This window comes from Streptococcus sp. 449_SSPC (genome assembly GCF_001073005.1).
Lineage (GTDB): Bacteria > Bacillota > Bacilli > Lactobacillales > Streptococcaceae > Streptococcus > Streptococcus salivarius_F.
This window is the reverse complement of the sequence record NZ_JVGR01000004.1, coordinates 56,811-114,481: the sequence shown is the minus strand read 5'-3', so window position 1 is coordinate 114,481 and position 57,671 is coordinate 56,811. Positions and strand designations below refer to the sequence as shown.

Sequence of the window (57,671 nt, the reverse complement as noted above, 5' to 3'; positions counted from 1 at the left end):
GAAGGTGCCAGCGTTCACTATGTTGAAGGATGTACAGCACCAACATACACAACTGCAAGCCTTCATGCGGCCATCGTTGAAATCTTTGCGCTTGATGGTGCCTACATGCGCTACTCAACCATCCAAAACTGGTCAGATAGCGTCTACAACTTGGTAACTAAACGTGCTACCGCTAAGAAAAATGCGACTGTTGAGTGGATTGATGGTAACCTTGGTGCCGAAGTTACTATGAAGTACCCATCTGTTTACCTTGATGGAGAAGGTGCGCGTGGTACCATGCTTTCAATCGCCTTCGCCAATGCGGGTCAACACCAAGATACAGGGGCTAAGATGATTCACAATGCACCGCATACATCATCATCTATTGTCTCTAAATCAATCGCTCGTAATGGTGGTAAGGTTGACTACCGTGGACAAGTTACTTTCAACAAGGATTCTAAGAAATCGGTATCTCACATCGAATGTGACACCATCTTGATGGATGACTTATCTAAATCAGACACTATCCCATTCAACGAAATCCACAACTCACAAGTTGCCCTTGAACACGAAGCTAAAGTTTCTAAGATTTCTGAAGAGCAACTCTACTACCTCATGAGCCGTGGACTCTCAGAACAAGAAGCAACAGAGATGATTGTTATGGGATTTGTGGAACCATTTACCAAAGAACTTCCAATGGAATATGCTGTTGAGCTTAACCGCTTGATTAGTTATGAAATGGAAGGATCAGTTGGGTAAAAACTCTGATAATCTAAAGGGACCAGATGGTCCTTTTTGTTTTGCCTGAAAAATCAGGAGATGGGCTATAGATAACTGTTAGGAACAGAGTAATTGCAAAGTGTAGAAAGCGTTTACAATCGGTGTTTAAAAAGATATAATAGATTTGAATAGCAAGTAATGGAGGGGACTAATATGGGAGTGTATAACAGTGACTGGCTACTCAATCAAATTCGTGGGACAGCTAATGTGGTCAGTAAGGCTTTTAAATTTGAGACTCTGGATATTGATTTAGGTCAGGTGGAGGACGAGCAAGGTCACACTATTGATGGTAATGACTATATTGACGACTTGTTGATCCATGAACAGTATGATCAGGCAACTACCTTCATTCATAGTCAACTCAAGCGTTTGACGACTAATGACTATAATCTCCTTGTCAGCGTCTATATTGACTATTTGGAGAATTTGCCACCTGTAATAAGGCAAAAACACCATTTTGATGATAGAAAAATAGCAAGTTTGAGGGAAAAACTATCCGAATTTTCATGGTAATTTGGTAGAGAGTGTGGAAGAGAAACGCCGAGCGTTTACGATTTTTCCACCCTCTTTTTTGTGTTATAATAGAATCACTATGGATAAATTAATTAAAACAATTTCAGAATCAGGTTCTTTCCGTGCTTATGTTCTTGATAGCACAGAAACTGTTAGAATCGCACAAGAAAAACACAATACATTATCATCATCAACAGTCGCTTTGGGGCGTACCCTTATTGCCAATCAAATCTTGGCTGCTAACCAAAAAGGTGAGAGCAAAATCACGGTAAAGGTTATTGGAAATAGCTCTTTTGGGCACATCATCTCTGTAGCTGATACCAAAGGACATGTTAAGGGCTACATCCAAAATCCAGGTGTGGACATCAAGAAAACAGCAACTGGTGAAGTCTTGGTGGGTCCATTCATGGGACAAGGGCAGTTTGTTTCTATCATCGATTATGGAACTGGTAATCCTTACACGTCATCAACACCACTTATTTCTGGTGAAATCGGTGAAGACTTTGCCTACTATTTGACAGAATCTGAGCAAACGCCATCTGCTGTTGGTCTTAATGTACTTCTTGACGAAGAGGACAAGGTTAAGGTTGCTGGTGGTTTCATGCTTCAGGTTTTACCAGGAGCTAGCGAAGAAGAAATCGCTCGTTACGAAAAACGCATCCAAGAGATGCCAGCCATTTCAACGCTTTTGGAGTCTGATGACCATATCGAAGCTCTCTTGAATGCCATTTATGGGGATGAACCTTTCAAACGTTTGTCTGAAGAGGAGCTTAGCTTTGAGTGTGATTGCTCACGTGAACGTTTTGAAAATGCCCTCTTGACGCTTGGTAAGGATGAACTTCAAGCCATGAAAGACGAGGATCATGGGGCTGAAATCGTCTGTCAATTCTGCCAAACTAAGTATGAATTTTCAGAAGCTGACTTGGAGGAACTCATCAATGACTAAACTTAATTCGTCCTTCATGATTGGAAATGTGGAGATTCCTCATCGTACAGTATTAGCTCCTATGGCAGGTGTGACCAACTCGGCTTTCCGTACCATTGCCAAGGAATTTGGTGCTGGTCTCGTAGTTATGGAGATGATCTCTGAAAAAGGTCTCCTCTATAACAATGAGAAAACCCTTCATATGCTTCATATCGATGAGAATGAGCATCCTATGTCTATCCAGCTTTTCGGTGGTGATGCTGAGGGCCTGAAGCGTGCAGCGGACTTTATCCAGACTAATACCAAGGCTGATATCGTTGATATCAACATGGGTTGTCCGGTCAATAAGGTCGTCAAAAATGAAGCGGGTGCCAAGTGGCTCAAGGATCCAGACAAGATTTACCACATCGTCAAGGAAGTAACATCAGTACTTGATATTCCTTTGACCGTTAAGATGCGTACAGGTTGGTCAGACAGTGATTTAGCTGTGGAAAATGCTCTTGCGGCTGAGTCTGCGGGTGTTTCTGCCCTTGCTATGCACGGTCGTACGCGTGAGCAGATGTACACAGGTCACTGTGATCATGAGACTTTGGCCCGTGTTGCTAAGGCTATCACCAAGATTCCATTTATCGGAAATGGTGACGTTCGTAGCGTTCAAGACGCTAAACTCATGATTGAAGAACTTGGTGTAGATGCTGTTATGGTGGGTCGTGCAGCTATGAACAATCCTTACATTTTCACACAAATCAACCACTTCTTTGAAACGGGAGAGGAGTTGCCGGAGCTTCCATTTGATAAGAAATTGGACATCGCTGAAGACCACCTCAAACGTTTGGTAGACCTTAAAGGTGAAAAGATTGCTGTCCGTGAATTCCGTGGTCTTGCACCACACTATCTTCGTGGAACAGCGGGAGCAGCTAAGGTTCGTGGCGAAGTCTCACGTGCCGAGTCTGTGGCTCAGGTCGAAGAAATCTTTGCGACTTTACGATAAATTTATAAATGATGAAAACTTAACCAGATTGGTTAGGTTTTTATTTTACCTTTATTCTTCCTTGATAGTGATAATAGCCTATCGCTAATCTTTTTCTTGGTCCACCCTTGCAAAACCTCTGTGTTTTCGATATAATTAACTGGTTAAGTAAATGGAGAAAGCAATGCTAGAACTAGAAGAACAAGTAAATCAATTGATTAATCAGATTTTGCTTAAGGCTGAAAATCAGCATGAGCTCCTCATTGGTCAGTGCCGTAGTCAGGTTAAGTTGACCAATACTCAGGAGCATATTCTCATGCTTTTGTCTGAGGGACGAAAGACCAATTCTGAGTTGGCTAAGACCCTCAATGTCAGCCAAGCTGCTGTTACCAAGGCAGTTAAAACCTTGGTCAAAGAGGGCATGTTGGAGGCTAAGAAAGACAAGGATGATGGGCGCGTGACCTACTTTGTCTTGACACAAGAAGCTAAACCCATAGCCCAAGAGCATGAGGAACACCACCAAGAGACCTTGGGGGTTTATCGGTCTGTATTGGATCAGTTCGATAATCAAGAGCGTCAGGTGATTGGACGTTTCTTGACAACATTAGCAGAAAAAATCGAGGAATAAGATGCGCTATATTACAGTTGAAGGACTGAGCTTCCAGTATGATGCGGAGCCTGTTCTGGACAATATTCACTATCATTTGGATTCTGGGGAGTTTGTGACCCTAACTGGGGAAAATGGAGCTGCCAAGTCAACGCTTATTAAGGCTACCCTAGGAATTCTCAAGCCTAAGAAGGGAACTGTAACCATCTCTGAAACCAATAAAGATGGTAAAAAGCTTCGCATGGCCTATCTTCCACAGCAGATTGCCAGCTTTAATGCAGGTTTTCCAAGCACGGTCTACGAGTTTGTTAAGTCTGGCCGTTATCCTCGCCAGGGCTGGTTCCGTCGTTTGACTAAGCACGACTTGGAGCATGTTCAACGTGCCCTTGAGTCTGTAGGTATGTGGGAAAATCGTCACAAGCAAATTGGTCGTCTCTCAGGTGGGCAAAAGCAACGTGCCGTTATTGCTCGTATTTTTGCCTCGGATCCAGATATCTTTGTCTTGGATGAGCCAACGACGGGTATGGATGCAGGAACAGCCAATACTTTCTATGAACTCATGCACCACTCGGCTCACAAGCATGGCAAGTCTGTCTTGATGATTACCCACGATCCAGAGGAAGTCAAGGAGTACACAGACCGTAATATTCATCTAGTTCGTAACCAGAAATTGCCTTGGCGTTGTTTCAATGTCCATGAAAAGGATGGAGAGGAGCACAAACATGATTAGTGAATTATTAGCCTATGATTTTATGCAACGTGCTATTCTCGCCGTGATTGCTATCAGTATCTTTTCGCCAATTTTGGGGCTTTTCTTAATTCTTCGTCGTCAGAGTCTGATGAGCGATACCTTGAGTCACGTGTCCCTAGCTGGGGTGGCTGTTGGGATTTTCTTGGGACTATCAACCACTTGGATGACCCTTGTGGTTGTGGTTATTGCTGCTTTGGTTTTAGAATATCTCAGGGTTAGTTACAAGCATTATATGGAGATTTCAACGGCTATCCTCATGTCAATGGGATTGGCAGTGGCTCTTATTCTTAGTAACAAGGCGGGTAGCAGTAGTATGAGTCTGGATAGCTATCTTTTTGGTTCTATCATCACGATTAGCGCTGAGCAGGTGCGTGCCCTCTTTGTTATTGCGGCCATTGTACTGGTCTTGACCCTACTCTTTATTCGTCCTATGTATCTTTTAACCTTTGACGAGGATACCGCTCATGTAGATGGTTTGCCAGTTCGTCTCATGTCTCTCCTCTTCAATATTGTGACAGGGATAGCGATTGCCCTGATGATTCCAGCAGCAGGATCACTTTTGGTTTCTACCATCATGATTCTTCCTGCAGCTATTGGTATGAAATTAGGTCAAACCTTTAAATCTGTTATTTTCTGGGCTATTGGTATTGGTTTGGTTGGAATGCTCTCTGGTATCTTTATTTCCTATTATTGGGAAACGCCAGCTAGTGCAACTATTACCCTCATCTTCATCGCCTTCTTTGGTCTGGTATCCATCTTTGAACCTCTCATAAAAGCAGAGTAAATAATAGAAGAAAAGGGCTTGAGAAATCAAGCTCTTTTTGTGATATACTAAAGTGGTTTTTGAGAGAAGTTAAAATAAGAATGGTAGATTTCTAGGCAGAAAAAATGATTAGTTTTTTCTGGTGTCTACTATTATTTGTAACAGTAACAAAAAAGGAGAAAACATGGAAATCTTTTTAACGAGTATATCGGGAATCCTAGTCATCTTAGGTATGATTTTAGTGGGATTCGTTATGGGCGAAAAAGGCTGGTTTGATGACAAGTCGCGTGGTTTAATCGCTAAGTTGGTTACTCAAATTGCTTTGCCCTGCTATATGCTTTATACCATCACGCAACGTTTCACAGCGGCTGACCTCCTAAAAATGTTGCCAGATTTACGTTTTCCAGCGCTATCTATGGTTATCTTACTTGGTATTGCAACAGCAGTAGCTAGGATTTTTGCAGTCAGAAAGGATCGTCGTGGACTCTTTATTTCCATGTTTTTTAATTCGAATACAATCTTCGTGGGACTACCAATCAACCAGGCTCTTTTTGGGGATGCTAGCATACCCTATGTTCTTATCTATTACATGTGTAATACGACCTTTTTCTGGACCTTGGGAACCTATCTCATCCAGCATGATGGTGAAGGAGAGGCTGAGTTTGATTTAAAAACAAGTTTAAAAAAGATTTTCTCTCCCCCTCTAATGGGTTTCATGTTAGGTCTTATTATTGTTATCCTTCATATTAAATTACCAACTTTTTTAGCCACTGACTTGAAGTATTTGGGTAGTTTGACGACTCCTTTATCTATGATTTTCATCGGTTTGTCAGTGTCAAATGCAGGTGTGAAGCAGTTGGTTCTTAAAAAGGACCAGGTATTGATTTTGTTGGGTCGCTTTGTGGTAGCTCCACTTTTGATGGCTATCATCGTGTATTGGGCGCCCCTCCCAACTTTGATGAAGCAAGTTTTTATCATCCAGTCGGCTATGCCTGTCATGACCAATGCACCTGTGGTTGCTAAACTCTATGGAGCTGATAGTGATTACGCTGCTGTTATGGTGACTGAGACTACCCTCGCGACCATGATTGTTATCCCAATTCTCATGGTTCTGATGGCTTAATAAATGCCTGAGTCCCCCAGTTTTTGCTAGGGGGCTTCTCTTTGTAAAAAAAAATCAAAAAAGTTTAAGAAAACGCTTTACAAATCATCAAAAGGTGCTATAATAATTACATAAGTAATGCAAACGTTTGCATCAAACGTAGGAGGAAATGAAATGAATAAGCTAAAAGAAAAATTTGGCTTTGAGTTCTGGCAGAAATTCGGTAAAGCCCTCATGGTTGTTATCGCGGTTATGCCAGCAGCAGGTCTCATGATCTCTATCGGTAAAACGATTGCCATGATTAATCCAAACATGGCACCACTCGTTATTACAGGTGGATTTCTTGAGCAGATTGGTTGGGGGGTTATCGGTAACCTTCACATCTTGTTTGCCCTTGCCATTGGTGGTAGTTGGGCTAAGGAACGTGCAGGAGGTGCTTTTGCAGCAGGTCTTGCCTTTATCTTGATTAACCGTTTGACTGGTTCAATCTTTGGTGTTACTTCAGATATTCTTGCTGATAAGGCTGCTACAGTCCACACCGTTTTTGGTCAATCAATCAAGGTATCTGATTACTTCATCAGTGTTTTGGAAGCTCCAGCCCTCAACATGGGTGTGTTCGTAGGTATCATCTCTGGTTTCATCGGAGCTACTGCCTTCAACAAATACTATAACTTCCGTAAATTGCCAGAAGCTTTATCATTCTTCAATGGTAAACGTTTCGTACCATTCGTAGTTATTCTTCGATCAGCTATCGCAGCTATCGTTCTTGCTATCGTATGGCCAGTTATCCAATCAGGAATCAACGGCTTCGGTATGTGGATTGCCAACTCAAAAGAAACTGCTCCAATCTTGGCACCGTTCTTGTTCGGTACTTTGGAACGTCTTCTCTTGCCATTTGGTCTCCACCACATGTTGACTATCCCAATTAACTACACTCAATTGGGTGGTACTTATGAAGTTTTGACAGGTGCTGCTAAAGGGACTGAAGTATTGGGTCAAGACCCACTCTGGCTTGCTTGGGTTACTGACCTTGCAAACCTTAAAGGTGCACACCCAGAACAATACAAACACGTTCTTGAATCTGTTACACCAGCCCGCTTTAAAGTTGGACAAATGATTGGTTCATTCGGTATCTTGATGGGTATCGTAGTAGCCATCTACCGTAACGTCGATGATGATAAAAAACATCAATACAAAGGGATGTTGACTGCAACTGCACTTGCAACATTCTTGACAGGGGTAACAGAGCCAATCGAGTACATGTTCATGTTCGTGGCTACTCCACTTTACATTGTTTATGCTTTGGTACAAGGATGTGCCTTTGCCATGGCTGATATCGTTAACCTTCGTGTTCACTCATTCGGTTCTATCGAGTTCTTGACACGTACACCACTTGCTATTAACGCTGGTTTGGCGATGGATATCGTTAACTTCATTTGGGTAACTGTACTCTTTGGTGTTATCATGTTCTTCATCGCAAACTTCATGATTAAGAAATTTGACTACGCTACACCAGGACGTAACGGTAACTATGAGCAAGCTGATGATGCTTCATCAGAATCTGCTGGCTCAGCAAGTGCTGGAACAAGCTCAGCAAGCTCACAAGTTATCAACATTATCAACCTTCTTGGTGGACGTGCTAACATCGTCGATGTTGACGCATGTATGACTCGTCTCCGTGTTACTGTTAAAGACGCTGAAAAAGTCGGAACTGAAGAACAATGGAAAGCTGAAGGAGCTATGGGTCTTGTCATGAAAGGACAAGGGGTTCAAGCTATCTATGGTCCTAAAGCAGACGTATTGAAATCTGATATCCAAGACGTTCTTGATTCAGGTGAAGTTATTCCTGAAACACTTCCAAGTCAAATGACTGCTGTTCAAAAAGCAGAAGCTACCTTCAAAGGTGTGACTGATGAAGTGCATTCAGTTGCTGATGGTCAAGTTATCAACATCGAAGATGTTAAAGACCCAGTATTCTCACAAAAAATGATGGGTGACGGCTTCGCTGTAGAACCAGAAAACGGTAAAATCGTTTCACCAGTAGCTGGTAAAGTGACAAGCATCTTCCCAACTAAACACGCTCTTGGTTTGGTAACTGACAATGGTCTTGAAGTTTTGGTTCACATCGGACTTGACACTGTTAGCCTTGAAGGTAAACCATTCGACGTTAAAGTTACTGAAGGTCAAACAGTTGCTGCAGGTGATCTCTTGGTTGAAGCAAACCTTGATGCTATCCGTGAAGCAGGTCGTGAAACATCTACAGTTGTTGTCTTTACAAATGCAGATGCAATCAAATCAGTTAAAGTAGAACATACAGGTAAATTGGCTGCTAACGCTCCAGTTGCAAAAGTAGAACTTTAATTTGCTAAACGATAAACAAGCAGACAGCCCTTGGGCTGTTTTGTTTGTAAATGACCCTATGTCATTTCTAGATGCAAGTCAGAAGAGGGATAAACTTATGAAATTTCTAACTTTAAATACGCACAGTTGGATGGAAGAAGATGCAGAAGGAAAATTCCAAACCTTAAAGAAACAGATCCTAAAGGCTCAGTATGATATTATTTGCTTCCAGGAAGTTAACCAAGAAATAGAGACTTCTGTTGTGGACACGGATGCTTACTATCATGCACTTCCATCAGCAACACCAATCCACCAAGATCACTTTGTCCGTCTTCTTGTGGAAAAGTTAGCTGAAGAAGGGCTTCAATACCATTGGACTTGGGCCTATAATCACATTGGTTATGATCACCTTAATGAGGGGGTTGCCGTCTTGTCACGTCAACCATTGACAGCGAGTGAAATCTTGGTTTCAGATGTTGATGATCCAACTGACTACCATACACGCCGTGTAGCAGTTGCTGAAACTACTGTAGATGGCCGAGAAGTTGCTGTTGCTAGTGTTCACCTTTCATGGTGGGACAAAGGTTTCCAAGAAGAGTGGGCACGTATTGAAGAACGTTTCAAAGCTATTGGGAAACCGCTCATTCTAGCAGGTGACTTTAACAACCCAGCAGGTCGCGAAGGGCATAAAGCCATTTTGGCTAGCTCGCTCAATCTTCAAGATAGTTTTGAAGTAGCCAAAGAAACAACTGGTAGCTATACAGTTGGACCAGGTATCGATGGCTGGAAGGGCAATGAAGAGCCTTTACGTATCGATTATGTTTTTGCTAGCCAAGATTGGACAGTAGAGCGCCTTAGTGTGATTTTTGATGGCAATAACCAACCTTTGGTAAGTGACCACTACGGTCTTGAAGCAGAATTAACATTTAAGTAGAAACTGTATCCTATTATGACCTAATAAGGGTAAAAAACATTGTCAAAAGACAAATAAAAGAGTAAACTAGAAGCTATAATTGAATTTTTATAAGGAGAGACTAATGGCTCATATTACATTTGATTATTCAAAAGTTTTGGATAAATTTGTAGCACCACACGAAGTGGACAACCTTCAAGCACAAGTAACAGTAGCAGACGAAATGATTCGCAAAGGAACTGGCCCAGGGGCAGACTTCCTTGGATGGCGTGACCTTCCAGAAAACTACGATCGTGAAGAATTTGATCGTATTTTGAAGGCTGCTGAAAAAATCAAAGAAGAAAGCGATGTTTTGGTTGTTATCGGTATCGGTGGTTCTTACCTTGGTGCCAAAGCAGCCATTGACTTCTTGAACCATCACTTTGCTAACCTTCAAACAAAAGAAGAACGCAAAGCACCACAAATCGTTTACGCTGGTAACTCAATTTCATCAACATATCTTGCAGACTTGCTTGAGTATGTTGAAGATAAAGACTTCTCAGTTAACGTTATCTCTAAATCAGGTACAACAACTGAACCAGCTATCGCTTTCCGTGTTTTCAAGGAACTCCTTGTTAAGAAATACGGTCAAGAAGAAGCAAACAAACGTATCTACGCAACAACTGACCGCCAAAAAGGTGCAGTTAAAGTTGAAGCAGATGCTAACGGTTGGGAAACTTTCGTTGTTCCAGATGACATCGGTGGACGTTTCTCAGTATTGACAGCTGTAGGTCTCTTGCCAATCGCAGCTTCAGGTGCTGATATCAAAGCCCTTATGGAAGGTGCTAACGCTGCACGTAAAGAGTACTCTTCATCTAAAATCTCTGAAAATGAAGCTTACCAATACGCTGCACTTCGTAATATCCTTTACCGTAAAGGTTACACAACTGAAATCTTGGCTAACTACGAACCATCACTTCAATACTTCTCAGAATGGTGGAAACAATTGGCTGGTGAATCTGAAGGTAAAGACCAAAGAGGTATCTACCCAACATCAGCAAACTTCTCAACAGACTTGCACTCTCTTGGACAATTTATCCAAGAAGGTACACGTAACCTCTTTGAGACAGTTGTTCGTGTGGAAAAACCACGTAAGAACGTGATTATCCCTGAATTGGAAGAAGATCTTGATGGACTTGGTTACCTCCAAGGTAAAGATGTTGACTTTGTTAACAAAAAAGCAACAGACGGTGTTCTTCTTGCACACACAGATGGTGATGTGCCAAATATGTTCATCACTCTTCCTGAACAAGATGCCTTTACATTAGGTTACATCATCTACTTCTTTGAAATTGCTATCGCCCTTTCAGGTTACTTGAATGCTATCAACCCATTCGACCAACCAGGTGTAGAAGCATACAAGAAAAACATGTTCGCCCTTCTTGGTAAACCAGGATTTGAAGAACTTGGAGCAGAACTTAACGCTCGCTTGTAATTCTCAGATAAGATCAGCTTTGGCTGGTCTTTTTTTATCCATTTGTAGGCTAAACCCTCCATTAATGATTTCTTGTAGGTTAATTTACGAATTTTTATTTTAAATATTTTGGACTGGCTAGTTGGGTTTTGTGGCTCTTTAATTTAGAAATGATTGTTGCTATAATTAGTTCAAGTATAGGAGGATGAATCATGATTGGACCTGTGGAAATGGGTGCTTTGTTGAAAAAAATTCGTTTATCAAAGAATTTGACATTGAAAGAACTTGCTAGTGATTATTTATCAGTATCTTTCCTATCAAAATTTGAACGTGGGGAATCTGATATCTCATTATCTAGATTTTTTCTTTTGTTAGATAAATTGGATGTCAGTATTGAAGAGTTCTATGGTATCTTATCTCAAGATAATCCGACTCATACTGAAAAGTTATTAGAAAGTGCTAGTAAGGCTTATTATCAAAACGATAGTTTATCGTTACAGAAGTACGCTGGAGAAGAGCGTCATAAATTTGAGCTCACACAAGACAAATCATTTCTCTATAACAGTATTATGCTAGAATCTTTTTTGGCAAGTGTTTCAAATAAAGAGGTTGATGAAAATAAGGTAAGGGAATTAACAGACTATCTTTTTAGCATTGAACAATGGGGAAAAAGAGAGTTAATCATATTAGGAAATAGTATGTCGTTTATTTCCACCCAGACACTTAATGTTTTGACCAAGGAGATTGTGTATAGAACTAGACTTTTTGGAAATAGCGACTCAAATCAAAGAATCCGAATTAGTCTTCTCATTAATGCAGCTTATGAATTTTTACGACGTGATGAACTAGATTTAGCGAAATACTATTTAGATTTAGTCAATGATAGTGGAATTCCTGAGGTCCTCTTATATGAAAGACATGAGTTGATATTTGTGATGGGGTCTTACTTGATAAAGTCGGGTGAAGTTGCTGAAGGGAGAAATCTAATTGAGGGGTGTTTAGAAACTCTTAGGACTTTAGGTGCGGAAAAGTTATTGCTTGCTAAGGAATTAGAGTATCAAGAACTACTCAATTCCACTATATGACAATTTTTTAGAGTGAGTTAAAAAATAGAATAAACTAAGACCATAGTACGACATCACTATGGTTTTTAATTTTCAATGGATATATGGTATTCCAATGTCTTCAATTTATCCAACTGATTATATACCAAGGTGATTTAGATTGTGAGGAAATCTATGAGAACCTATATTCTTAAATACAAGTATGACAATTTAGTTCATATCTTACTGTTAGCACTGAATTCTGCTATTTTTGTGAGTGCCTCGGTAACCTTAGCTTTAATGACGAATCAGCTGGTATCGAAGCGAATCCAATCTTTTTTAGCTCTATTAGGTCTAGAGGTGGGGCTTTACGTTATTTATTTAGTTTTGAATTATGTTATTGCTGTACATCAAACAAAATTAATCCAAAAAATGGCTTTGTCTATTCGTCAGTCTTATCTTAGTAAAATTATTCACCATTCTTTTAGTGAATTCAGAAAGAGTGATATTGGAGAGCATCTCTCAGTATTAAATAATGATATCCAATTGATTGAATCAAATGGTTTTACAAGTATTTATACCCTTTGTTCAACAGTATTTACCACTTTGTTTTCAATTATCGCCTTATTAAGTTATGATGTAAGGATTGTTCTGCTAGCCATTTTTTTAACTTTGTGTCTGACCTATCTTCCCAAACCATTTACCAATAAAATGCAGAAATCAATGGAGATATTTTCCAAAGCGAATGAGGAGCTTGTTTCTGGAATAAGCGATCAGTTATATGGATATGCGGATGTTTATTACGCCAGTCGTAAACAGATATTTCTTAGACAGGTGAGGTCCATTGTTGAGAAATATATTGTACAAAAAATTATTTTTACAAAAAGAAAGACTAGTACTGAGACGCTGATGGCTTTATTTTCAGTTATCGCCCAGATGTTGATACTTCTTCTAACTGGCTTGTTAATTATTTTTGGAAATATTACTGTTGGAACCATTGCCTCAGTAGGACAGATATCAGGTAATATTTTTAACTCTCTATCCACCATTAATCAGCTACAAGTGACCATTAAGTCTGTCGATCCGATCTTAAAAAAATTTCACGATTTTCCAGAGGGTCCAAAGACTTGCATAGCGACTATTCAGGATGTTCGTTTTGAGAATGTAAGTTATCATTTTGGAGATAAGGCTATTTTTGAGGGATTCACCCAAACCTTTAAAAAAGGAGGCAAGTATGCTATTACTGGATGCTCAGGTAGTGGGAAGTCAACCCTGCTTAATATATTCCTAGGCAATCTTAAAGATTACGAGGGAAAAATCTTGTTTGGACAATTGGAGTCAAAAGAGATTGATGAGAACTCAATCGTGTCTGAATGTGCCTATGTTGGGAGTCAAACTCATATCTATAATGATACCTTGAGGAACAATCTAACCCTTTGGAACGAAGCTATTACTGATACACAAATCAAGAAAGTTCTTGAAAGAGTTAATCTTTTATCTTTCTTAAGTCGTATAGATGAGCAAGTAAGCGACGGTAGCTTTTCGGAGGGCCAAAAACAAAGAATAGGCCTGATAAGAGCATTTTTAAAAGGATGTTCTGTTGTGATTTTTGATGAAGCCACTGCAAATCTTGACCATAATAATGCTACTCGTATTGAGCACCTTTTATTAAGTGATCCTAATATCACTTATATCACGGTTACCCACCATCTTATAAAGGAAAATGAACCATATTTTGATAAGATTATTCGTTTGGGAGAGGCCACTGAGTAAATGTTTCATATGATAAATGCTTAGGATTTATTTCAATTTTACTAACGGCAGTCAAAGTGCTATAATGTAAGGGATTGTGAATTTAGCAAGCTTTGCTATTTTCAAAAAAGAAAAAACAAATCAGAGATACAAATCTCTTAGAAGAGGTGAATCCCATGGGACGTAAATGGGCTAATATCGTTGCTAAGAAAACTGCAAAAGATGGTGCAAACTCTAAGGTTTACGCTAAGTTTGGTGTCGAAATTTATGTGGCTGCTAAACAAGGTGAACCAGATCCAGAATCAAACTCAGCTTTGAAATTTGTTTTGGAGCGTGCTAAACAAGCGCAAGTGCCAAAACACGTTATTGATAAGGCCATTGATAAGGCTAAAGGTAACACTGATGAAACTTTCGTTGAAGGACGTTATGAAGGGTTTGGACCAAATGGTTCTATGATTATCGTAGATACTTTGACTTCAAACGTTAACCGTACAGCTGCTAACGTACGTACTGCCTTTGGTAAAAACGGTGGTAACATGGGTGCTTCAGGTTCTGTTTCATACATGTTTGATAAAAAAGGTGTTATCGTATTTGCAGGTGAAGATGCAGATGCTATCTTTGAACAATTGCTTGAAGCAGATGTAGAAGTTGAAGATGTGGAAGCAGAAGATGGTACTATCACTGTTTATACTGAGCCAACAGATCTTCACAAAGCTTTGGAAGCTCTCCGTGCTAACGGACAAGAAGAGTTCCAAGTAACTGAACTTGAAATGATTCCACAAACTGAGGTTACTCTTGAAGGTGAAGACCTTGAAGTTTTCGAAGGACTTATTGATGCGCTTGAAGCAGACGATGATGTTCAAAAGGTATATCACAACGTAGCAGATATGTAATCTTATTCAACACTTTCCGTCTCATGGAAAGTGTTTTTATGTGGTCTGTCTAAGGATTTGTCTTGCTTGTCCTGACTTAATCTGATATAGTAGTAGCCAAGTGAATTATTGGAGGAATACGAAATATGAATATGATGCTAGTTTTGGCCATTTATGTGGTCGCAATTGTTGCTTATGTAGCTTTCAGCCGTCGTCGCCAAGCAAAGGCACAGGAAGATCGTTTTGCAGGTCTTGCTAAGGGTGCTGAGGTTGAAACAATCGGTGGTTTGATTGCTATTGTCGATGAGATTGACAAAGAAAATAACCGTATTGTTTTGGATGCAGAAGGTGTCTTCTTGACCTTTGATTTGAGTCGTTCAATCATGAAAGTAATCACACCAGCACCAACTACAGAAACAGCAGAAACAACTAAAAAGACAATTATCGAAGAAGATTCAGCAATTGAGTCTGCTGATGAAAACTAAGATGTGTATTTAAGACTAGGTTAAATCCTGGTCTTTTTGCGTTTTCTAATCTTATCGGTATTAAAAGCTGTTCAGAACCCCTGAAAATGTGGTAAAATAAAGGGTAAACTATATTTAGAGGATATTCCATGTTTAAATTTAGAAAAAAATCTCATCAAGAGGTTCTAGATAATATTCCCAACCATATCGGTATTATTATGGATGGAAATGGCCGTTGGGCTAAAAAGCGTCTACAACCACGTGTGATGGGGCATAAGGCTGGGATGGATGCCTTGCAAAAGGTAACTATCGAAGCGTCACAACTTGGAGTTAAGGTATTGACAGTATATGCCTTCTCAACTGAAAACTGGTCACGCCCACAAGATGAAGTGAAATTCATCATGAATTTACCAGTTGAATTTTTTAACAAGTATGTACCAGAATTAGACAAAAACAATGTTCGTATTTTGACAATCGGAGATAACAGTCGTCTGCCTAAGGAAACCTTAGATGCTCTTGAAAAGGCAGTTGAGCAGACAAAACATAATTCCGGTTTGGTTCTCAACTTTGCACTGAACTATGGTGGTCGTGCGGAGATTGTATCTGCAGTTCAAGCGATTGCTAAAGAGGTTGAAGCAGGCAAACTCAGTCCTGAAGCTATTGATGAAGATCTCATTGCTAAGCATTTGATGACAGATAAATTGCCTTACCTCTACCGTGATCCAGATTTGATTATCCGTACGAGTGGCGAGCTTCGTCTTAGTAATTTCTTGCCTTGGCAATCTGCCTATAGTGAGTTTTACTTCACAGATGTTTTCTGGCCAGACTTTGACCAACAAGGGCTACGTCAAGCCATCTCTGACTACAATAAACGTCACCGTCGCTTCGGTGGTGTCTAGAAAGGACCTCTCATGCAAGAACGTTTAATTGGTGGGGGTGTGGCAGCAGCCATTTTCCTCCCATTGCTCTTTATCGGTGGTCTTCCTTTCCAACTTTTGGTTGGAGCCATGGCCATGGTTGCAGTGTCTGAGATGCTTCGCATGAAGCACTTGGAGATTTTCTCTATCGAGGGTATTTTATCAATGGTGGCAGCTTTTATCTTGGCTGTGCCGATTGATCAGTATTTTATCAGTCTTCCAACAAATGCTAGTGTGACAGGTTTCGCTGTTATTTCATTTTTGATTCTAGCGGGGACTGTCCTTAATAGCGACCATTATTCTTTTGATGATGCAGCTTATCCAATCGCATCTGCCTTTTATGTTGGTTTTGGTTTCCAAAATCTCATTGCGGCACGTTTGGATAGTTGGGAAAAAGTTCTCTTTGCCCTTTTTATTATTTGGGCAACAGATATTGGAGCTTACCTTTTTGGTCGTCAATTTGGTCAGAATAAGCTATTGCCAAAAGTATCACCAAATAAGACTATTGAGGGTAGTGTCGGTGGTATCTTATCCGCAATCATTGTGGCTCTTATCTTTGGTTTGATTAACCACGGCGTTTATGCCCCTCATAACTTCTTCTGGTTGCTTATCTGTACGATTCTCTTTAGTATCTTTGGTCAATTTGGTGATTTGGTTGAATCAGCTATTAAACGTCACTTTGGCGTTAAAGACTCAGGCAATCTCATTCCTGGACACGGTGGTGTTTTGGACCGTTGCGATAGCTGGATCTTCGTTTTCCCAATCATGCACTTCCTAGGACTTTTTTAAGAGTGGAGGTGTCTAGATGAAAGCTATTATTACCTTTTTACTGATTTTCTGTGTGATTGTCGTCTTCCATGAGTTTGGTCATTTCTTTTTCGCCAAACGCTCAGGAATTTTGGTTCGTGAATTTGCCATTGGTATGGGACCGAAAATTTTTGCACATACAGGTAAGGATGGTACCGTTTATACTATCCGTATCCTCCCTTTGGGTGGTTATGTCCGTATGGCTGGTTGGGGTGAAGATACAACTGAGATTAAAACAGGTAGCCCTGCCAGTCTAACGATTGGATCAGATGGTAAGGTAAGACGTATCAACCTTTCGGATCGCCAGGTTGACCAGACGGCTTTGCCTATGAACGTCACTGCCTATGATTTGGAAGATAAGTTAACCATTACAGGTCTAGTCCTAGATGAGACCAAGACCTATGAGGTTGATCATGATGCCACTATCGTTGAGGAGGATGGTACAGAACTTCGTATCGCTCCTAAGGATGTCCAATATCAAAATGCAAGCATTTGGGGACGTTTAATTACCAACTTTGCTGGTCCTATGAATAACTTCATTCTTGGGGTGCTTGTCTTTATTATCTTAGCCTTTGTTCAAGGTGGTGTTCAAGATATATCGACCAACCGTATCCAGGTAGCCGATGGAGGCGCTGCTCAGGTGGCAGGCTTGAAAAATGGTGATGCTATCGAGGCTATCAATAAGGACAAGGTTACTGATTGGGACGGCTTGAAGGAAGCATTGACAGAGAATACCCAGAAATTCTCCAAAGGTGACAGCCTTTCTGTGACAGTTAAGAGAAGTAACGGTCAGGAAGAAACAATCTCTGTTAAACCTCAGGAGAACCAAGGTAGCTATTTTTTGGGTGTTTCTCCTGCTTTAAAAACAAGTCTTAAAGATAAGATTTTTGGTGGTTTCCAAATGGCTTGGGAAGGGGCCTTCAAAATTCTCGTAGCACTTAAGGGACTTATCACCAACTTTAGTTTGAATAAACTTGGTGGACCGGTTGCTATGTTCCAGATGTCTGCCCAGGCTTCAGAAAATGGCTTGATTTCCATTCTTAACCTTATGGGGATGCTCTCAATTAACTTGGGAATTTTCAATCTTATCCCAATTCCAGCCCTTGACGGTGGAAAAATTGTTATGAATATTATTGAAGCCATTCGTCGTAAACCACTTAATCAAGAAATTGAAAGCTATATTACACTTGCAGGTGTTGCTATCATGGTTGTTCTTATGATTGCAGTTACTTGGAATGATATTATGCGTGCTTTCTTTTAATTAGAAACAAAGAAACGAAAGGAAGTCTAAGGGACTTGACCCAAGGGCCAGCCTCCTTAGTATGTAAATGATGAAACAAAGTAAAATGTTGATTCCAACACTTCGTGAAATGCCAAGTGATGCTCAAGTTATCAGTCATGCCCTTATGGTACGTGCGGGTTACGTGCGTCAGGTTTCTGCTGGTATCTATGCTTATATGCCATTGGCAAATCGTGCTATCGAGAAATTCAAAACCATCATGCGTGAGGAGTTTGAAAAAATCGGTGCGGTTGAAATGTTGGCGCCAGCACTTTTGACAGCAGATTTGTGGCGTGAGTCAGGCCGTTATGAAACTTACGGTGAAGACCTTTATAAACTTAAAAACCGTGATAAATCTGACTTTATCCTCGGTCCAACTCACGAAGAAACGTTTACAGCCTTGGTTCGTGATGCGGTTAAATCATACAAACAATTGCCACTTAATCTCTATCAAATCCAATCAAAATACCGTGATGAAAAACGTCCTCGTAACGGTCTTCTTCGTACACGTGAATTTATCATGAAGGATGCTTATAGTTTCCACCAAAACTATGAAGATTTGGATGTCACTTATGAAGACTACCGTAAAGCTTATGAGGCTATCTTTACACGTGCTGGCCTTGAATTTAAGGGTATCATCGGTGATGGTGGTGCCATGGGTGGTAAGGATTCTCAAGAATTTATGGCGGTTACTCCTGAGCGTACAGATCTCAACCGTTGGGTAGTTCTTGACAAGTCAATTGCTTCATTGGATGAGATTCCAGAAGATGTCATGGAAGAAATCAAGAAAGAATTGACATCATGGTTGGTATCTGGTGAAGACACAATTGCCTACTCTACAGAGTCAAGCTATGCAGCTAACCTTGAGATGGCAACAAATGCCTACACACCAGCGACTAAGGTTGTGACTCAAGAAGAAGTGACTCGTGTTGAAACACCAGATTGCAAGTCAATTGATGAAGTTGCTGCTTTCTTGAATGTTCCAGAAGAACAAACCATCAAGACTTTGCTTTTCATTGCTGATGATGAACCAGTGGTGGCCCTTCTTGTCGGTAATGATCAGGTTAACGATGTGAAGTTGAAAAACTACCTTGCTGCTGATTTCCTTGAACCAGCTACAGAAGATGAAGCACGTCAAGTCTTTGGCGCTAACTTCGGTTCTCTTGGTCCAGTTAACCTTCCTGAAAATGTTCGTATCGTTGCGGACCGTAAGGTTCAAGACGTGGCTAATGCGGTCGTTGGAGCCAATGAAGATGGTTACCACTTGACAGGGGTTAACCCAGAGCGTGACTTCAAGGCAGAATACGTGGATATTCGTGAAGTTAAAGAGGGTGAAATTTCACCAGATGGTCAAGGTGTCCTTCAGTTTGCGCGTGGTATCGAGATTGGTCATATCTTTAAACTTGGTACACGTTACTCTGAAAGTATGGGTGCTAATGTTCTTGATGAAAATGGCCGTGCTGTTCCAATTATCATGGGATGTTACGGTATCGGTGTAAGCCGTATCTTGTCAGCTGTGATCGAACAACATGCACGTCTCTTTGTTAACAAGACACCAAAAGGTCAATACCGCTATGCATGGGGAATTAACTTCCCTAAAGAATTGGCTCCATATGATGTTCACTTGATTACAGTTAACACTAAGGATGAGGAAGCCAATGCTCTGACAGAACGTTTGGAAGCTGCTCTTATGGCTGAAGGCTATGATGTCTTGACAGATGATCGTAATGAGCGTGTTGGTTCTAAATTCTCTGACAGTGACCTTATCGGACTTCCAATCCGTGTGACAGTTGGTAAAAAAGCCAGCGAAGGTGTTGTCGAAGTTAAAATCAAGGCAACAGGTGATACTATTGAAGTTAATGCCGATAACTTGATTGAGACACTTGCTATCTTAACAACAGAACAAAATGCTTAATATAAAAAATCTTTTCTTGCAGGAGCAAGAAGAGATTTTTCTTTTGTAGTGACAATGATAAATTGAGAGAAAAGAGAGTAAATTCCAATTTGACAGAATTGTCTAAATAGTGTAAACTTAAGACTATCATAACTACGGAGGCATCACATGCTTAACAAAGCGACCCATTTGGGAAATCTTAAAGCTTTTTATTACTTTAGTTTCTTTAGATAGGACGTTTGTGTTTCAGGATACAAGCGTCAGTCAGTTTGTATCTATGAAGCTAAAGCATTTTGTGATGGATTAGCCGATTAGATGAATAGGTCTAACCGGTGACATAAGCTAGCCTGTGCTAGTCAAGATGCATAAAACCAGTTGGGCCTGTCCTAACTGGTTTTTTTCATACCGTGGTCTATTTTTAATTTTCATTTGACTCTATCGTCTCGGAAAAAAGATGAAAGAAAATTGGAAATAGATAGAATAAAAAATAGAGGTATACAAGATGAAGAAATTCTTGGTCAGTATGATGGCTGTTATTACAGCTGTCCTCTTGGTAGCATGTTCCAATGCTTCTAATAAAGATTTGGTTCACGTCGGTGTGCTCCAATATGTGGAACATCCTTCCTTGTCAGCGACACGTAAAGGGTTCATTGAAGAACTCAAAGAGGAAGGTTACGTCGACGGTAAGAACATCAAAATCGATTATCAGAATGCACAAGGAGATCAGTCTAACTTGCAGACGATTTCTCAGTCGCTTATTGAAGATAATGATGTCATGTTAGCTATCGCAACCCCAGCAGCCCAGTCTTTGAGTAGTTTGACAAAGGACAAGCCAATTCTCTTTACAGCTGTCACAGATCCAGTTTCAGCTAAATTGGTTAAGTCTATGGACAATGTTGGAGGAAATGTGACAGGGACAAGCGACATGTCACCAATCAACAAACAAGTCGAGTTGTTGAAAAAGGTCCTTCCAAACACTAAAAAAGTTGGGATTATGTACACGACCAGCGAGCGTAACTCAGAAGTTCAGGTTGAAGAAGCCAAGAAATACTTCAAGGAAGCTGGTATTGAAACGGTTATCAAAGGAATTTCATCAACCAATGATATCCAAGACACAGCCAAGAGCTTGATGAGTCAAACCGAAGTGATTTTCATCCCAACTGATAATACTATTGTTAGTGCTATTAATACCTTGGTAGATCTTTCTAAAGAGACTAAGGTTCCAGTTGTTGGTAGTGACGCTGGTAGTGTAGAAAAAGGTGTCCTATTCACTTATGGAACCAACTATGAAGCGCTTGGACGTCAAACAGGTAAGTTGGCAGGCCGTGTTCTCCGAGGTGAGAAGGTCAAGGATGTCGATGCCGAGTATCCTAAAACCCTAAATGTTGTGGTTAACCATGACATGGCTAAAGAACTTGGTATTGATGTTTCTAGCATTAGTGACGAGGAATCTAAAGCATCAACACAAGATGACAAACCAATTGCTAAAAAAGATAAGGGTGTCATTAAGCTTAAGGTCAATAAGTCTTCTAAAAAAGGATTTTCAAATGTGGTGCTAACAGCCATTTCTCAGGGGCTTCTCTGGGCTATTATGGCTATCGGGGTCTTCATTACCTTCCGTATTTTGGACCTTGCTGATTTGACAGCTGAGGGGGCCTTCCCACTTGGTGCTGCTACGACAACTATCATGATTATCCGTGGGATTAACCCAATCTTTGCGACTCTAGGTGGTTTTGTAGCTGGTATGCTTGCTGGAGCTGTGTCTGGCTTTATGCATACGAAAATGAAGATACCAGCACTCTTAACGGGGATTATTACCTTAACAGGGCTCTATTCAGTTAACCTTTTGGTTCTTGGAAGTGCCAATGTCTCTCTTTCAGGACACAACACGCTGGTGACTATGGTTATGGATCTTGGTCTATCTAAGCTGAATGGTGTGATTCTATTAGGACTGATTTTTGTTAGTCTGGTAGTACTTATGTTGGTTGTTCTCCTTAATACACAGGTTGGACTTGCTCTTCGTGCAACAGGTGATAACCTTGCCATGGGTGAAGCCAATGGTATCAAGGTTGACCGTATGAAGATTCTTGGCTACATGATTTCCAATGGTTTGATTGCCCTATCAGGTGCCCTCCTAGCTCAAAACAATGGCTATGCGGATATGAATATGGGTACTGGTACAATCGTAAATGGCTTGGCTGCAATCATCTTAGCCGAAGTTATCGTCAAGTATCTACCACTTGGCAAACGCCTCTGGTCAATTGTCGTAGGAGCTGTTCTCTACCGTTTGGTCTTGGTTATTATCCTTGCCATGAACGTTGATGCTCAAATGTTGAAATTGGCTTCAGCCATCTTGCTTGCTATCATCCTTTATGTGCCAGAAGTACGACAAAAATTGAAAATCAGACCTAACAAATCCTTGACTCCAGGAGGTGACAAGTAATGGCTTTACTTAGTTTACAACAGATTCATAAAACCTTTGAAAAAGGCACGGTCAATGAAAATCACGTCCTTCGTGGTTTGGATCTCGACATTGAACAGGGAGATTTTATCTCTGTTATTGGGGGAAATGGTGCTGGTAAATCAACCTTGATGAATTCAATTGCTGGTGTTCTTAGCATTGATGAGGGGGATATCTTGTTGGAGGGGCAATCTATTAAGAAAGCATCTGTAGATGAGCGCTCTAAAGACATTAGCCGTGTTTTCCAAGATCCTCGAATGGGGACAGCGACAAACCTTTCTATCGAAGAAAATATGGCGATTGCCTATCGTCGTGGTAAGAAACGTAGCTTTTTTAAAAAGTCTATCACTGAAAGCGAACGTCAAGTCTTCAAGGAAGCCTTGGTAGATCTTGGTCTTGGTCTTGAGAATCGTATGAAGACTGATGCTAATTTCTTGTCAGGTGGACAACGTCAGGCCTTGACACTTGCTATGGCAACCTTGGTGCGTCCCAAAATCTTGCTTTTGGATGAACATACAGCAGCCCTAGATCCTAAGACAAGTGATATGGTCATGAATTTGACACGTAAGATCGTTGAAGAACAAGAATTGACAACCCTTATGATTACCCATAATATGGAACATGCTATCGAATATGGGAACCGTCTGGTTATGCTCTATCACGGTAAAATCGTCGTCGATGTGCGAGGTGAAGAAAAGAAAAATCTCACTGTTGCAGAACTTATGGACCTCTTCCACAAAAATAGTGGACAAGTCCTCAATGACGATGCCTTGGTACTCGGTTAACAAACAAAAAAGAAACTATCCAAAGTTCAGATTTTGGGTAGTTTTTTCTTGACTATTTTTGACCAAGTGCTAAAATAAATATATGGATTAGCACTCGTGGTTTATGAGTGCTAAAAATAACGTTTCACACGTTACTAATAATAAATAACATTTGGAGGTAATTGGTATGGCATTGAAACCATTGGGTGATCGTATCGTTGTCCGTTTTGAAGAAACAGAAGAAAAAACAGCTAGTGGCTTTGTATTGGCAGGGGCCAGTCATGAAGCTACAAAGACTGCTGAGGTTTTGGCAGTAGGTGAAGGAATCCGTACTCTTACTGGTGAATTGATTGCACCTAGTGTTGCAGCAGGCGATAAAGTTCTTGTTGAAAATGGTGCAGGTGTCAATGTTAAAGACGGAGATGATTCCGTTTCAATTATCCGTGAAGCAGACATTTTAGCAGTCCTAGCTTAGGTCTATGCTAATCAGATATAAAGTAAGATAAAGAAGGAGTAACTATGGCAAAAGATATTAAATTTTCATCAGATGCACGCGCAGCAATGGTCCGTGGTGTTGATACTTTGGCTGATACAGTTAAGGTAACGCTTGGTCCTAAAGGTCGTAACGTGGTTTTGGAAAAAGCTTTTGGCTCACCTCTTATCACTAATGATGGTGTGACAATTGCTAAAGAAATTGAACTCGAAGATCACTTTGAAAATATGGGTGCTAAGCTTGTCAGCGAAGTCGCTTCAAAAACGAACGATATTGCCGGTGACGGAACAACTACAGCCACTGTTTTGACACAAGCTATTGTTCGTGAAGGTCTCAAAAATGTAACGGCTGGTGCTAATCCAATCGGTATCCGTCGTGGGATTGAAGCAGCTGTAGCTACAGCCGTGGAAGAGCTTAAAGCCATTGCACAACCAGTTGCTAATAAAGAAGCTATTGCCCAAGTCGCAGCGGTTTCATCACGTTCTGAAAAAGTTGGTGAATACATTTCAGAAGCTATGGAACGTGTGGGTAATGATGGTGTTATCACTATTGAAGAGTCTCGTGGTATGGAGACAGAACTCGAAGTGGTTGAAGGTATGCAGTTTGACCGTGGTTATCTTTCTCAGTACATGGTTACTGATAATGAAAAAATGGTCGCTGACCTTGATAATCCATTTATCCTTGTGACTGACAAGAAAATTTCAAATATCCAAGATGTCCTTCCACTCTTGGAAGAAGTGCTTAAGACAAGTCGTCCACTCTTGATCATTGCTGATGATGTGGATGGTGAAGCTCTTCCTACACTTGTTCTTAACAAGATTCGTGGAACTTTCAATGTCGTTGCTGTTAAGGCACCTGGCTTTGGTGACCGTCGTAAAGCGATGTTGGAAGACATTGCCGTATTGACAGGAGCAACTGTCATTACTGAAGATCTTGGTCTTGAGCTTAAGGATGCAACTATGGCAGCACTTGGTCAAGCCTCTAAAGTAACTGTGGATAAAGATAGTACAGTTATCGTTGAAGGTGCAGGAAGCACAGAAGCGATTGCTAACCGTGTTAACCTCATCAAGTCTCAATTGGAAACAACAACATCTGAATTTGACCGTGAAAAACTTCAAGAACGTTTGGCTAAATTGTCAGGTGGGGTTGCAGTTGTTAAGGTTGGTGCGGCCACTGAAACAGCCCTTAAAGAAATGAAACTTCGTATCGAAGATGCCCTTAACGCTACTCGTGCCGCTGTTGAAGAAGGTATCGTAGCAGGTGGTGGTACAGCCCTTGTTAACGTCATTGCTAAGGTTGCTGAACTTGATCTTGAAGGTGACGACGCTACAGGACGTAACATTGTCCTCCGTGCCTTGGAAGAACCAGTTCGTCAAATTGCTTATAACGCTGGTTATGAAGGTTCAGTTATCATCGATAAATTGAAGAACAGCCCAGTTGGTACAGGCTTTAACGCTGCTAACGGTGAATGGGTAGATATGGTTGAAGCAGGAATTATCGACCCTGTTAAGGTCACACGTTCTGCCCTCCAAAATGCTGCTTCTGTAGCTAGTCTTATCTTGACAACTGAAGCAGTCGTTGCCAATAAACCTGAACCAGAAACTCCAGCAGCACCAGCTATGGATCCAGGAATGATGGGCTACTAAGAGTTTAAAAAAGCAAAAGAAAAAACCTAGGGAAAGTCGAGAAACTTTTTCTGGGTTTTCTTTTTTTCAATTATTTGTTGTTAATTACTGAAAAGGGTTAAATGTATCAGAACTTCCTTGTTGACCTGCCATTTGCATCATCATTTGTTGTTGTCTAATGCGTTCTGCTTCCTTATTCGTATTGATAGAAACAGCAAGAAGGATGATCCAACCGATGAATGTCCAGCCTAGAAGAAAGGATAGGATAAAGATTGGCCATTTTTTATCGGTTTTATTTAGAAGAGCTGGTAATATTTGAAGTACTACCAAGGGTAAAGAAATGATGATGGAGAGAAAAGCCGTGAGCAAGCCGCCACTAAGCTCATCACTGGCAATTCCAAAGAGTATCATTGCAAGAGCCCAGAGGATAACTGGGATAGAAGCGATGGCTATCATGATGAGGTTTGTTTGAGACTTACTTTCGTGTTGCGTCCAAGTCTCGTTAAAGTTATGATTTGGATGTTGGAAGGTAGCATTAGTCTGACTTGACGCGGGGCTAGTATTTGGTAAATCCTGTAGTTCCTCTAAGTTGGTATCAGCTAGTGGTTCTTCAGCAACATCATAATTGTCAACATCATTTTCGGCAGTTTCTACAGTGTCTTTTTGTGGGACAGTTTTTGTTATTTCGACAGTTGGTTTGGGAGTTTCTCGGACAAACTCGCCTTTCTGAGCTGCTTCAGCCATTTCTTGAATACTTGGATTACGACCATTAACTGCTTGGAAAAAATCAATCCAATCTTGTTGTTTCATGTGTATAACCTCCAGATAACTTGATTATAAAAATGTTGATAATTACAATTATAGCAATAGTGTAAGGGGACGGCAATGGGAATCGAATAAGAGTGTTTGCTTTATTTCCTAATAATCTTCTTATCACTAAAGATGGGAAAGAGAAAGAAATAGGTTAGGATATAGACCACTAGAGGATATATCAGTGGATTATAGTTCCAGGCTCCTTGCCAATCTAGGTGTAAGAGCCTAACACTAGCGCGTGTTAGGCCTGCGCTCCAACCCTTAAGTCCAAATGGTCTTAGGATTAAACTGAGTGGTGTTGGCAGATGCAAAAGGTAGACTCCATAAACTGCCACTAAAACTAAGAGATATAATCTAAAAAAACGCTGGTGGTAGGCCCACAAGCGTGTGAAATAGTTTTTCATTAGCCAATAACTGCAAAGAGTTTTTGAGCGTTTGATTGGCGAGTAGCATCCATGATAAGGAACCAGTCGACGATAGTCCAGATACCACAGCCACCGCATGTCAATAGTTTACCAACACCTAAGCCAACGTGTCCTAAGATAAAACGGTCAATTCCAAGAGAACCACCGAAAAGTGAGATAATAAGCATCATTGTAGGATCTTGGAAGCTGATTGAGTAAAGCATTGAAAGCTGTTGTTCAGGAAGTGCCTCAAGGCGTTGGCGGATGTACTGCACTTGTTCTGTTGGGAAATACTTGGCATTGATAGCTAACCATTGATCTGCTGGATTCATAATTAAATACTCCTCTAATTTATATGATATGTAAAGCTTAACATAATGTCCAGGGAGATTCAAGGTGGTCAAGGCTTTTGAAGTCAATAAAAGCAACTTATTTGCAAGCTTCCACTGTGTCATAACTAGAGGATCATTAGGATAATCCTTTCGCACTATGCTTGAGAATGAGCCTACTTCTATTATTTGTGATTTCTCAACCCTTTTTCAAAACTGTCTGAACTCGCCTTAACAGTGATTTTTTCGAGTGTTAAGGGATGGGTGAAACTAAGAGTGTGGGCGTGGAGCATGAGTCGAGATGCGGTTCGGTGACTATAAAGAGGATCTCCCAGAATGGCATGCCCATGGTGGGCCAGATGCACACGAATTTGGTGGGTCCGGCCGGTTTTTAGTTGGCAATTGACCAGACTAGCTCCTTTAAAGGTTTTGAGGCGTGTGACGGTTGTATAGGCAACCTGCCCTTTTCTAGGATCAACCACCCGTTTTCTACGATCATGGCGGTCGCGTCCAATCTTGTCATTGTACACAGTCTCCTTGGTTTGGAATTTACCTTCAGCTAATGCCCAGTATTGACGCTGAATATTCTTATCTTCCAAGAGTCTATTGAGAATTGGCAGGATAAACGGATTTTTTGCGAAGAGTACAGCCCCACTAGTTTCCATGTCTAGTCGATGAACGACGTAACAGGTTTGCCCACAATAGGCCGAAACATGGTTAAGTAGAGCAATTTCTGTGGGTTCATTACCATGTGTTTTCATTCCTTCAGGTTTATTGACCACGATGAGATGCTGATCCTCATAGAGAGGCTCTACTAGGCTGGCATTTCCCATAGGGATAATTTTTTCAGGGTAGTCCTCTGTATCAAAGGTCAGGCTAATCTTATCACCTTTTTCAACAGGACTCTGCCAATTAATAGTCTCTCCATTGATGAGGACGTGCTTTTTCGTGCGTAGGAAATGACGAATCTTACGAGGAATGAGGAGCTTAGTTTCGAGCAAGTCTTTGACAGTTGTTGCAGGATAGGGATTGATAATTTCTACGTGTAAAGTCATGGTTTCATTATATCATGAACGTTTAAAAGAGGACAGAATCTGTAAAAACTTGGTATAATAGGGTTATGACATTTTTTGATAATCTAAAAAACAAACTTTTTAAAGAAGAAAATAGCGGAAAGGGTAAGGATTCCCAGCCTGCTGAAAAATCGAAGAATTTACAAAATAAGATAAAGGGACTCTTTGCTAAGAAACCTGATGAGGTTGAACAAGCTGTTGAAGACCTAGATATGTCTCAGGAAAGTCAAGAGACGTCACGTTATCAACGTTCTAAGCAAAAGAAACCTATTGATACCACCAAACCTTTAGGTAAGTTTCAGGCGTTCTTGAGCAAGTTTACACTTTCACCAAGAAATCCTATTCGTCGTTTCTGGCGTCGCTATCATATTGGTAAAATTCTCTTTATCATGGTAGCTGTGCTGGTTCTGACAGTAGGTTCCTACCTTTTCTATATTGCCAAGACGACCAATGTTTCAGATCTTCAAGATGCCTTGAAAGCAACTACGGTTATCTATGACAAAGAAGGCAATCAAGCTGGTTCTTTGTCAGGGCAAAAAGGGACCTATGTGGAGCTGGATGCCATTAGTGATAGCCTAGAGAATGCTGTTATAGCAACTGAGGACCGTACCTTCTATGAAAATAGCGGGGTTAACGTCAAGCGATTTCTCTTGGCCATTGTATCTATGGGACGCTTTGGTGGTGGCTCGACCATTACCCAACAGTTGGCTAAAAATGCCTTCTTGACACAAGAACAGACAGTCACTCGTAAGGCCAAGGAATTCTTCCTCTCTTTGGAATTAACCAAGAAATACAGCAAGCAAGAAATCCTTACCATGTACCTCAATAATGCCTACTTCGGAAATGGGGTTTGGGGTGTTGAAGATGCTAGTCAAAAATACTTCGGGACAAGTGCTGCCAATCTAACCGTTGATGAAGCAGCGACCCTCGCTGGTATGCTTAAGGGACCTGAAATTTACAACCCAATTGATAATATCAAAAATGCGACCAACCGTAGAAACACTGTCCTCGCCAACATGGTTGATGACAAGAAGTTGAGTCAGGCAGACGCCGACAGTGCGGCAGGAGTTGATATGGCTAGTCGCCTGGATGATACCTATCAAGGGACTGGCGATGACTACAAGTATCCGTCTTACTTTGATGCTGTTATTGAAGAAGCTACGAAAACTTATGGCTTGAGTGAGGATGAAATCGTTAAAAATGGTTACAAAATCTACACAGAGATGGATGCCAACTCACAAGCTAATATGCAACAAACCTACGAAAATACCTATCTCTTCCCTACATCAGAAAGTGACGGTAGTACAGCACAGTCAGCTAGTGTAGCACTTGATCCAACAACTGGAGCGGTACGTGGTCTAGTAGGTCGTGTGGGTGGTACTAGTGATACAACCTTCCGTAACTTTAACTATGCAACTCAAGGGAAGCGTAGTCCTGGATCGACCATCAAACCTTTAGTGGTCTATGCCCCAGCTCTGGCTTCAGGATGGAGCATCAATAAGGACCTTCCTAATAAACCAATCGACTATAACGGCTATACTCCAACCAACTACGGTGGTGTTGAGACAGAGGATGTGCCCATGTATCAAGCTTTGGCCAACTCCTACAATATCCCAGCAGTTTACCTCTTTAATCAAATCGGTATTAAAAAGGGGATTAGTTACGGTCAAAAATTTGGTCTTAACTTTGACAATGTTCCGGAAGAACTTGGAATTTCACTTGGTGGTGGTGTGACAGCCAGTCCTCTTCAAATGGCTCAGGCATATGCGACCTTTGCTAATGGTGGTGAGATGAATACAGCTTATTTCATCACTAAAATTGAAAATGCCAGTGGAGACATTATTGCTACCCATAGTAAGAAGTCTAAACGTGTTATCAGCCAGTCAGTAGCTAACCAGATGACCAGCATGATGCTTGGTACCTTCTCAAATGGTTCCGCTGTGAATGCCAACTACACAGGTTACACGATGGCAGGTAAGACAGGTACTGTTCAGGCTGAATTTAACAAAGATTTGACTAGTGACCAGTGGGTGATTGGTTATACTCCTGATGTGGTTATGACGACCTGGATCGGCTTTGATAAGACTGACGAGAGTCACTACCTAACAGGAGCTAGCTCGGGAACAGCTTCGACAATCTTCAGCTATATCGCTGCGGATGTTTTGCCAAATACACCAGGTACTGAGTTTACCGTTGAAAATGCCTATGCAGCTGACGGCCAAACTCTAGACTATACGGCAGACCCAAATGATTCGCGCAATAGCAGTAACAAGTCATGGACAGACAAGGCATCAGACGTTGTGAATGACGTTAAAGATCAGGCAAGCAGCCTTTGGGATAAGATTACAGACTCCTTCTCAGGTCTATTCAGATAGCTTGTCAATTGCATTTAAAAGTGGTAAGATAAAAAGAACGGAGGCGTTATGGCACAGAAAAAAGCAAGCCTAGCGTGTGCTGAATGCGGGAGCCGAAACTACTCAATTAATGTGAGTAGCACTCCCAAACCAACACGACTAGAAGTTAACAAATTTTGTAAACATTGTAAAAAATACACCTTGCATAAGGAAACAAGATAGGAGACACCGTGAGACAAACTGGAAGTATTTTCAAAGTCTTGAAAGACACGACTTGGCCAGACCGTAAACAACGCTGGCACGATTTTATTTCAGTTCTTGAGTATACTGCGTTCTTCACTGTCATCATCTATGCATTTGATGAGTTGTTGAGTCGCGCTATGTCAGCACTGATTAACTTTTTCTAAAGAAAACACAAAAAGAGTGGGAATGCCTGCTCTTTTTTGTTATAATAAATGCAGATAAAAGTGAGAAGAAGGGCCACCAGGCTTTTTTATTACGCTTTGAATTAAACCATAGGCATTCATTTACATTTAACACTCGAATCTAGAAGATAGCTAGCCAAAGGTGTTTAAATGCCATTTAGAAAAAAGAAAGGAATCCTAAAATGCTAGATTCATTCGACAAGGGCTGGTTCGTCCTTCAAACGTATTCAGGATACGAAAACAAAGTTAAAGAAAACCTTTTGCAACGTGCCCAAACTTATAACATGCTTGAAAATATCTTGCGTGTTGAAATCCCAACTCAAACTGTCAATGTTGAGAAAAACGGTAAAGTTAAAGAAGTGGAGGAAAACCGCTTTCCTGGTTACGTTCTTGTTGAGATGGTAATGACAGACGAAGCATGGTTCGTTGTCCGTAATACTCCGAACGTTACTGGTTTCGTTGGTTCTCACGGTAACCGTTCTAAACCAACACCACTTTTGGAAGAAGAAATCCGTCAAATCTTGATTTCAATGGGTCAAACAGTTGATGTCTTTGATACTAATATCAAGGTTGGTGACGTGGTTCAAATCATCGATGGTGCCTTTATGGGTCAAGAAGGCCGTGTTGTAGAAATTGAAAACAACAAGGTTAAAATCATGATTAACATGTTTGGTTCTGAAACAGCTGCTGAACTTGAACTTTACCAAATCGCTGAACTTTAAGATAGATAAAAAGAGGTTGGGCTAAGAGACTTCAACCTTGGAAGACTATCTCATTAAACTTGAGGGGAGAGGCTAGAAGCTAGATTTTTGAAATTTAGTTCTGTGTCACTCCCTTTTTTTCTAACGGATGATGATGAATTACAAACGATTTTACGATAGGATTAGCGGTCCTTTGCGTTCTTACGCTAAGGTTTTAGAAGGGTTGAACAGGCTTATAACTAGGACTTTTTACCTGCTTTTTCCTATATTTCTTATTTGGGTTTGGCTAAGGAATGGTTGGTTTGTTCTCTCTACGACGGTGCTTATTATGGGGGGAGGCTTTTTCCTTCTTTCTCTTGGTCGTAGCCTCTACAATCGACCGCGTCCATACCAGACCTGGGCTATTCAACCCCTTATTAAGAAGGACAGTCTGGGTAAGTCCTTTCCCAGTCGGCATGTTTTCTCAGCGACTGTCATTGCTATGTTGGCACTGATGCTTAACCCATGGCTAGGTGGGGCTATGCTTTTTCTGGCGGGGGCTCTAGCTTTTTTGCGCGTGCTAGGTGGTGTTCACTATCCTAGTGATGTTATGGCAGGCTATGCCATTGGGATTCTTGTAGGTCTCCTTCTTTATCTTTAGAAAATTTGGGTCTTCTTCGAGAGAGGAAGGCTTTTTTCGTTAAAAAAGGAAAGGCACCTCTAGGGCACCTTTCCTTTTGTTCTAAAATTCGAGTTGGCAATTAAAGGCTGTTCCCACCATTAGATATTAGCTTAGTTTAGGACATGTTCTCTAATAGCTTGAGCGACTCCATGCTCATCATTTGAAGCCGTTACTAAGTTTGCAGTTTCCTTAACCTCTTCAGGTGCATTGCCCATAGCAATTCCTAGGCCAGCTAGAGCTAGCATAGGACTATCGTTGAAGTTATCTCCGATAGTCATGACTTGTTCAAGAGGAAGGTCATAATATTTGGCAACCTCAAGGAGAGCGTGTTCTTTAGAAACATGTTTGGCAGTGACTTCTAAGTAGTTATCTTTGGATAAGTAGAAGGCTGTATGTGGAAAATCCATACTTAGGAGTTTTTGGTGTAGATCCTGGATAACTTCAGCCTCATCAATCAACAATAGCTTGTGGATAGGTGGTTCTGAGTCTGAGACCGTGTCTTGTAGTTCCTTAATGATAGGAGATTCACCCGTGATACTTCCTTCCAGCTGAGACCATTTGTCTAGTTCGTTGGTGATCCAGTCCTTGCCAGAGTAGATATTCACAGAGACACTTGGATAATCTGTGGATAAGTAGCTAAGAAGGTCTTGAATCTCAGCTTTATCCACAGGGTGCTGGATGATAGTACGATCACCCTCAAGTACTAAGGCACCGTTGTAGCAGGCGATAGGATTGTCATGAAGTCCTAGTTTATGAGCAATTGGTTGCATCCCTAGTGGCGAACGGGCAGAAGCTAAAACAAAGGGAATATTTGCCTTTTCAAGCTCTGGCATTACCTCAATCAGTTGCTCGTCCACCTGGTGGTTACTAGTGAGAATAGTGCCATCAATGTCACTGATAATCAAACGAATATTACTCATAATCGTTATCCTTTCCATCGTATAAAATCATTACTTTATCTTTAAGAGTCTCGACCAAATCAGGATCAGGTTTCTTATCTGTAATCCAGTAGTCAAAGTCTTCAATCTTGCCCAAGATATATTTAGAATGCTTTTCATATTTATCAGATTCAGCAATAAGTATCTTGGTTCGAGCAGCTTGCATGGCCAGTTGTTTGACAGCAAGGTCCTCTTCATCTTCATAGCTGACCACTCCTTGACTGAGACTAGCCGCTCCAAAGAAGGCTAAGTCAAATTGTAGATGTTGCAAGAGCTGGGCTTCGTGAAGCGAATAGTAGAAGCGGTTTTTACTGTAAAATCTTCCTCCCAAGAGATGGAAGTCAACGCCTTCTTTACCACTTAGGACCAAGGCGTTGTCCAAAGAGTGGGAGTAGACAGTGATCTTCTTAGTCAATTTTTGTGAAACTTCAAGCATCAGGGTAGAGACATCGAAGAAGAGTAGAGCTTGGTCTTTGACCAAGATAAGCGCTAGGTCTGCCATTTTTTTCTTGTCTTCAGTGAGTCCTTTCTGACGTTCTTGGAAGCCAAGAACAGTGGTATTTTTTACTGGAAGAATGCCACCATGGGTACGCTGAGCCAGATTCCTCTGGCTGAGACAGTCGAAATCTCTTCTGACAGTGTCTTTGGAAACTCCTAATTCATCGACCATTTCCTTGACAGATAGGTTTCCCCTCTCTTCCAGGAGTGTTAATATTTTCTCTAATCGTTGCTCCTGATACATGAGTCACCTGCTTTCTGATACTAGTATAGCATCTTTTTGCTTTTTTTGTAAACAAAAATGCAAAAAAACGCAAACTAAACCAGGGTCAATTCGTCTCTTAAACTTCCCTTACCATCTTTAAAAATCCCTCAAAAATGCTATAATAGAAGCATTACGAATATTGGAGAGAGACCATGAGTTTTTACAATCATAAAGAAATCGAGCCCAAGTGGCAAAAATACTGGGCTGACCATCACACGTTTAAGACAGGAACAGATGCTTCAAAACCTAAGTTTTATGCGCTTGATATGTTCCCTTACCCATCTGGAGCAGGTCTGCACGTAGGACACCCAGAAGGTTATACTGCAACAGATATCCTCAGCCGTTACAAACGTGCCCAAGGCTATAATGTCCTTCACCCAATGGGATGGGATGCTTTTGGTTTGCCTGCAGAGCAATACGCTATGGATACTGGTAATGATCCAGCTGACTTCACAGCGGAAAATATTGCCAACTTCAAACGTCAAATCAACGCACTTGGCTTCTCTTACGACTGGGACCGTGAAGTCAACACAACAGATCCAAATTACTACAAGTGGACACAGTGGATTTTCACCAAGCTTTACGAAAAAGGTTTGGCTTATGAAGCGGAAGTACCAGTAAACTGGGTTGAGGAACTAGGAACAGCTATCGCCAATGAAGAAGTCCTTCCAGATGGAACATCTGAGCGTGGTGGCTACCCAGTTGTTCGTAAACCAATGCGTCAATGGATGCTCAAAATCACTGCCTATGCTGAGCGCTTGCTCAATGACTTGGATGACCTTGACTGGCCAGAGTCTATCAAGGACATGCAACGCAACTGGATTGGTAAATCAACTGGTGCTAATGTCACTTTCAAAGTGAAGGGGACTGACAAGGAATTCACAGTCTTTACGACACGTCCAGATACTCTTTTTGGTGCGACCTTCACTGTTTTGGCGCCTGAACATGACTTGGTAGATGCCATCACAACACCTGAACAAGCAGAAGCTGTAGCTGACTACAAACACCAAGCCAGTCTTAAATCAGACTTGGCTCGTACAGACCTTGCCAAGGAAAAAACAGGGGTTTGGACTGGTGCTTATGCCGTCAACCCTGTCAATGGTAAAGAAATCCCAATCTGGATTGCGGACTATGTTCTTGCCAGCTACGGAACAGGTGCTGTTATGGCCGTACCTGCCCACGATGAGCGTGACTGGGAATTTGCAAAACAGTTTGACCTTCCAATCGTAGAAGTCTTGGAAGGTGGAAACGTTGAAGAGGCTGCTTACACAGAAGATGGCCTTCACGTCAACTCTGACTTCTTGAACGGTCTCAACAAAGAGGAAGCGATTGCTAAAATCGTGGCTTGGTTGGAAGAAAAAGGCTTTGGTCAAGAAAAAATCACTTACCGTCTTCGTGACTGGCTCTTTAGCCGTCAACGTTACTGGGGTGAACCAATCCCAATTATTCATTGGGAAGATGGTACTTCAACAGCTGTTCCAGAAAGTGAACTCCCACTTGTCTTGCCAGTAACCAAGGACATCCGCCCTTCAGGTACTGGTGAAAGCCCATTGGCTAACTTGACAGACTGGCTTGAAGTGACTCGTGAGGATGGTGTCAAAGGTCGTCGTGAGACTAATACTATGCCACAATGGGCAGGTTCAAGCTGGTACTACCTCCGCTATATCGATCCACACAACACAGAGAAATTGGCTGACGAGGATCTCCTCAAACAATGGTTGCCAGTAGATATCTATGTGGGTGGTGCAGAACACGCCGTGCTCCACTTGCTTTACGCTCGTTTCTGGCATAAATTCCTCTATGACCTTGGTGTTGTACCGACTAAAGAGCCATTCCAAAAACTCTTCAACCAAGGAATGATCTTGGGAACTAGCTACCGTGACCACCGTGGTGCTCTCGTGGCGACTGATAAAGTTGAAAAACGTGACGGTTCCTTCTTCCATGTGGAAACAGGAGAAGAATTGGAGCAAGCACCAGCCAAGATGTCTAAATCCCTCAAGAACGTTGTCAACCCAGACGATGTGGTGGAACAATACGGTGCTGATACCCTTCGTGTCTATGAAATGTTCATGGGACCACTTGATGCCTCAATCGCTTGGTCTGAAGAAGGATTGGAAGGAAGCCGTAAATTCCTAGACCGTGTTTACCGTTTGATTACAAGTAAAGAGATTGTTGCGGAAAACAATGGCGCTCTAGACAAGGTTTATAACGAAACTGTTAAATCTGTCACTGAGCAAATCGAGTCTATGAAATTCAACACAGCTATTGCCCAACTCATGGTCTTTGTTAATGCTGCTAACAAGGAAGATAAACTCTATGTGGATTACGCCAAAGGATTTATCCAATTGATCGCTCCATTTGCGCCTCACTTGGCAGAAGAACTCTGGCAAACAGTCGCAGAAACAGGTGAGTCTATCTCTTATGTAGCTTGGCCAACATGGGATGAAAGCAAGTTGGTTGAAGACGAAATCGAAATCGTCGTTCAAATCAAAGGTAAAGTCCGTGCCAAACTCATGGTTGCGAAAGACCTTTCACGCGAAGAGTTGCAAGAAGTTGCTCTTGCTAATGAAAAAGTCAAAGCAGAGATTGATGGCAAGGAAATCGTGAAAGTGATTGCGGTACCAAATAAACTCGTTAATATCGTTGTGAAATAAAAATAAATCCTTTGGAGCTTAGCTCTGGAGGATTTTTTGTATTGCTGTATGCTATAATAATTCCAACTAAGATAAAAACACAGTTCTGGTTGGTAGTCCAGACGTAGGCAAGCCTATCAGTAACCTTCCTCCTTGGTTGTCCATTCTTAGGGATAGAGTTAAGGAGGTGCTGTCGTGGAAACAATTTCAATTGGATTGACAGTTTATTTTGAAGATGGATTTTGGCATGGTTTGTTCGAACAAGTGTATCGAGAATCTTATCAAGTTTGTCGTGTGACATTTGGTCAGGAGCCAAAAGATGATGAAATTCTAGAGATTTTACAGACTCAGTTTACCCAATTATCTTTTAGTCCAGAGACTACAGCTAAGCAACATGTAAAAATTAAGAATCCTAAACGATTACAGCGAGCTGTGAAGAAACAAGTAAATCAGAAAGTTTCTTCCAAGTCGAAAGAACTATTGCAGTTGCAGTACGAGGAAAGGAAAAAGATTTCAAAACATCAATCTAGTGTCCAAAAGCAATTGCTCAAACAAGAGAAATTTGAACGCAAACAGCAAAAACGAAGAGACAAGCATAAAGGACATTAATGTGTTTCTCTTTAAAGAAACAGCTCTTTTCTAAATAGAAAGGAGCTGTTTTACTAGTATTGAAGAATAGATTTTAACTGTTTCCAAATCTAGTTACTTATCGCCAAAAGGTTTACCGATGATAGTTTTAAATTCAGGACAATACTTACTTGCCTCAAATTCAATGACATCATATTGGGCAATCTCATTTTGATAGAATGGATCGTGTGTAATGATTTCTTGAACAGCTTCCTGATTTTTAGCTCTTCCATCTCGCCACTTAGACTCTCATTTTGACCACTTATCCCCAAAAGCCGTTTTTTAAACGGCTTTTTTGCTAGACTGATACTGTTAAAAGGAGAGAAAAATGATATTACAAGCTAAAAACATAAGTAAACGGTATGGAAATCATTTAGCCGTAAACAATATTCACTTACAGTTTGAAAAGGGAACGTTTAATGCGATTCTAGGACCAAATGGGGCGGGGAAATCAACGACGATTTCCATGTTGATTGGTTTGAAACAACCAACGCAAGGTGAAATCATCTATGAACCCGGTACTAAAATTGGTGTGGTCTTCCAGACTAGTGTTTTAGATGAGATGCTGACGGTTAGGGAAAATCTGGCCATTCGTGCCAGACAGTATAAAGGACTGAAACCTAATCGTGTGTCTGATCTCATTGGTCGGCTAGGCCTATCAGCTTTCCAAAAGCAGAGATACGGGACGCTTTCAGGTGGCCAAAAGCGTCGGGTTGACATTGCGCGTGCTCTACTCTCACAACCAGATATTCTGTTCTTAGATGAGCCAACGACAGGTTTAGATATCCAAACTCGGAAGTCTATTTGGGATTTGCTCTATCAATTGCAGAGAGAAGAGGGAATGACCGTTGTACTGACCACGCATTATCTTGACGAAGCAGATGAAGCTGATCAGATTTATATTGTGGACCATGGGAAAGTGATTGCTCAGGGATCGGCATTAGATATTAAGAGTCAGTATGCAAAAAATATCTTGAAAATTCGTTTCAAGGAGATGCAGCAGATAGAAAGTCTTAAAACTTCGGGAATGTCAGTAGAGCAACAAAGTCAATTGGAGTATGTTTTTCAACCCGAGAGTGAAAGGGAAGCCATTGATTACCTAGCACAAGTTAGAGATAGAATAGCCCATTTTGAGTTTCGTCCCGGGACCATGGATGATGCCTTTATTGCACTTACAGGAAGGGAGGTTCGCTAATGCTAGCCTTACTAAAGCGAAACTTTTTATTGTACTTCAGGAATCGTTCAGGAGTTTTCTTCTCTTTGTTGGGAGCCTTGATTTCCTTTATTCTCTATATTATTTTTCTTCAAAAAAATCTAACAGATGCTTGGAGTCAGCTCCCCAATAGTGGTCCTTTGTTAAATAATTGGTTGATGAGCGGGACGCTGGCTGTGACAGGGATAACGACGAGTCTGGCTGCCCTGACTCAGTTGGTAAAGGACCGTGAACATCAAGTAGATCAGGATCTTTATTTATCGAATCATGGGAAATGGCGGTTACCATTTTCGTATCTAGCGAGTGCAATCATCATTTCTTTTGCTATGCAGGTCCTTATGTATGTGCTGATGTGTAGCTATTTTAGAGAAGTGCCAAAATTATACATACTACCCGAACTTCTCCTAATTATGATGCTTAGTAGCCTGCTTTCTAGCTTAGTGAATGCCATTTTTGTTTACTTTTTCCAATCCGTAGACAGTCTTGGAAAGTTTGCGACCATAGTGGGGACAGCTTCTGGTTTTTTGGTAGGAACTTATGTACCTTTGGGCGTTCTACCTGATTTTGCACAACTACTAATGAAATGTACCCCAGCAACTTATATTGCTGCACTTTATCGACAAGTACTCATGAAAGAAACATTAAGTGAGACCTTTAAAGGTCACGATAATCTTCTTCAAGAGTTTCAAGAAAAAATGGGTATTCAACTCAAGTGGCAGGGTTTGTTGACAAAGGAAAATACTTACCTTATAGTGTTAGGAGGTATTCTTCTAGCAAGTATTCTTTGGATTATTTTAGTGAAAAGAACTAGTCAGAAAAAATAAGTGAGAGTTGGAATAGGAATGAAACTTCGTTTTGAAGAAAAATCGGATATTTCGGCAAAGGATCCCTGTGTGGTCATCCAAGCAGAGCGATTGTCTGATCAAGCACGAGAGGTAATGGATTATCTCGAACAATTTTCAGTTGTAAATCAAGTGGTGATTCCTATTAAAACGGATGATCATTTGGTTATGGTAAAAATTGATGACATTATCCTAGCTGAGATTGATAAGAATGTGTTGACGATTTATACTGTAAACAATACCTATACGATGAGAGAGACACTGACAAACTTTCAGCATCGCATCAATCGTCGAAGTTTTTTACAGATATCACGTCATGCTGTTATGAATATAGATCATTTGGAATCACTATCGGATAGTTTTTCTGGCAATATGATGGCTAAAATGACAGGTGGAGTTAAGTCTAGTGTCAGCCGAAAATATGTCAAATCTTTGATGGATTATTTAGGGGTCTAGGAGGAACCAATGAAACGTTTAATTGCTTATTTTGTATCCGGCGTGAGAACGGGATCGTTCTTTTACCTTGCATTCCTTTTACTTGGTCAATTATTTCCCCAGCTTATCTATCCCAAAGTTAATGTAGGAAATATTTTAGCCCTCTTTATGATGAGCGGTTTGATGGGAATGCTCTCGTGGATTTTGGAAGAGCTTGACCGCATATCGTATAGGCTTCGAATAATCTTGCATTTCTTGTTGACGGCGATTGTACTGATAGGGACTTGTTTAATATCAGGCTGGTATGAGGCTTTAACGAACCCTGCTATCTGGATTGTCTTCATTTTTGTTTATAGTATTATCTGGCTCTATCTTATTTGGCAAATGCATATGAGAACACAACGTATTAATCAAGCCCTAATACATCGTCGAAACCAGAAAAATAAAGAAAAGTAAGAAATTATAGTAAACTTCAAAAAAAACTCTTTTTCCCCTTGACCCTCACGCCACGTCATAGCCTATACTCTTAATCAGAGAGGAGTTCTAATGAAATCTGTAAAAGAAGTGAGCCAACTATCAGGTGTCAGTGTGCGCACCCTTCATTATTATGACGAAATTGATTTGCTGAAACCGTCAGTTGTGGCTGAAAATGGTTACCGTTACTATAATCGCGATGCGGTTGTCCGTTTGCAGGAAATATTGCTTTACCGTGAGTTAGACTTTCCTCTCAAAAAAATTAAGGAAATCGTAGGTCAACCAGGTTATGACAAAGTTCAAGCGCTTAGGGATCAGATTAAGCTCTTAGAGCTGAAAAAGTCCCGGTTGGAAGCCGTCATAGCTCATGCCAAGGCCTTACAAATGGAGGAAGAAGAAATGTCATTTGAAGCATTTGATCAAAAAGCTGTGAAAGCCTTTCAGGAAGAAGCTCAGGCTAGATGGGGTCAGACAGAAGCTTATCAAGCTTTTGCGGCTAAGGAAGAGGAGTCCTTCCCTGAAGTTACAAAGGAGATGACTGCAATCATGTCTACCTTTGGACAGCTCAAGGAGTATAAACCTGGTGATGATAGTGTTCAGGAGCAAGTAAAGGCGTTACAAGATTATATTAGTCAGCATTTTTATCCATGTGACCAAACGGTATTAGCTGGTCTAGGTCAGATGTATCAAACAGATAATCGCTTTTCTAGTTTTATTGATAAAGTTGGAGGAGCAGGGACTGCCACTTTTCTCGCAGAAGCTATTCGTATTTATTGTCAATAAACTAAAGCCAAAGTCTTAGGGACTTTGGCTTTTTTCATGCCATAGTGACATTTATGTCACTATTTTTATAATCATTTAATGCTTATAATTAATATATCGTTTTAGAAGGCGATTAGTTAAGTGTTTCTGCTATTTTGCTTGAAATTTTCTTGCAGATAAGTGGAGGAAAGTTAATCGAATTCTAATCTAAATCAAATTTACGGAGGAAATCATGTCCATTTTAACCATCGACCACATCTCAAAGTACTATAATCTCGACGGTACGAATCAAGAGCGCGCTTTGAATAATGTTACGCTTGAGATTGCACCAGGAAAGATCACTGCTATCTACGGTCCATCTGGCTGTGGTAAGACCAGTCTGCTTAGTATTATTAGTGGCTTGGATAGTCAGTATCAAGGAAATCTTTATTTCAAAAATCAAAACATGCGAGATTTTTCAGAGCGTGACTTGACCTATTTTAGAAAGGCTCACATTGGCTTTGTCTTTCAAAATTTCAATCTTATCTCTCATCAATCAGTCCTTGAAAATGTCAAGATGCCTCTTTACGTTAAAAATATGACTGATAAAGAGATGGCCGAGATTGCGGAAAGGGAGCTTAGCCGTCTTGGAATCGGAGACTTTATCAAGAAAAATGTTAAGCAGCTTTCTGGTGGGCAAAAACAACGTGTGGCCATTGCCCGTGCCCTAGTCAATAATCCGGAAATGATTGTGGCTGATGAACCGACAGGTTCTCTTGATTCTCAGTCTCAGGAAAATGTTCTCGAAATTTTTAAAGAGCTAGCTGAGGCAGGTAAAACTGTGATTATTGTAACCCATAACCCTGAAGTGGCGGATTATGCGGATGTTGTCATTAAAATGAAGGATGGTGAAGTCGTTGAAACAATCGAAAAATAAGGGGTTGACCCTCAAGAATAAACTCAAATTGTCATTGAACAACTTTATGGAACGTAAGTGGCGTAATCTTTTGATTGCGACGGCAACTTCCATTGGTTTTATCGGTGTCTTGATTTCCTTTGGTTTGGGAAATGCTATTGTTGGTATGATTAATGACAGTACCGATGGTGGCAACATTCCATCCCAAATTCAGATCAGTCTTAGTGCTAAATCAGCAGCCAGAGGGGTTCTAAATGCGGATGATGAGAAGTTTATTCGTAATCAGATTAAGAGTGATGACATTAAGTATTTGGAGAGTCCCTTTGGAATGAACATGGCAAGTCTTACCCTTGATGGCAAGACCATGGATTTCAGTAAGGACCTTCCTAACTATTCTCAGGTTATCAGTCTTTACAAGAACACAAAAATCTCTACATCTCGCAATGATAAGGATAAAATTTCAGCTGGGAAACCTTTTAAATCTGAAGATGAAAATGGCTTAACCTTTCCGATGAGTTTTGTCAAACGCTACAACCAAGAAACAGGGAAGAAGCTCAAGGCTAAAGACTTTATCGGTAAAGAAATTTCAGCTCAGATTGTTGAAAATACTGCTGATGGAACTAAAGTAGCAGATATCAAGACTAAGATTGTCCGTATTGTTGATGACAGCGAGGATGCTGAAGAGAGCAATAGCTATATGCCAGCCAAACAATTGGAAGAATTGCTTAAAGAAAATGGCTTTACCAAAACAGTCTCTTACATGCTTTTGGAGCTCAAGGATCCAGCCAAGACTAAGGAAGTCACTAAAAAATTGCAGAAAAACAAGAAGTATCTGGTTCTTTCACAGCAGGCCATCCTAGATGTCATTATTAAATTCATCCGTGTGATCCAAGCACTCTTGATTATCCTTTCGTCACAAGCTATCCTAGTTTCAGCTGTCATGATTGGAATTATCATCTATATTAACATCATGCAACGCTCAAAAGAGATTGGTGTTATGAAGGCCGTCGGTTACCTTAATCGTGACGTGAAAGCTATCTTTGTTTATGAGGCCCTCTGGATTACGGGTATCTCACTAGCTCTTGCTCTCCTTGCATCGCAGGGAATTGGAAGCTTGGCCAACATGATTGTTTCACATCTCTACCCAAGTGTCAGCAAGGTGTTTGACCTAAATCTGACATCAATTCTCATCATGTTTGGTTTCTCACTCTTGATGGGCTATGTGTCAGCCTACCTTCCAGCCCGTAAAATCAGTAAAATGGACCCTGTCGAGTCTCTAAGGTATGAATAGAAATAAAGAGTAGTCTCCTCAGGCTACTCTTTTTTGTCAAAACAAGCATTAGAAAAATCTGAAAATCCAAACAATAATTAACTTTCTGAAAAGTGGAGACAATTGCTCAAAAATGCTATAATAGTCAGCATATACAGGCTATTAATAACAAAAAAAGAAGTACCTATTCGATTGGAGGAGTTCCATGTATAAAGATGATAGTTTAACCTTGCACACTGACTTGTATCAAATCAATATGATGCAGGTTTACTTTAACCAAGGTATTCACAATAAAAAGGCCGTTTTTGAAGTTTATTTCCGTCAACTTCCGTTTAAAAATGGCTTTGCTGTATTCGCAGGTCTGGAGCGTATTGTCAACTATCTTGAAAATCTGACCTTCTCAGAAACTGATATTGCTTATCTAAAAGATTTAGGTTATCCTGAGGATTTTCTGGACTATCTAGCCAACCTAAAATTCGAGTTGACTATCAATTCGGCCCTTGAGGGTGATTTGGTATTTGCTAATGAACCGATTTTCCAAGTGGAAGGTCCCTTGGCCCAGTGTCAGCTTATAGAGACTGCCTTGCTAAATATCCTCAATTACCAAATTCTTATTGCGACAAAGGCAGCTCGTATTCGTTCTGTCATTGAGGATGCTCCTCTGTTGGAATTTGGGACACGTCGTGCACAAGAGATGGATGCAGCAATCTGGGGAACACGTGCAGCCGTGATTGGTGGTGCTGATGCAACGTCAAATGTACGTGCTGGCAAGATTTTTGGAATCCCAGTTTCTGGTACTCATGCCCATGCTCTTGTTCAAGCCTATGGCAATGATTATGACGCTTTTAAAGCCTATGCATCTACTCATAAGGACTGTGTATTCCTTGTAGATACCTATGACACCCTTAAGATTGGTGTTCCGAATGCTATCCGTGTTGCTAAAGAGCTAGGTGATAAGATTAATTTCTTGGGTGTTCGTCTTGATTCAGGTGACTTGGCTTATCTATCGAAGCAGGTCCGTAAGCAACTGGATGCAGCTGGTTTCCCTGATGCTAAGATTTACGCTTCAAACGACCTTGATGAAAATACTATCCTTAACTTGAAGATGCAGAAGGCCAAGATTGATGTTTGGGGAGTAGGTACTAAGCTCATCACTGCCTATGACCAACCGGCCTTAGGGGCTGTCTACAAGATTGTCTCAATGGAAGATGATCAGGGAGTCATGCATGATACTATCAAATTGTCCAATAATGCTGAGAAGGTTTCGACACCAGGTAAGAAACAAGTGTGGCGTATTACGAGTCGTGCTAAGGGCAAATCAGAAGGTGACTATATCACTTTCGCAGATACGGATGTTAATGCTTTAGATGAAATTAATATGTTCCACCCAACATATACCTACATCAATAAGACTGTTCGTGATTTTGATGCAGTGCCACTCTTGGTCCCAATCTACGACAAGGGGCAACTGATCTATGACTTACCAAGTCTTGATGAAATCAAGGCTTATGCGACTAAGGAATTGGACGAACTTTGGAATGAGTACAAGCGTGTGCTTAACCCTCAAGATTATCCAGTTGACTTGGCTAAAGATGTCTGGGATAACAAGATGACCTTGATTGATAATGTCCGTAAGAAAGCCCATGACTTGTCAGAGTAAAAGGAGAAATTATGACTTTGCAAGAAACTATTATTGCTCAACTAGGTGTTAAACCTAGCATTGATCCAAAGGAAGAGATTCGAAAATCCATTGATTTTTTGAAGGCCTATATGCTCAAACATCCATTCCTTAAAACATATGTTTTGGGGATTTCAGGAGGTCAAGATTCTACATTGGCTGGCCGACTGGCACAACTTGCAGTTGAAGAGCTCCGTGCAGAGACAGGAAAAGACTATCAGTTTATCGCCATTCGTTTACCGTACGGTGTCCAAGCAGATGAAGATGATGCCCAACGTGCTCTTACTTTTATCAAGCCGGATGTGAGTCTTGCGGTTAATATCAAAGAAGCTGTTGATGGTCAGGTTGCTGAACTTGCCAAGGCAGGTGTCACCGTTTCTGACTTCAATAAGGGAAATATCAAGGCCCGCCAACGTATGATTACCCAATATGCGGTTGCTGGTGAAAATAGTGGGGCAGTTATTGGGACAGACCATGCCGCTGAAAACCTTACAGGCTTCTTCACAAAATTTGGTGATGGTGGTGCTGATATCTTGCCACTCTTTCGTCTAAACAAACGTCAAGGTGCAGCCCTTCTTGCAGAACTTGGTGCGGACAAGGCCCTTTATGAAAAAGTGCCAACAGCTGACTTGGAAGAGGACAAACCAGGAATCGCTGATGAAGTGGCACTTGGAGTGACCTATCGTGAAATTGATGACTACCTTGAAGGCAAGGAAGTCTCAGCCAAAGCTCAGGAAACGATTGAGTCTTGGTGGCGTAAAGGTCAACACAAACGTCACTTGCCGATCACCATTTTTGATGATTTTTGGAAATAAGAGGAGAAATGAGTTATGATTAAAGCTTATATTGATTTTTGGAAGCGTGCCTTTGACTTTAGAGGCCGTTCAACTCGTCCAGACTACTGGTGGGCTTACTTGGTTAATGTCATTATTATTACTATTCTTACTGTTTTTTGTGTTCTTATTCCTTTCTTCAGTAATGTTGATCTTAGTGACCCAGCTTTGTTGAATAATCCGACTGAACTGCAAAAAATAATTATCACCTACGCTTGGCCACTAATGCTTTTTAGCTTAATTGAACTTATCCCTCAATTGTCTCTACAAATACGTCCTTTGAGAGATGCAGGATTTCATCCGGCTTGGGTACTTCTAAGTTATATAGGGCTTGTACCAATCTTGGCTATCTTCTCATTGATTGGAAGCATTGTCCTCCTTATCATGTCGTGTCAGCCAACGAAACCAGCACCTGAAACGCAGTTTGATAAAGTGGAATAAGATTGTCATAACCCTAGGTTTTACCTAGGGTTATTTTTAAATTGAATTTTCAGAAATTAGTGATAAAATAGAAAGGAATAAGGCTTAAAAGGAGGAATCTTATGACTTCACTATCAACAGATTTCACAGATAAACTATTTGCAGACTATGAGGCCAATGCCAAGTACAGTGCTATTGAGAATGCTGTAACTCACAATGGCTTGCTCAAATCCATCGAAACACGTCAATCAGAAGTTGAGAATGACCATGTTTTCTCAATCGATTTAACTAAAGATGAGGTGTCTAACCAAAAAGCTTCAGGACGTTGCTGGATGTTTGCGGCACTAAATACTTTCCGTCACAAATTAATCTCAGACTTTAAATTGGAAAGTTTCGAACTTTCTCAAGCTCACACTTTCTTCTGGGACAAGTATGAAAAATCGAACTGGTTCTTGGAACAAATCATTGCTACAGCAGATCAAGAGATTGGCAGTCGTAAGGTTAAATTCCTTTTGGATACCCCTCAACAAGATGGTGGACAATGGGATATGGTCGTATCACTTTTTGAAAAATACGGTGTTGTACCAAAATCGGTTTATCCAGAATCTGTAGCTTCAAGCAATAGTCGTGAGCTTAATCAATACCTCAATAAGCTTCTTCGTCAAGATGCTCAAATCTTGCGTGATTTGATTGCTGGAGGTGCTGATCAAGCTGCTGTTCAGGCCAAGAAGGAAGAACTTCTTCAAGAAATTTTCAATTATCTTGCCATGACTCTTGGTTTACCACCACGTCAGTTTGATTTTGCCTACCGAGATAAAGATGACAACTATCAATCTGAGAAAAATATCACACCACAAGCTTTCTTTGAAAAATATGTGGCTCTTAAACTTAGTGATTATGTGTCAGTTATCAACGCTCCAACAGCTGATAAACCTTACGGAAAATCTTATACTGTTGAGATGTTGGGTAATGTTGTAGGTGCGCCAAGTGTGCGTTATATTAACCTCCCAATGGATCGTTTCAAAGAGCTTGCCATTGCACAGATGAAGGCTGGAGAGACTGTTTGGTTTGGTTCAGATGTTGGTCAAGTTTCAGACCGCCAAAAAGGTATTCTTGCAACTAATGTTTACGATTTTACAGCTAGCATGGATATTAACTTGACTCAAGACAAGGCAGGACGTTTGGACTACAGCGAATCTCTCATGACTCATGCCATGGTATTGACTGGGGTTGATTTGGATGCCGATGGCAGACCTGTTAAATGGAAGGTTGAAAACTCTTGGGGAGACAAGGTCGGTCAAAAAGGTTACTTTGTCGCTTCTGATGCCTGGATGGATGAATACACTTATCAAATCGTTGTCCGCAAAGACTTCCTTACAGCTGAAGAATTAGCAGCCTATGAAGCAGAGCCACAAGTACTTGCTCCTTGGGATCCAATGGGAGCCCTTGCTTCAAAATAAGATAATACATGAAAACACTGGAAATTTTCCAGTGTTTTTTATAGTTTCTTTAAAATCTATCGGTAAAAAAAGAGTTATCCAATCAGATAACCCTTTTTATTTCTTATTCTTCTGCTGTAGCAGTGTTTGAATTTGAATGTTCAGAGCCATTAGAAGAGGCCGATGTCGATGGATTTGTTGAAGCATCAGGACCGTACTGTTGACTATCTTGTGAACTTGATGAGTCACTGCTTTGGCTTGAGTCTAAACTTGATGATGAGCTAGATGTTCCAAGTGATCCTGTGTAAACATTTGATGTTGAAGAACCAGTAAGGAAGACATAGCTACCATTATTATAAACACCGCTAGGCATATCGAAATCTTCAGAACCCGCACCATACATCTGGTTAAGGTAGCTACTTGTTACACCATAGATTTGTTTAGCGATATCAAGGTCTGAATCATGAAGTGGTGTTTTACGATTTTTATAACCTGTCCAAATCGCCATAGAATACTTGGTATTGTAACCAACGAAAGTTTCATCTGGAACCATAAGGTAAGCGTAGACGCCACTTTCTTTTTGTACCTTGTAGTATTCATCGTCACCATAGTTAGATGTACCGGTCTTAGCAGCGTTGAACGTACCAGGGACATAGGCTTCAGTCGCTGTACCACCTGTCATTACTTGTTTCAACATGCTTGACATCATGTAAGCTGTTTGTGGTGACATGGCTTCAACACCTTTAGAATCAAATGATTTTGTTGAACCGTCTTCAAATTTGATTGATTTAATGTAAGAAGGTTTATAGTAAGTACCACCATTTGCAAAGGCTGCATAGGCTGCGGCCATTTTCTCACTTGATGCACCATACTTAGGATCTGCTGATGATGTTGAAGATGAGATGGCATTGGAGTAGAACATTTCTGGATACTCAATACCTAAATCTTTCAAGAAGGACTGGGCATAGTCCAACCCAACAGCTTGAAGAGCTTTAACGGCTGTTACGTTACGTGATTGTTGAAGCGCATAAGTCAATGAGATACTTCCAAAGTACTTACGGTCCCAGTTGTAAACTGGCGTTGAGGAACCTGGGAAATTGTAAGGATTATCGTAAACAGTCGTACCAGTGTTTGTATAAACACCTTTTTCAATAGCAGGAGCATAGTCAGTGATTGGTTTCATTGTAGAACCCCAGTCACGGTCTGTTTGAACAGCTTGGTTAGTAGCGAGGGCAATATTTTCGTCTTGGTGACGTGATCCCAATTGAGCAACAACACGACCGTTAGTAACATCAATAATAGTAGAAGCAACTTGGAAACTATCATTTGGATAGTAGATATAGTCATCAGTATTATAGACGTTCCAGATATATTTTTGAATATCTGGATTAAGGTTAGTGTAGACGTCGAGACCTGCTGAGTAGATATCAGCATTGGCATCAGTAGCTACCTGCTCAATAACTTGTTTGATGTAGTTATCTAAGTATGGCTCATAGCTAGCTTTCTTCGTAAGTGGAAGAAGGCCATCTGATACATCAGTTGCTTTAGCTTGCTCGTACTCTTCTTTAGAAATATTCTTGTCTTCATACATTTCGTCAAGAACAGTGTTACGACGTTCTTTGGCAGCATCTGGATTAGCATAAGGGTCATATTGTGTTGGTGCCTGTGGAATACCAGCAAGAAGAGCTGCTTGGGCAACAGAGAGGTCGCTCAAGTCCTTACCAAAGTAAGATTTAGCTGCCGTCTTCATACCGTAGTAACCATTACCCATATAAACCTTATTAATGTAGAAGGTCAAGATTTCTTGTTTAGTGAATTGACGCTCCATTTGGAGTGACAACCAGATTTCTTGTGACTTACGTTTAAGGGTTTGGTCAGAAGTGTTAGTTGAGAAGTAAGCCAACTTAATCAACTGTTGGTCGAGCGTAGACCCCCCTTGGGTGCTGCTACGACGAAGGTTGTTAACAGCTGCCCCCATGATACGGTAGACGTCAATCCCACGGTGAGTGAAGAAACGTTTATCCTCGATAGAGGTGATGGCATTAACTAGAGTTGTTGGAATTTCATCTGTTGATGCACTCTCACGTTTCTCAGCTCCCAAGTCGGCAATAAGACTACCATTAGCGTCGTAAATCTTACTTGAGTTTGTTGATTGCAGTTTGTTCTCGGTAAGTTTAGGAACACTGCTAACATAGTAGGCAAAGAGGCTACCACCAGCGATGACACAGACTACAAAGAAAGTGAGCAGTCCAATAAATCCGTATTTTGCAATACGCCAGCCCAAACTTTGGTCTGAAGCGGCAGAGCGTTTTCCTTTGCTATAGCGAGAAGAATCTGAGCGCTTGACCTTGATGTTTTTAGCACGTTTAGTCAAACCGTTAAGTGATTCTTTAAAGTTGCTGAAATTAAATTTAGCCATTATGTGTTACCACCTAATAATTTTTCAATGATTTCTAAGTAAGGAACTTGAGGATAAGCTGCTTCTGCAATTGCATAGCCTCTTTTTTTGATATAATCAAGAGGCATTGATTTCGTCCCTTTATCAATCTGATAAAAAGCGATTAAGTCTTTGGCAGGCAGAAGGTAGGTTTCCTTAAGCGTCGAGAAGTGAAGTAGCACGAAGCAGATCCCATCTTGACTGATGACCTGAGACATGTGCTCAATTTGATGCGCATGAAAGTTTTTCATAGGCATGGATGTCTTTTGTCGTGTCTCTTTGGCTTCAAAATCAATGTAGTATCCTTTGTAAACGCCGGAGTAGTCGGTAGTAGAAGCTTGTCTAAAGTAAGCTTCTACAATCTTTGCCCGTGAGCGTTTGGGATAATCGACTTTGACAATTTGAACAGGGGTAGGTTTTTTATGAATAACGGCTAAACCACGCGACAAATAGTAATCATTAGTCGCGTTAATAGCAGTTTCAAAGCTCATCCCCCGATTGGCAAAGTCAACTCTATTTGATTTTTTAGGACGTACTTGTGCTATCTTACGAGATACCTGATGGGGATAGTTTACCATTTCTTTCCCTTCTTCTTTATAAGATATGCATAAAGACTATTTTATTATACCATAAAATGAATGAGGAAAACAACAAATGACATCACTACTGGTAACTGGCTATAAGAGCTTTGAACTCGGTATTTTTAAAGACAAGGACCCTAAAGTAACCATTATCAAGAAAGCAATCAAACGTGATTTGATGCGTTTCTTGGATGATGGTGTGGATTGGATGATTTTTACTGGGAACCTCGGTTTTGAATTTTGGGCACTAGAAGTAGCCAAAGAACTTCAAAAAGACTATCCTTTGAAGTTAGCGACCCTCTTCCCTTTTGAAACGCATGGTCAGAATTGGAATGAAGCGAATCAAACAAAACTAGCAGCTTTTAAGCAGGTTGATTTTGTCAAGTATAGCTTTCCCGCTTACCAATCTCCAGCACAGTTTAAACAATTTAATCAGTTTCTCATTGACAATACAGATCAGGCTTATTTATTTTATGAACCTGAAAATGAAACAAATCTGAAATATTTTTACGGTATGATGATAGAAGCAAGGGATTATCCCGTATTTCGACTGACTTTTGATGACCTCAATGAGGTCATGTCGGAATAGGATATAATTGAGTTTTAAACTTGCATTTTTATATTTTTTTCTGTATCATAAAAATATTAGACAGTAAAGTATTAGTAAGTTAGATAAGACAAGTATTGGAGAATAAAAATGGCTAAGATTAATTTAACGCCCAAGAAAATCTACGAACAAGAATTTAAAACAAGCATGCGTGGCTACGATAAAAAAGAAGTTGATGAGTTTTTAGATGATGTAATCAAAGATTACGGTGTCTATATTGCTCTAGTTAAGGAATTGCAAGAAGAAAATGCAAAACTTAAGGCTAAAGCTTCATCAGCTCCTGCAAGTCGCCCAGCATACGCAAGTGCGACAAGTGAGCCATCACGTGCGAATGCCAATGTTGCTTCGGCTTCAAACTATGATATCTTAAAACGTGTCAGTCGTTTGGAAAAAGAGGTCTTTGGAAAACAAATCGTCGAATAAAACTGGTTTGTGCAATTTTTGGATAATCGCATGGTTGCTTGTCTTCCATGAGGAAAGTCCATGCTAGCACTGGCTGTGATGCCAGTAGTGTTTGTGCTAGGTGAATTAATAAGCCTAGGGACTTGATTTTCAAGTTACGGCGAGTGAACTGGCTAAGTCTTCGGATAGGTTTTAGTAGCTCTGAAAGTGCCACAGTGACGGAGTTTTTAGGGAAACCTAAAAAGTGGAACGCGGTAAACCCCTCAAGCTAGCAACCCAAACTTTGGTAGGGGCATGGGATGGCTGGAAACGAACGGACCATCCTGACTGCTTTGCAGTAGACAGATGATTATCGAAGGAAGTGGTACCTAGTCACTTCTGGAACAAAACATGGCTTATAGAAAATTGCATATAGGTGAGGCTGGGACACATGTCTCAGCCTTCTTTTAGCAAGAATTCTCTCTTTTACAACTATATCTTCTAAAGAAAAGAGTGGAAAAATAAGCCATCAGTTAAAAAAGTTTGTACTCGTAACAATGAGATAAAAGGATGACAATGAAAGAAACATTTACATTAGTAGCAACTGCAGCGGCGGGTCTTGAGGCTGTGGTTGGACGTGAATTGCGTGAGTTAGGTTATGACACTCAGGTTGAAAATGGTAAGGTGCGTTTCCAAGGCGATGTTCGTGCAATAGCTGAAACTAACCTTTGGTTGAGAGCAGCAGACCGTATCAAGATTGTAGTGGGTGAATTTCCAGCACGTACCTTTGAGGAACTCTTTCAGGGAGTTTTTGCCTTAGACTGGGAAAATTATCTTCCGCTAGGTGCAAAGTTTCCAATTTCTAAAGCTAAATGTGTTAAATCAAAGCTTCATAATGAGCCATCTGTTCAGGCGATTTCCAAAAAAGCTGTCGTTAAGAAATTGCAGAAGTATTTCCACCGTCCAGAAGGAGTGCCTCTTCAAGAAACAGGAGCAGAATTTAAGATTGAAGTTTCTATTTTAAAGGATAAGGCTACAGTTTTGATTGATACCACAGGTGCTAGTCTCTTTAAGCGTGGCTATCGTACTGATAAAGGTGGGGCACCTATTAAGGAAAATATGGCGGCTGCTATCCTTGAACTTAGTAACTGGTATCCGGATAAACCGTTGATTGATCCAACTTGTGGTTCAGGGACCTTCTGTATTGAGGCTGCAATGATTGGTATGAATATTGCGCCAGGATTTAATCGTGATTTTGCCTTTGAAGCATGGAATTGGGTGGATAAAGATTTAGTACAGTCGGTACGTGATGAAGCAGATAGCAAGGCGAATTATGATATTGAATTAGATATTATGGGTTGTGATATTGATGGCCGTATGGTTGAGATTGCAAAAGCCAATGCTCGTGAGGCAGGTCTTGAAGATGTTATTAAATTGAAACAAATGCGTTTACAGGACCTGAAAACAGATAAAATCAATGGTGTCATTATTTCAAACCCTCCTTATGGTGAGCGTTTGTTGGATGACAAGGCTGTGGATATCTTGTATAATGAAATGGGTCAAACTTTTGCGCCACTTAAAACTTGGAGCAAGTTTATCTTGACCAGCGATGAACAATTTGAAAGCAAATACGGTATGAAAGCCGATAAAAAACGTAAGCTTTATAACGGGACACTCCGTGTTGATTTGTATCAATATTTTGGTGAGCGTGTTCGCCGTTCTGAGGCTAGAAAGGTAAATTAAACGTGTCAGAAGATAAAACACAAAATGGCTATGAAGGTAGCCAAGAGCTAGATTTCCAAGATGCCAAGGAAATGACAGTCGGTGAGGCTGTCCGTAAAGAAGCTGAGATTAATGCTGGTGTAACAGAAACAGATAGCATTTTGGATAAGTATATCAAGCAACATCGCGAAGAAGTTGCCTCACAAAAATTTTCAAAGAAAATTGAAGCTGATGGCGACACATCACCTTTGGATGCTTTTATTCAAAAGCAACGTCAGGAGTTTGCGGATTCAGGTTTGATTGGTCAATCAATGGCTAATGAGTCAATCAACTCAACAACAGCTACTGAAGAAGTAACACCGGTCACATTTGGTTTTGGTGCTACAGATAACAAGGTTGATGAAACTCAATCTCATATTGACAAGCAGTTGCCAAATGCTCCTGTTGAACCTGAGGTTATTGCAGAACCAGAAAGTCAAAGTTCTGAAGTTATCATTACGTCAACGAATGCTGATCGTTTCATCACGTCAGAAACAGAAAAATTTGACCTTGGTGATGCACTTGCAGATTCAGCTACTTCAACTAATCAGCCAACGCCAGCCTATAACGATGCATTGGTAGATAATATTGATGATAACAATCCTTTGATTGCTAACATTGATGATCCAGAACCACAAAATCCTGCTGTTGCCAATATTGACGATACTGAGCCACAAGCTTCAAAACCTTTGTTGGATGATGCTACTATTTCAGACACTATTGATTTGGCAGCTATTGCATCAACAGTAGCAGGGGTAACTGGAGCAAAAGCTGATGAAGAAAAGACAACACCAAAAGTGTCTATGGCAGTTAATCGCCCATCTGCAGAAGACAGAATCTCTTCAGAGTCTATTTCACCATCGCATAAGAGTGCCTTTGATGGTGACATTCCAGTTTACCGTCGTAAAGGTGTTGTTATCGGTGCTCTAGCAGTTCTTGCTTTAGCTATTATCGGTGGTAGCTATGCTCTTTATAAAGGAACACATAGCCAATCGGCGAAAACAACAAGCACAGCTTCTTCAGCAGTGACATCATCATCAAGCAAGGATACGTCAGCTGCTGATAATAAGGCCTTTGAAGAAATGTATAAGAATTTCTTCACAGATGACGAGCAAACAAAACTCGCTAATGATCAATTTGGTAAGTTATCAGATTTGGAAAAACTGCTCAAGAAATTGGAGAAAACCAAGTATTATGATGCAGCTAAGAAAAAATATGATAACTTGAAGAAACAGATTGAAGCTGTACAAAAGATTAACAGTCAGTTTGAGTCAGATGCTCTGGTAGATGGTAGCTATAATGCCTCTATCGCTGTTAAATCAGATGCCAACTTTAATAATCTTCCAGAAAGTGTAACAACAACTGGAAATGCGAGTCTCGACAGCACTGTCCAAGAAGCTATTAAGGGTGGTAAGACTCAGCTTGAAGAAAAAGCTAAGGCTGCGAGTGCAACGTCTGCAGCGACAGCTGCTGCCAGCGCCAATACTGCTAGTCCTGCTGCACCTTCAGGTGATAACACATCTGGAGCAGCTTCTAATGGTGATGGTGCGGCCGCAGCCAATACTTCTGGAGCGCAAAATGGAGCAGCTAACTCAGCAGGTTCAGCAGGTTCAACTGGTGCGACTGGAGGAACTACTGGTGGCTCAGCTGCAGCTTCAACAGTTGTAACACGCGGAATCACAAATTATAACCCATCAATCCTTCAACGTGATCGCTCACGTGTGCCTTATAATGCAAACGTAGTAGCAGATACAAGTAACCCAGCTTGGACATGGGCTGATGGTGTTCTTGAAAAGATTATCGAAACATCACACTCACGTGGTTACTTCTCAGGAGATAACTTCATCCTTGAGCCAGTCAACATCATCAATGGTAATGGTTACTACAACTTGTACCTTCCAGATGGAACCTACCTCTTCAGTATTAACTGTAAGACAGGTTACTATGTTGGTAATGGTTCAGGTCACTCAGATAAACTTGATTACGAATAATAATCTGCGACACTCCTTGACACTCCTTCGGGAGTGTTTTTTGTTTTATCTTGGTGAAGGCCTAGTTTATAAGGATTTTGTGCTATAATAGAGGGATAAGATAGGGGTGAATACTATGGCAAAATTGATGCCGGGTAGAGTCCGTAATGAGGGTATTGAACTTTTTGAAAAGGATCTCATTACCATTCATCAGGTCTCAGAAACTCAGTTGGATACAACAGTTGACCAACATCATTTAATTTATGCACTCAATGATTCTGAAATCACGTGTGACTGTGATTATTTCGCTCAAAAAGGCTATTGTCCCCATTTGGCAGCTATTGAGTATTATCTAAAAAACGATAAAGAAGGCCAGCGTCTATTGGCAGAATTGGAAGAGGAACAAGAGTCCTCTCAGGGACAAGAGCGAGGACACTCTTTTGGTGGTTTATTTTTAGAAGGCCTTTCCCTAAATGAGGATGATACTGTTAGATATAGCTTGATGGTAGAGGGAGAGGAATCTACCTTTGGTTCAGAGATTTGGTGGAGTATACGTTTACGTCGCTTACCAGATGAACGTTCTTATGTTATTCGAGATATTCCTGCCTTTCTCAAACTTGTAGAGGCTGAGGGTTATTATCAGATAGGTAAGAACTATTATGAACCCCTATCGCTTATTCAATTTGACCAGACTTCACAGGCATTTTTAGACTTCTTAGGACGGATGATTCCAGATGAAGCCAAGACTAATTTAGACTTTATTTTACCGAATAATGCACGTCATCTTTGTCTCCCCTACGGTTTTTTTGAGGAAGGTTTGAGACGGATGCAAGATTTGGATGGCTTTAGGTTTGAATGGGAAGGAACCGAATATCACCGACTTTTGGTTGAGGATTTGACTGCTGATGCCCATCTCTTCTCGTTTGATATTTCTGTCGAGCCTAAGATGATTGAATTGACTGTTGCTGAGAAGAATAGTCAGGCCTTTTTTAATAATCGTATTCTCTTTTATCAAGGTGTTTTTTATCGCTTGAATCGAAAACAACAAAAACTTTTGGTTGGTTTACGCTCTCTTCCAATTGGAAGCGATTTGAATAAGCATGTCAGCTTTAATCTTGATGAACAAGCTATCTTGGCTGCTAGTCTTTTTGATTTTAGGACTATGGGACCAGTTAAAGCTCCTAAAGCCTTTAATATCAAGAATTTCACACCGAGATTTCACTTTGATCTGAAAGGTGACAGTGAGGTTATACTTACATTAGCCTTTGATTTTGATGGTTTCCTAGTCCATAATCGACAAGAGTTGAGTCATTTAGGATTTACGAGTAACTATCGTCATGAGCAGGCTGTTTTCCGTTTGATGGCTAAGCATGAATTCACCCCTGATTTTCAGTCATCTAAACGATTAAGTAGCAGTCAAGAGCTCTATGATTTCTTTACGAATACTCTAGCAGAATTTGAAAATACAGGGACGGTTCTGATTGGGCAGGAGTTGCGTGACTTACGGGTTGAACAGAGTCCACAGGTTCAGGTAGAGCGTCAGGGGAATTTATTAGATATTTCCTTTGATTTTTCAAGTCTTGACGACGAAGATGTGGATCATGCTTTAGTAGCTTTGATGGAAAGTTCGCCCTATTTTATCAATCGTAGTGGTCAGTTGATTGTTTTTGACGAGGCGACTCATCGTATTAGTGAGAGTCTCAAAACTCTAAGAGCTCGATATTCAGGGCAAGGTCACCTAGAACTAAATCAATTGACTGCCTATCAATTAATGGATGTTCTTTCAGAAAGCGATTCTGTTCGTTTTTCAAAAGATTTCCAACTCTTAACGCAACATTTGAGTAAACCAGAGACCTTTGATTTGCCAACTTATAAGGTAGAAGCTGACCTTCGTCCCTACCAGGAAAAGGGTGTTCAGTGGCTATCTATGTTGCATCACTATGGTTTTGGCGGTATCTTGGCCGATGATATGGGGTTGGGGAAAACCTTGCAGACCATTGCCTATCTCTCTGCACATTTAGAAGAAGAGCAACGAGTCTTGGTTTTGTCACCATCAAGCCTGATTTATAATTGGCAGGATGAGTTTAAAAAGTTTGCTCCTCAGTTAGATGTAGCGGTTTCTTATGGACTCAAGCCAAGACGTGATGACATCATTGCTGAAGACCACCAGATTATTATTACAAGCTACGCTTCCTTCCGTCAGGATTTTGATGCCTACAAGGCTGGTAAATATGACTATCTCATTCTCGATGAGGCTCAGGTCATGAAGAATACACAGACAAAGATTGCCCAATATCTACGTGATTTTTCTGTTCCACATTGCTTAGCACTATCTGGAACGCCTATTGAAAATCATTTGTTGGAGATTTGGTCTATTTTCCAAATTATTCTACCAGGACTTTTACCGGCTAAGAAAACTTTCCTTAAGTTAACACCAAAGGAAGTGGCTAGGTATATTTCTCCTTTTATTCTAAGACGTAGGAAA

General features: G+C 40.7%; 54 protein-coding genes, 1 other RNA gene and 1 pseudogene (2 of these 56 cut by a window edge). 47 read left to right on the top strand and 9 right to left on the bottom strand.

All coding sequences use genetic code 11. From position 1 onward, the window contains the following. The 23 genes from sufB to groL form a co-directional block, all read left to right on the top strand. Window positions 1-738, top strand: the 3' portion of a protein-coding gene (gene sufB / locus ADH51_RS01285) for a Fe-S cluster assembly protein SufB (RefSeq protein WP_002883666.1). Its footprint begins 681 nt before the window's first position; 738 of the gene's 1,419 nt are visible here — the last part of the coding sequence; the start codon falls outside the window, past its left edge; its stop codon occupies window positions 736-738. Between the two features lie 174 nt (window positions 739-912). Further along, window positions 913-1,272 carry a hypothetical protein gene (locus tag ADH51_RS01280; RefSeq protein ID WP_048673967.1) on the top strand — a complete coding sequence of 120 codons (360 nt, stop codon included), beginning with the start codon at window positions 913-915 and terminating at the stop codon, window positions 1,270-1,272. A 79-nt stretch (window positions 1,273-1,351) separates the two neighbouring features. Beyond that, window positions 1,352-2,218, top strand: coding sequence for an Hsp33 family molecular chaperone HslO (gene hslO, locus ADH51_RS01275; RefSeq protein WP_048673965.1), 867 nt, complete (start codon window positions 1,352-1,354; stop codon window positions 2,216-2,218). Then, window positions 2,211-3,188, top strand: coding sequence for a tRNA dihydrouridine synthase DusB (gene dusB, locus ADH51_RS01270; RefSeq protein ID WP_002883588.1), 978 nt, complete (start codon window positions 2,211-2,213; stop codon window positions 3,186-3,188). Before hslO ends, dusB begins: the two co-directional genes overlap by 8 nt. Before the next feature lie 163 nt (window positions 3,189-3,351). Then, entirely contained in the window at window positions 3,352-3,795 is a 444-nt protein-coding gene (locus tag ADH51_RS01265; RefSeq protein WP_002883584.1) for a zinc-dependent MarR family transcriptional regulator, read from the top strand. Between the two features lies 1 nt (window position 3,796). Continuing rightward, window positions 3,797-4,504: a metal ABC transporter ATP-binding protein gene (locus tag ADH51_RS01260; protein ID WP_002883613.1), complete on the top strand. Its 708-nt coding sequence runs from the start codon at window positions 3,797-3,799 to the stop codon at window positions 4,502-4,504. Next, on the top strand, window positions 4,497-5,309 hold the full coding sequence (locus ADH51_RS01255) for a metal ABC transporter permease (protein ID WP_048673963.1): 813 nt from the start codon (window positions 4,497-4,499) through the stop codon (window positions 5,307-5,309). Before ADH51_RS01260 ends, ADH51_RS01255 begins: the two co-directional genes overlap by 8 nt. 163 nt (window positions 5,310-5,472) lie before the next feature. After that, window positions 5,473-6,411: an AEC family transporter gene (locus tag ADH51_RS01250; RefSeq protein ID WP_048673961.1), complete on the top strand. Its 939-nt coding sequence runs from the start codon at window positions 5,473-5,475 to the stop codon at window positions 6,409-6,411. A gap of 153 nt (window positions 6,412-6,564) precedes the next feature. Further along, window positions 6,565-8,751 carry a PTS transporter subunit IIBC gene (locus tag ADH51_RS01245; RefSeq protein ID WP_048673959.1) on the top strand — a complete coding sequence of 729 codons (2,187 nt, stop codon included), beginning with the start codon at window positions 6,565-6,567 and terminating at the stop codon, window positions 8,749-8,751. A 97-nt stretch (window positions 8,752-8,848) separates the two neighbouring features. Beyond that, a complete protein-coding gene (locus ADH51_RS01240) occupies window positions 8,849-9,664 on the top strand; it encodes an endonuclease/exonuclease/phosphatase family protein (protein WP_048673957.1) in 816 nt (271 codons plus the stop codon). Between the two features lie 103 nt (window positions 9,665-9,767). Beyond that, complete coding sequence (locus ADH51_RS01235) at window positions 9,768-11,117, top strand: glucose-6-phosphate isomerase (protein ID WP_002883580.1); 1,350 nt, start codon at window positions 9,768-9,770, stop codon at window positions 11,115-11,117. 191 nt (window positions 11,118-11,308) lie between these two features. Further along, on the top strand, window positions 11,309-12,181 hold the full coding sequence (locus ADH51_RS01230) for a helix-turn-helix domain-containing protein (RefSeq protein WP_048673955.1): 873 nt from the start codon (window positions 11,309-11,311) through the stop codon (window positions 12,179-12,181). 153 nt (window positions 12,182-12,334) lie between these two features. Further along, on the top strand, window positions 12,335-13,912 hold the full coding sequence (locus ADH51_RS01225; protein WP_048673953.1) for an ATP-binding cassette domain-containing protein: 1,578 nt from the start codon (window positions 12,335-12,337) through the stop codon (window positions 13,910-13,912). Window positions 13,913-14,067: 155 nt separating this feature from the next. Further along, a complete protein-coding gene (locus ADH51_RS01220; protein ID WP_002883635.1) occupies window positions 14,068-14,784 on the top strand; it encodes a YebC/PmpR family DNA-binding transcriptional regulator in 717 nt (238 codons plus the stop codon). Window positions 14,785-14,909: 125 nt separating this feature from the next. Next, on the top strand, window positions 14,910-15,248 hold the full coding sequence (locus ADH51_RS01215; protein ID WP_002883701.1) for a preprotein translocase subunit YajC: 339 nt from the start codon (window positions 14,910-14,912) through the stop codon (window positions 15,246-15,248). A 128-nt stretch (window positions 15,249-15,376) separates the two neighbouring features. Continuing rightward, window positions 15,377-16,126: an isoprenyl transferase gene (locus ADH51_RS01210; protein WP_002886457.1), complete on the top strand. Its 750-nt coding sequence runs from the start codon at window positions 15,377-15,379 to the stop codon at window positions 16,124-16,126. A 12-nt stretch (window positions 16,127-16,138) separates the two neighbouring features. Beyond that, window positions 16,139-16,933: a phosphatidate cytidylyltransferase gene (locus ADH51_RS01205; RefSeq protein ID WP_037610707.1), complete on the top strand. Its 795-nt coding sequence runs from the start codon at window positions 16,139-16,141 to the stop codon at window positions 16,931-16,933. A 16-nt stretch (window positions 16,934-16,949) separates the two neighbouring features. Beyond that, window positions 16,950-18,212 (top strand): RIP metalloprotease RseP, encoded by a 1,263-nt coding sequence (gene rseP, locus ADH51_RS01200; protein ID WP_048673950.1) that lies wholly within the window; start codon window positions 16,950-16,952, stop codon window positions 18,210-18,212. A gap of 70 nt (window positions 18,213-18,282) precedes the next feature. After that, window positions 18,283-20,145, top strand: a complete 1,863-nt coding sequence (locus ADH51_RS01195; RefSeq protein WP_104020717.1) for a proline--tRNA ligase — start codon at window positions 18,283-18,285, stop codon at window positions 20,143-20,145. A gap of 481 nt (window positions 20,146-20,626) precedes the next feature. Continuing rightward, window positions 20,627-22,567, top strand: coding sequence for an ABC transporter substrate binding protein (locus ADH51_RS01190; RefSeq protein WP_002883690.1), 1,941 nt, complete (start codon window positions 20,627-20,629; stop codon window positions 22,565-22,567). Beyond that, window positions 22,567-23,370, top strand: coding sequence for an ABC transporter ATP-binding protein (locus ADH51_RS01185; protein ID WP_002883592.1), 804 nt, complete (start codon window positions 22,567-22,569; stop codon window positions 23,368-23,370). Before ADH51_RS01190 ends, ADH51_RS01185 begins: the two co-directional genes overlap by 1 nt. A 166-nt stretch (window positions 23,371-23,536) precedes the next feature. Next, the gene (gene groES, locus ADH51_RS01180) at window positions 23,537-23,824 is read left to right on the top strand and encodes a co-chaperone GroES (RefSeq protein ID WP_002883604.1); all 288 of its coding nucleotides are present in this window, start codon (window positions 23,537-23,539) and stop codon (window positions 23,822-23,824) included. A gap of 44 nt (window positions 23,825-23,868) precedes the next feature. Continuing rightward, window positions 23,869-25,488 carry a chaperonin GroEL gene (gene groL / locus ADH51_RS01175; protein WP_002883626.1) on the top strand — a complete coding sequence of 540 codons (1,620 nt, stop codon included), beginning with the start codon at window positions 23,869-23,871 and terminating at the stop codon, window positions 25,486-25,488. Window positions 25,489-25,572: 84 nt separating this feature from the next. Here the strand turns inward: groL and ADH51_RS01170 are convergent, their stop codons facing one another. The 4 genes from ADH51_RS01170 to ADH51_RS01160 form a co-directional block, all read right to left on the bottom strand. After that, window positions 25,573-26,277: a superinfection immunity protein gene (locus ADH51_RS01170; RefSeq protein ID WP_048673948.1), complete on the bottom strand. Its 705-nt coding sequence runs from the start codon at window positions 26,275-26,277 to the stop codon at window positions 25,573-25,575. Window positions 26,278-26,378: 101 nt separating this feature from the next. After that, a complete protein-coding gene (locus tag ADH51_RS09730; RefSeq protein ID WP_081051368.1) occupies window positions 26,379-26,684 on the bottom strand; it encodes a DUF2752 domain-containing protein in 306 nt (101 codons plus the stop codon). After that, window positions 26,684-27,016 carry a TM2 domain-containing protein gene (locus ADH51_RS01165; protein ID WP_021143504.1) on the bottom strand — a complete coding sequence of 111 codons (333 nt, stop codon included), beginning with the start codon at window positions 27,014-27,016 and terminating at the stop codon, window positions 26,684-26,686. The genes ADH51_RS09730 and ADH51_RS01165 overlap by 1 nt, the downstream gene beginning before the upstream one ends. Window positions 27,017-27,198: 182 nt before the next feature. Continuing rightward, window positions 27,199-28,068 (bottom strand): RluA family pseudouridine synthase, encoded by an 870-nt coding sequence (locus ADH51_RS01160; RefSeq protein WP_048673946.1) that lies wholly within the window; start codon window positions 28,066-28,068, stop codon window positions 27,199-27,201. A 65-nt stretch (window positions 28,069-28,133) separates the two neighbouring features. On the opposite strand from ADH51_RS01160, the gene pbp2a reads away from it, so the two are divergent. From pbp2a to ADH51_RS01140, 5 genes are all read left to right on the top strand, one after another. After that, complete coding sequence (gene pbp2a / locus ADH51_RS01155) at window positions 28,134-30,461, top strand: penicillin-binding protein PBP2A (RefSeq protein WP_048673944.1); 2,328 nt, start codon at window positions 28,134-28,136, stop codon at window positions 30,459-30,461. 48 nt (window positions 30,462-30,509) lie between these two features. Further along, entirely contained in the window at window positions 30,510-30,662 is a 153-nt protein-coding gene (gene rpmG / locus ADH51_RS09725; RefSeq protein ID WP_002886472.1) for a 50S ribosomal protein L33, read from the top strand. Between the two features lie 8 nt (window positions 30,663-30,670). Beyond that, the gene (gene secE, locus ADH51_RS01150; RefSeq protein ID WP_002883656.1) at window positions 30,671-30,847 is read left to right on the top strand and encodes a preprotein translocase subunit SecE; all 177 of its coding nucleotides are present in this window, start codon (window positions 30,671-30,673) and stop codon (window positions 30,845-30,847) included. A gap of 200 nt (window positions 30,848-31,047) precedes the next feature. After that, the gene (gene nusG, locus ADH51_RS01145; protein WP_002883644.1) at window positions 31,048-31,587 is read left to right on the top strand and encodes a transcription termination/antitermination protein NusG; all 540 of its coding nucleotides are present in this window, start codon (window positions 31,048-31,050) and stop codon (window positions 31,585-31,587) included. Between the two features lie 130 nt (window positions 31,588-31,717). Continuing rightward, the gene (locus ADH51_RS01140) at window positions 31,718-32,206 is read left to right on the top strand and encodes a phosphatase PAP2 family protein (protein WP_048673942.1); all 489 of its coding nucleotides are present in this window, start codon (window positions 31,718-31,720) and stop codon (window positions 32,204-32,206) included. Window positions 32,207-32,337: 131 nt separating this feature from the next. Here the strand turns inward: ADH51_RS01140 and ADH51_RS01135 are convergent, their stop codons facing one another. Further along, window positions 32,338-33,147 carry a Cof-type HAD-IIB family hydrolase gene (locus tag ADH51_RS01135; protein WP_048673939.1) on the bottom strand — a complete coding sequence of 270 codons (810 nt, stop codon included), beginning with the start codon at window positions 33,145-33,147 and terminating at the stop codon, window positions 32,338-32,340. Continuing rightward, entirely contained in the window at window positions 33,140-33,907 is a 768-nt protein-coding gene (locus ADH51_RS01130) for a DeoR/GlpR family DNA-binding transcription regulator (protein ID WP_048673937.1), read from the bottom strand. The genes ADH51_RS01135 and ADH51_RS01130 overlap by 8 nt, the downstream gene beginning before the upstream one ends. Before the next feature lie 173 nt (window positions 33,908-34,080). On the opposite strand from ADH51_RS01130, the gene leuS reads away from it, so the two are divergent. Further along, window positions 34,081-36,582, top strand: coding sequence for a leucine--tRNA ligase (leuS, locus tag ADH51_RS01125; RefSeq protein WP_048673935.1), 2,502 nt, complete (start codon window positions 34,081-34,083; stop codon window positions 36,580-36,582). A 174-nt stretch (window positions 36,583-36,756) separates the two neighbouring features. Beyond that, on the top strand, window positions 36,757-37,170 hold the full coding sequence (locus ADH51_RS01120) for a YjdF family protein (RefSeq protein WP_022496572.1): 414 nt from the start codon (window positions 36,757-36,759) through the stop codon (window positions 37,168-37,170). Between the two features lie 93 nt (window positions 37,171-37,263). On the opposite strand, the pseudogene ADH51_RS10290 reads toward ADH51_RS01120, so the two are convergent. Further along, a pseudogene (locus tag ADH51_RS10290) lies at window positions 37,264-37,416 on the bottom strand (GTP cyclohydrolase); the annotation flags it as partial. Between the two features lie 100 nt (window positions 37,417-37,516). On the opposite strand from ADH51_RS10290, the gene ADH51_RS01115 reads away from it, so the two are divergent. From ADH51_RS01115 to pepC, 11 genes are all read left to right on the top strand, one after another. Then, window positions 37,517-38,383, top strand: a complete 867-nt coding sequence (locus tag ADH51_RS01115; protein ID WP_048673933.1) for an ABC transporter ATP-binding protein — start codon at window positions 37,517-37,519, stop codon at window positions 38,381-38,383. Then, window positions 38,383-39,225: an ABC transporter permease gene (locus ADH51_RS01110; protein ID WP_048673931.1), complete on the top strand. Its 843-nt coding sequence runs from the start codon at window positions 38,383-38,385 to the stop codon at window positions 39,223-39,225. Before ADH51_RS01115 ends, ADH51_RS01110 begins: the two co-directional genes overlap by 1 nt. An 18-nt stretch (window positions 39,226-39,243) precedes the next feature. Then, window positions 39,244-39,699, top strand: a complete 456-nt coding sequence (locus ADH51_RS01105; RefSeq protein WP_002886486.1) for a LytTR family DNA-binding domain-containing protein — start codon at window positions 39,244-39,246, stop codon at window positions 39,697-39,699. A 9-nt stretch (window positions 39,700-39,708) separates the two neighbouring features. Beyond that, complete coding sequence (locus ADH51_RS01100) at window positions 39,709-40,134, top strand: DUF3021 domain-containing protein (RefSeq protein ID WP_048673929.1); 426 nt, start codon at window positions 39,709-39,711, stop codon at window positions 40,132-40,134. Between the two features lie 90 nt (window positions 40,135-40,224). Beyond that, on the top strand, window positions 40,225-40,935 hold the full coding sequence (locus ADH51_RS01095) for a MerR family transcriptional regulator (RefSeq protein ID WP_048673928.1): 711 nt from the start codon (window positions 40,225-40,227) through the stop codon (window positions 40,933-40,935). Window positions 40,936-41,146: 211 nt separating this feature from the next. Then, a complete protein-coding gene (locus ADH51_RS01090; RefSeq protein ID WP_048673926.1) occupies window positions 41,147-41,830 on the top strand; it encodes an ABC transporter ATP-binding protein in 684 nt (227 codons plus the stop codon). Continuing rightward, window positions 41,799-43,100 carry an ABC transporter permease gene (locus tag ADH51_RS01085; RefSeq protein WP_082160343.1) on the top strand — a complete coding sequence of 434 codons (1,302 nt, stop codon included), beginning with the start codon at window positions 41,799-41,801 and terminating at the stop codon, window positions 43,098-43,100. The genes ADH51_RS01090 and ADH51_RS01085 overlap by 32 nt, the downstream gene beginning before the upstream one ends. A 184-nt stretch (window positions 43,101-43,284) precedes the next feature. Next, window positions 43,285-44,739 carry a nicotinate phosphoribosyltransferase gene (locus ADH51_RS01080; protein WP_048673924.1) on the top strand — a complete coding sequence of 485 codons (1,455 nt, stop codon included), beginning with the start codon at window positions 43,285-43,287 and terminating at the stop codon, window positions 44,737-44,739. Between the two features lie 11 nt (window positions 44,740-44,750). Further along, window positions 44,751-45,572, top strand: a complete 822-nt coding sequence (gene nadE / locus ADH51_RS01075; protein ID WP_048673922.1) for an ammonia-dependent NAD(+) synthetase — start codon at window positions 44,751-44,753, stop codon at window positions 45,570-45,572. Between the two features lie 15 nt (window positions 45,573-45,587). Then, window positions 45,588-46,031 carry a DUF805 domain-containing protein gene (locus ADH51_RS01070; protein WP_048673920.1) on the top strand — a complete coding sequence of 148 codons (444 nt, stop codon included), beginning with the start codon at window positions 45,588-45,590 and terminating at the stop codon, window positions 46,029-46,031. A 101-nt stretch (window positions 46,032-46,132) separates the two neighbouring features. Further along, window positions 46,133-47,470, top strand: a complete 1,338-nt coding sequence (gene pepC / locus ADH51_RS01065) for an aminopeptidase C (protein WP_048673918.1) — start codon at window positions 46,133-46,135, stop codon at window positions 47,468-47,470. 103 nt (window positions 47,471-47,573) lie between these two features. Here the strand turns inward: pepC and pbp1a are convergent, their stop codons facing one another. Continuing rightward, on the bottom strand, window positions 47,574-49,868 hold the full coding sequence (gene pbp1a / locus ADH51_RS01060; protein ID WP_048673916.1) for a penicillin-binding protein PBP1A: 2,295 nt from the start codon (window positions 49,866-49,868) through the stop codon (window positions 47,574-47,576). Beyond that, entirely contained in the window at window positions 49,868-50,464 is a 597-nt protein-coding gene (recU, locus tag ADH51_RS01055) for a Holliday junction resolvase RecU (RefSeq protein WP_048673914.1), read from the bottom strand. Before recU ends, pbp1a begins: the two co-directional genes overlap by 1 nt. A gap of 76 nt (window positions 50,465-50,540) precedes the next feature. Here recU and ADH51_RS01050 point away from each other — a divergent pair, with 76 nt between their 5' ends. The 6 genes from ADH51_RS01050 to ADH51_RS01030 form a co-directional block, all read left to right on the top strand. Then, complete coding sequence (locus tag ADH51_RS01050) at window positions 50,541-51,056, top strand: DUF1273 domain-containing protein (RefSeq protein ID WP_048673912.1); 516 nt, start codon at window positions 50,541-50,543, stop codon at window positions 51,054-51,056. A gap of 108 nt (window positions 51,057-51,164) precedes the next feature. Continuing rightward, window positions 51,165-51,497, top strand: coding sequence for a cell division regulator GpsB (gene gpsB, locus ADH51_RS01045; protein WP_037600233.1), 333 nt, complete (start codon window positions 51,165-51,167; stop codon window positions 51,495-51,497). Between the two features lie 14 nt (window positions 51,498-51,511). Then, window positions 51,512-51,879, top strand: an RNA gene (gene rnpB / locus ADH51_RS09680) — RNase P RNA component class B. Between the two features lie 152 nt (window positions 51,880-52,031). After that, window positions 52,032-53,198, top strand: a complete 1,167-nt coding sequence (locus tag ADH51_RS01040; protein ID WP_048673998.1) for a THUMP domain-containing class I SAM-dependent RNA methyltransferase — start codon at window positions 52,032-52,034, stop codon at window positions 53,196-53,198. Window positions 53,199-53,200: 2 nt separating this feature from the next. Next, window positions 53,201-55,207, top strand: coding sequence for a cell division site-positioning protein MapZ family protein (locus ADH51_RS01035; RefSeq protein WP_048673910.1), 2,007 nt, complete (start codon window positions 53,201-53,203; stop codon window positions 55,205-55,207). A 115-nt stretch (window positions 55,208-55,322) separates the two neighbouring features. Continuing rightward, window positions 55,323-57,671, top strand: partial view of a DEAD/DEAH box helicase gene (locus tag ADH51_RS01030; RefSeq protein ID WP_048673909.1) — the 5' portion only. It continues 747 nt past the right edge of the window; the window shows 2,349 of its 3,096 coding nt (coding positions 1-2,349); the start codon lies at window positions 55,323-55,325; its stop codon lies off the right edge, out of view.

Coding starts and splice junctions, on each gene's coding strand:
- ADH51_RS01100 (WP_048673929.1), top strand. CDS start 39,709: ATGAAACGTTTAATTGCTTATTTTGTATCCGGCGTGAGAACGGGATCG.
- nadE (WP_048673922.1), top strand. CDS start 44,751: ATGACTTTGCAAGAAACTATTATTGCTCAACTAGGTGTTAAACCTAGC.
- ADH51_RS01130 (WP_048673937.1), bottom strand. CDS start 33,907: ATGTATCAGGAGCAACGATTAGAGAAAATATTAACACTCCTGGAAGAG.
- groES (WP_002883604.1), top strand. CDS start 23,537: ATGGCATTGAAACCATTGGGTGATCGTATCGTTGTCCGTTTTGAAGAA.
- hslO (WP_048673965.1), top strand. CDS start 1,352: ATGGATAAATTAATTAAAACAATTTCAGAATCAGGTTCTTTCCGTGCT.
- ADH51_RS01235 (WP_002883580.1), top strand. CDS start 9,768: ATGGCTCATATTACATTTGATTATTCAAAAGTTTTGGATAAATTTGTA.
- ADH51_RS01210 (WP_002886457.1), top strand. CDS start 15,377: ATGTTTAAATTTAGAAAAAAATCTCATCAAGAGGTTCTAGATAATATT.
- ADH51_RS01220 (WP_002883635.1), top strand. CDS start 14,068: ATGGGACGTAAATGGGCTAATATCGTTGCTAAGAAAACTGCAAAAGAT.
- ADH51_RS01255 (WP_048673963.1), top strand. CDS start 4,497: ATGATTAGTGAATTATTAGCCTATGATTTTATGCAACGTGCTATTCTC.
- ADH51_RS01215 (WP_002883701.1), top strand. CDS start 14,910: ATGAATATGATGCTAGTTTTGGCCATTTATGTGGTCGCAATTGTTGCT.
- pbp2a (WP_048673944.1), top strand. CDS start 28,134: ATGACATTTTTTGATAATCTAAAAAACAAACTTTTTAAAGAAGAAAAT.
- rpmG (WP_002886472.1), top strand. CDS start 30,510: ATGGCACAGAAAAAAGCAAGCCTAGCGTGTGCTGAATGCGGGAGCCGA.
- ADH51_RS01085 (WP_082160343.1), top strand. CDS start 41,799: ATGGTGAAGTCGTTGAAACAATCGAAAAATAAGGGGTTGACCCTCAAG.
- nusG (WP_002883644.1), top strand. CDS start 31,048: ATGCTAGATTCATTCGACAAGGGCTGGTTCGTCCTTCAAACGTATTCA.
- ADH51_RS01240 (WP_048673957.1), top strand. CDS start 8,849: ATGAAATTTCTAACTTTAAATACGCACAGTTGGATGGAAGAAGATGCA.
- pbp1a (WP_048673916.1), bottom strand. CDS start 49,868: ATGGCTAAATTTAATTTCAGCAACTTTAAAGAATCACTTAACGGTTTG.
- ADH51_RS01250 (WP_048673961.1), top strand. CDS start 5,473: ATGGAAATCTTTTTAACGAGTATATCGGGAATCCTAGTCATCTTAGGT.
- ADH51_RS09730 (WP_081051368.1), bottom strand. CDS start 26,684: ATGAAAAACTATTTCACACGCTTGTGGGCCTACCACCAGCGTTTTTTT.
- recU (WP_048673914.1), bottom strand. CDS start 50,464: ATGGTAAACTATCCCCATCAGGTATCTCGTAAGATAGCACAAGTACGT.
- ADH51_RS01205 (WP_037610707.1), top strand. CDS start 16,139: ATGCAAGAACGTTTAATTGGTGGGGGTGTGGCAGCAGCCATTTTCCTC.
- ADH51_RS01135 (WP_048673939.1), bottom strand. CDS start 33,147: ATGAGTAATATTCGTTTGATTATCAGTGACATTGATGGCACTATTCTC.
- ADH51_RS01070 (WP_048673920.1), top strand. CDS start 45,588: ATGATTAAAGCTTATATTGATTTTTGGAAGCGTGCCTTTGACTTTAGA.
- ADH51_RS01245 (WP_048673959.1), top strand. CDS start 6,565: ATGAATAAGCTAAAAGAAAAATTTGGCTTTGAGTTCTGGCAGAAATTC.
- ADH51_RS01265 (WP_002883584.1), top strand. CDS start 3,352: ATGCTAGAACTAGAAGAACAAGTAAATCAATTGATTAATCAGATTTTG.
- ADH51_RS01105 (WP_002886486.1), top strand. CDS start 39,244: ATGAAACTTCGTTTTGAAGAAAAATCGGATATTTCGGCAAAGGATCCC.
- dusB (WP_002883588.1), top strand. CDS start 2,211: ATGACTAAACTTAATTCGTCCTTCATGATTGGAAATGTGGAGATTCCT.
- ADH51_RS01280 (WP_048673967.1), top strand. CDS start 913: ATGGGAGTGTATAACAGTGACTGGCTACTCAATCAAATTCGTGGGACA.
- ADH51_RS01195 (WP_104020717.1), top strand. CDS start 18,283: ATGAAACAAAGTAAAATGTTGATTCCAACACTTCGTGAAATGCCAAGT.
- ADH51_RS01165 (WP_021143504.1), bottom strand. CDS start 27,016: ATGAATCCAGCAGATCAATGGTTAGCTATCAATGCCAAGTATTTCCCA.
- ADH51_RS01185 (WP_002883592.1), top strand. CDS start 22,567: ATGGCTTTACTTAGTTTACAACAGATTCATAAAACCTTTGAAAAAGGC.
- ADH51_RS01110 (WP_048673931.1), top strand. CDS start 38,383: ATGCTAGCCTTACTAAAGCGAAACTTTTTATTGTACTTCAGGAATCGT.
- ADH51_RS01040 (WP_048673998.1), top strand. CDS start 52,032: ATGAAAGAAACATTTACATTAGTAGCAACTGCAGCGGCGGGTCTTGAG.
- ADH51_RS01115 (WP_048673933.1), top strand. CDS start 37,517: ATGATATTACAAGCTAAAAACATAAGTAAACGGTATGGAAATCATTTA.
- ADH51_RS01050 (WP_048673912.1), top strand. CDS start 50,541: ATGACATCACTACTGGTAACTGGCTATAAGAGCTTTGAACTCGGTATT.
- pepC (WP_048673918.1), top strand. CDS start 46,133: ATGACTTCACTATCAACAGATTTCACAGATAAACTATTTGCAGACTAT.
- ADH51_RS01140 (WP_048673942.1), top strand. CDS start 31,718: ATGATGAATTACAAACGATTTTACGATAGGATTAGCGGTCCTTTGCGT.
- rseP (WP_048673950.1), top strand. CDS start 16,950: ATGAAAGCTATTATTACCTTTTTACTGATTTTCTGTGTGATTGTCGTC.
- gpsB (WP_037600233.1), top strand. CDS start 51,165: ATGGCTAAGATTAATTTAACGCCCAAGAAAATCTACGAACAAGAATTT.
- ADH51_RS01095 (WP_048673928.1), top strand. CDS start 40,225: ATGAAATCTGTAAAAGAAGTGAGCCAACTATCAGGTGTCAGTGTGCGC.
- ADH51_RS01090 (WP_048673926.1), top strand. CDS start 41,147: ATGTCCATTTTAACCATCGACCACATCTCAAAGTACTATAATCTCGAC.
- ADH51_RS01230 (WP_048673955.1), top strand. CDS start 11,309: ATGATTGGACCTGTGGAAATGGGTGCTTTGTTGAAAAAAATTCGTTTA.
- ADH51_RS01160 (WP_048673946.1), bottom strand. CDS start 28,068: ATGACTTTACACGTAGAAATTATCAATCCCTATCCTGCAACAACTGTC.
- groL (WP_002883626.1), top strand. CDS start 23,869: ATGGCAAAAGATATTAAATTTTCATCAGATGCACGCGCAGCAATGGTC.
- ADH51_RS01260 (WP_002883613.1), top strand. CDS start 3,797: ATGCGCTATATTACAGTTGAAGGACTGAGCTTCCAGTATGATGCGGAG.
- leuS (WP_048673935.1), top strand. CDS start 34,081: ATGAGTTTTTACAATCATAAAGAAATCGAGCCCAAGTGGCAAAAATAC.
- ADH51_RS01225 (WP_048673953.1), top strand. CDS start 12,335: ATGAGAACCTATATTCTTAAATACAAGTATGACAATTTAGTTCATATC.
- ADH51_RS01080 (WP_048673924.1), top strand. CDS start 43,285: ATGTATAAAGATGATAGTTTAACCTTGCACACTGACTTGTATCAAATC.
- ADH51_RS01170 (WP_048673948.1), bottom strand. CDS start 26,277: ATGAAACAACAAGATTGGATTGATTTTTTCCAAGCAGTTAATGGTCGT.
- ADH51_RS01190 (WP_002883690.1), top strand. CDS start 20,627: ATGAAGAAATTCTTGGTCAGTATGATGGCTGTTATTACAGCTGTCCTC.